Origin of the sequence: Actinoplanes sp. CA-252034, from assembly GCF_050956125.1 — a bacterium.
GTDB lineage: Bacteria > Actinomycetota > Actinomycetes > Mycobacteriales > Micromonosporaceae > Actinoplanes.
In genome coordinates, this window is record NZ_CP191846.1 from 5191863 (window position 1) to 5247549 (window position 55687).

At 72.7% G+C, this 55687-nt stretch carries 55 protein-coding genes and 2 pseudogenes (2 of these 57 only partly in view); 26 read left to right on the plus strand and 31 right to left on the minus strand.

Features of this window, described 5'->3' with window-relative positions:
- From ACQPZW_RS23720 to ACQPZW_RS23730, 3 genes are all read left to right on the plus strand, one after another.
- Positions 1-1313: the 3' portion of an alpha/beta hydrolase gene (locus ACQPZW_RS23720; RefSeq protein WP_433797122.1), read on the plus strand. It extends 214 nt beyond the left edge of the window; the window shows 1313 of its 1527 coding nt (coding positions 215-1527); its start codon lies off the left edge, out of view; the stop codon is at positions 1311-1313.
- Between the two features lie 90 nt (positions 1314-1403).
- Complete coding sequence (locus tag ACQPZW_RS23725) at positions 1404-2069, plus strand: DUF6882 domain-containing protein (protein ID WP_433797123.1); 666 nt, start codon at positions 1404-1406, stop codon at positions 2067-2069.
- A gap of 46 nt (positions 2070-2115) precedes the next feature.
- The gene (locus tag ACQPZW_RS23730; protein ID WP_433797124.1) at positions 2116-2328 is read left to right on the plus strand and encodes a DNA-binding protein; all 213 of its coding nucleotides are present in this window, start codon (positions 2116-2118) and stop codon (positions 2326-2328) included.
- 61 nt (positions 2329-2389) lie between these two features.
- Here ACQPZW_RS23730 and ACQPZW_RS23735 read toward each other — a convergent pair whose 3' ends face one another.
- Complete coding sequence (locus ACQPZW_RS23735; protein WP_433797125.1) at positions 2390-2683, minus strand: hypothetical protein; 294 nt, start codon at positions 2681-2683, stop codon at positions 2390-2392.
- Between the two features lie 89 nt (positions 2684-2772).
- Positions 2773-3996 (minus strand): tetratricopeptide repeat protein, encoded by a 1224-nt coding sequence (locus tag ACQPZW_RS23740; RefSeq protein WP_433797126.1) that lies wholly within the window; start codon positions 3994-3996, stop codon positions 2773-2775.
- 37 nt (positions 3997-4033) lie between these two features.
- On the opposite strand from ACQPZW_RS23740, the gene ACQPZW_RS23745 reads away from it, so the two are divergent.
- Positions 4034-5389 (plus strand): phenylacetate--CoA ligase family protein, encoded by a 1356-nt coding sequence (locus ACQPZW_RS23745; RefSeq protein WP_433797127.1) that lies wholly within the window; start codon positions 4034-4036, stop codon positions 5387-5389.
- Positions 5390-5526: 137 nt separating this feature from the next.
- Entirely contained in the window at positions 5527-6330 is an 804-nt protein-coding gene (locus tag ACQPZW_RS23750; protein ID WP_433797128.1) for a universal stress protein, read from the plus strand.
- Between the two features lie 36 nt (positions 6331-6366).
- Here ACQPZW_RS23750 and ACQPZW_RS23755 read toward each other — a convergent pair whose 3' ends face one another.
- Both ACQPZW_RS23755 and ACQPZW_RS23760 read right to left on the minus strand, forming a co-directional pair.
- Positions 6367-6990: a DJ-1/PfpI family protein gene (locus ACQPZW_RS23755; protein ID WP_433797129.1), complete on the minus strand. Its 624-nt coding sequence runs from the start codon at positions 6988-6990 to the stop codon at positions 6367-6369.
- An 11-nt stretch (positions 6991-7001) separates the two neighbouring features.
- Positions 7002-7961, minus strand: coding sequence for a GlxA family transcriptional regulator (locus tag ACQPZW_RS23760; RefSeq protein WP_433797130.1), 960 nt, complete (start codon positions 7959-7961; stop codon positions 7002-7004).
- A gap of 383 nt (positions 7962-8344) precedes the next feature.
- Between ACQPZW_RS23760 and ACQPZW_RS23765 the strand changes: the two are divergent.
- Positions 8345-8488 (plus strand): annotated as a pseudogene (locus ACQPZW_RS23765) (cell division protein DivIVA); the annotation flags it as partial.
- Here the strand turns inward: ACQPZW_RS23765 and ACQPZW_RS23770 are convergent.
- Entirely contained in the window at positions 8487-8957 is a 471-nt protein-coding gene (locus tag ACQPZW_RS23770; RefSeq protein ID WP_433797131.1) for a MarR family winged helix-turn-helix transcriptional regulator, read from the minus strand. The pseudogene ACQPZW_RS23765 and the gene ACQPZW_RS23770 sit on opposite strands and share 2 nt — an antisense overlap.
- Before the next feature lie 54 nt (positions 8958-9011).
- Between ACQPZW_RS23770 and ACQPZW_RS23775 the strand changes: the two genes are divergently transcribed.
- The 3 genes from ACQPZW_RS23775 (at position 9012) to ACQPZW_RS23785 (ending at position 11008) form a co-directional block, all read left to right on the plus strand.
- Complete coding sequence (locus ACQPZW_RS23775; protein WP_433797132.1) at positions 9012-9599, plus strand: TIGR03086 family metal-binding protein; 588 nt, start codon at positions 9012-9014, stop codon at positions 9597-9599.
- A 393-nt stretch (positions 9600-9992) separates the two neighbouring features.
- The gene (locus tag ACQPZW_RS23780; RefSeq protein ID WP_433797133.1) at positions 9993-10310 is read left to right on the plus strand and encodes a TraR/DksA family transcriptional regulator; all 318 of its coding nucleotides are present in this window, start codon (positions 9993-9995) and stop codon (positions 10308-10310) included.
- 5 nt (positions 10311-10315) lie between these two features.
- Positions 10316-11008, plus strand: coding sequence for a rod shape-determining protein (locus ACQPZW_RS23785; protein ID WP_433797605.1), 693 nt, complete (start codon positions 10316-10318; stop codon positions 11006-11008).
- Here the strand turns inward: ACQPZW_RS23785 and ACQPZW_RS23790 are convergent.
- The 3 genes from ACQPZW_RS23790 to ACQPZW_RS23800 all read right to left on the minus strand — a co-directional run bounded on the left by ACQPZW_RS23790 (position 10974) and on the right by ACQPZW_RS23800 (position 14073).
- Positions 10974-11966, minus strand: a complete 993-nt coding sequence (locus tag ACQPZW_RS23790) for an NAD(P)/FAD-dependent oxidoreductase (RefSeq protein ID WP_433797134.1) — start codon at positions 11964-11966, stop codon at positions 10974-10976. The two genes, ACQPZW_RS23785 and ACQPZW_RS23790, sit on opposite strands and share 35 nt — an antisense overlap.
- Before the next feature lie 81 nt (positions 11967-12047).
- Positions 12048-12836, minus strand: a complete 789-nt coding sequence (locus tag ACQPZW_RS23795; protein WP_433797135.1) for a class I SAM-dependent methyltransferase — start codon at positions 12834-12836, stop codon at positions 12048-12050.
- Between the two features lies 1 nt (position 12837).
- A complete protein-coding gene (locus ACQPZW_RS23800) occupies positions 12838-14073 on the minus strand; it encodes a glycosyltransferase family 39 protein (protein WP_433797136.1) in 1236 nt (411 codons plus the stop codon).
- 267 nt (positions 14074-14340) lie between these two features.
- Between ACQPZW_RS23800 and ACQPZW_RS23805 the strand changes: the two genes are divergently transcribed.
- The 3 genes from ACQPZW_RS23805 to ACQPZW_RS23815 all read left to right on the plus strand — a co-directional run bounded on the left by ACQPZW_RS23805 (position 14341) and on the right by ACQPZW_RS23815 (position 16292).
- On the plus strand, positions 14341-14676 hold the full coding sequence (locus ACQPZW_RS23805) for a hypothetical protein (protein ID WP_433797137.1): 336 nt from the start codon (positions 14341-14343) through the stop codon (positions 14674-14676).
- Positions 14657-15310, plus strand: coding sequence for a uridine kinase family protein (locus tag ACQPZW_RS23810; RefSeq protein WP_433797138.1), 654 nt, complete (start codon positions 14657-14659; stop codon positions 15308-15310). The genes ACQPZW_RS23805 and ACQPZW_RS23810 overlap by 20 nt, the downstream gene beginning before the upstream one ends.
- 358 nt (positions 15311-15668) lie before the next feature.
- Positions 15669-16292, plus strand: a complete 624-nt coding sequence (locus tag ACQPZW_RS23815) for a hypothetical protein (protein WP_433797139.1) — start codon at positions 15669-15671, stop codon at positions 16290-16292.
- Between the two features lie 15 nt (positions 16293-16307).
- Here the strand turns inward: ACQPZW_RS23815 and ACQPZW_RS23820 are convergent, their stop codons facing one another.
- The 3 genes and pseudogenes from ACQPZW_RS23820 to ACQPZW_RS23830 form a co-directional block, all read right to left on the minus strand.
- Complete coding sequence (locus ACQPZW_RS23820; RefSeq protein WP_433797140.1) at positions 16308-17456, minus strand: zinc-binding dehydrogenase; 1149 nt, start codon at positions 17454-17456, stop codon at positions 16308-16310.
- Positions 17453-18917 (minus strand): annotated as a pseudogene (locus tag ACQPZW_RS23825) (flavin-containing monooxygenase). The gene ACQPZW_RS23820 and the pseudogene ACQPZW_RS23825 overlap by 4 nt, the downstream one beginning before the upstream one ends.
- A 118-nt stretch (positions 18918-19035) precedes the next feature.
- Entirely contained in the window at positions 19036-20052 is a 1017-nt protein-coding gene (locus ACQPZW_RS23830; RefSeq protein WP_433797141.1) for an AraC family transcriptional regulator ligand-binding domain-containing protein, read from the minus strand.
- A 90-nt stretch (positions 20053-20142) separates the two neighbouring features.
- Here ACQPZW_RS23830 and ACQPZW_RS23835 point away from each other — a divergent pair, with 90 nt between their 5' ends.
- Positions 20143-21096 (plus strand): pyridoxal-phosphate dependent enzyme, encoded by a 954-nt coding sequence (locus ACQPZW_RS23835; RefSeq protein ID WP_433797142.1) that lies wholly within the window; start codon positions 20143-20145, stop codon positions 21094-21096.
- A 136-nt stretch (positions 21097-21232) separates the two neighbouring features.
- Here the strand turns inward: ACQPZW_RS23835 and ACQPZW_RS23840 are convergent, their stop codons facing one another.
- On the minus strand, positions 21233-23353 hold the full coding sequence (locus ACQPZW_RS23840) for a hypothetical protein (protein ID WP_433797143.1): 2121 nt from the start codon (positions 23351-23353) through the stop codon (positions 21233-21235).
- Between the two features lie 114 nt (positions 23354-23467).
- Here ACQPZW_RS23840 and ACQPZW_RS23845 point away from each other — a divergent pair, with 114 nt between their 5' ends.
- Positions 23468-24700 (plus strand): EAL and HDOD domain-containing protein, encoded by a 1233-nt coding sequence (locus tag ACQPZW_RS23845; RefSeq protein WP_433797144.1) that lies wholly within the window; start codon positions 23468-23470, stop codon positions 24698-24700.
- A gap of 2 nt (positions 24701-24702) precedes the next feature.
- Here ACQPZW_RS23845 and ACQPZW_RS23850 read toward each other — a convergent pair whose 3' ends face one another.
- Entirely contained in the window at positions 24703-25248 is a 546-nt protein-coding gene (locus tag ACQPZW_RS23850; protein WP_433797145.1) for a hypothetical protein, read from the minus strand.
- 158 nt (positions 25249-25406) lie between these two features.
- Here ACQPZW_RS23850 and ACQPZW_RS23855 point away from each other — a divergent pair, with 158 nt between their 5' ends.
- A complete protein-coding gene (locus ACQPZW_RS23855; protein ID WP_433797146.1) occupies positions 25407-26372 on the plus strand; it encodes a helix-turn-helix transcriptional regulator in 966 nt (321 codons plus the stop codon).
- Here ACQPZW_RS23855 and ACQPZW_RS23860 read toward each other — a convergent pair.
- Positions 26363-27280 (minus strand): SDR family oxidoreductase, encoded by a 918-nt coding sequence (locus ACQPZW_RS23860; RefSeq protein WP_433797147.1) that lies wholly within the window; start codon positions 27278-27280, stop codon positions 26363-26365. The genes ACQPZW_RS23855 and ACQPZW_RS23860 overlap by 10 nt on opposite strands.
- Before the next feature lie 128 nt (positions 27281-27408).
- Here ACQPZW_RS23860 and ACQPZW_RS23865 point away from each other — a divergent pair, with 128 nt between their 5' ends.
- A complete protein-coding gene (locus ACQPZW_RS23865; protein WP_433797148.1) occupies positions 27409-28215 on the plus strand; it encodes an aldo/keto reductase in 807 nt (268 codons plus the stop codon).
- Here the strand turns inward: ACQPZW_RS23865 and ACQPZW_RS23870 are convergent.
- Entirely contained in the window at positions 28197-28433 is a 237-nt protein-coding gene (locus ACQPZW_RS23870; protein WP_433797149.1) for a hypothetical protein, read from the minus strand. The genes ACQPZW_RS23865 and ACQPZW_RS23870 overlap by 19 nt on opposite strands.
- Complete coding sequence (locus tag ACQPZW_RS23875) at positions 28430-28777, minus strand: metallophosphoesterase family protein (protein WP_433797150.1); 348 nt, start codon at positions 28775-28777, stop codon at positions 28430-28432. The genes ACQPZW_RS23870 and ACQPZW_RS23875 overlap by 4 nt, the downstream gene beginning before the upstream one ends.
- 31 nt (positions 28778-28808) lie before the next feature.
- Between ACQPZW_RS23875 and yiaA the strand changes: the two genes are divergently transcribed.
- Positions 28809-29243, plus strand: coding sequence for an inner membrane protein YiaA (gene yiaA, locus ACQPZW_RS23880; RefSeq protein ID WP_433797151.1), 435 nt, complete (start codon positions 28809-28811; stop codon positions 29241-29243).
- Positions 29244-29247: 4 nt separating this feature from the next.
- Here the strand turns inward: yiaA and ACQPZW_RS23885 are convergent, their stop codons facing one another.
- Positions 29248-29907, minus strand: coding sequence for a lipoate--protein ligase family protein (locus tag ACQPZW_RS23885; RefSeq protein ID WP_433797152.1), 660 nt, complete (start codon positions 29905-29907; stop codon positions 29248-29250).
- Positions 29908-29917: 10 nt separating this feature from the next.
- Positions 29918-30052 carry a hypothetical protein gene (locus tag ACQPZW_RS23890; RefSeq protein ID WP_433797153.1) on the minus strand — a complete coding sequence of 45 codons (135 nt, stop codon included), beginning with the start codon at positions 30050-30052 and terminating at the stop codon, positions 29918-29920.
- 94 nt (positions 30053-30146) lie between these two features.
- On the opposite strand from ACQPZW_RS23890, the gene ACQPZW_RS23895 reads away from it, so the two are divergent.
- Positions 30147-31322, plus strand: coding sequence for a serine hydrolase domain-containing protein (locus ACQPZW_RS23895; RefSeq protein ID WP_433797154.1), 1176 nt, complete (start codon positions 30147-30149; stop codon positions 31320-31322).
- Positions 31323-31371: 49 nt separating this feature from the next.
- Here the strand turns inward: ACQPZW_RS23895 and ACQPZW_RS23900 are convergent, their stop codons facing one another.
- From ACQPZW_RS23900 to ACQPZW_RS23915, 4 genes are read right to left on the minus strand one after another with little or no spacing between them, the layout of a single operon-like run.
- On the minus strand, positions 31372-32319 hold the full coding sequence (locus ACQPZW_RS23900; RefSeq protein WP_433797155.1) for a DUF1152 domain-containing protein: 948 nt from the start codon (positions 32317-32319) through the stop codon (positions 31372-31374).
- A 42-nt stretch (positions 32320-32361) separates the two neighbouring features.
- On the minus strand, positions 32362-32988 hold the full coding sequence (locus ACQPZW_RS23905) for a GOLPH3/VPS74 family protein (RefSeq protein WP_433797156.1): 627 nt from the start codon (positions 32986-32988) through the stop codon (positions 32362-32364).
- Positions 32988-33359, minus strand: coding sequence for a hypothetical protein (locus ACQPZW_RS23910; RefSeq protein WP_433797157.1), 372 nt, complete (start codon positions 33357-33359; stop codon positions 32988-32990). Before ACQPZW_RS23910 ends, ACQPZW_RS23905 begins: the two co-directional genes overlap by 1 nt.
- 4 nt (positions 33360-33363) lie before the next feature.
- Entirely contained in the window at positions 33364-34275 is a 912-nt protein-coding gene (locus ACQPZW_RS23915; protein WP_433797158.1) for an SPFH domain-containing protein, read from the minus strand.
- 198 nt (positions 34276-34473) lie between these two features.
- Here ACQPZW_RS23915 and lon point away from each other — a divergent pair, with 198 nt between their 5' ends.
- Complete coding sequence (gene lon / locus ACQPZW_RS23920) at positions 34474-36726, plus strand: endopeptidase La (protein WP_433797606.1); 2253 nt, start codon at positions 34474-34476, stop codon at positions 36724-36726.
- Positions 36727-36732: 6 nt separating this feature from the next.
- Here the strand turns inward: lon and pdhA are convergent, their stop codons facing one another.
- The 5 genes from pdhA to ACQPZW_RS23945 form a co-directional block, all read right to left on the minus strand.
- Positions 36733-37839, minus strand: coding sequence for a pyruvate dehydrogenase (acetyl-transferring) E1 component subunit alpha (gene pdhA / locus ACQPZW_RS23925; protein WP_433797159.1), 1107 nt, complete (start codon positions 37837-37839; stop codon positions 36733-36735).
- A gap of 16 nt (positions 37840-37855) precedes the next feature.
- Complete coding sequence (locus ACQPZW_RS23930) at positions 37856-38296, minus strand: hypothetical protein (protein ID WP_433797160.1); 441 nt, start codon at positions 38294-38296, stop codon at positions 37856-37858.
- 181 nt (positions 38297-38477) lie between these two features.
- Positions 38478-39989: a diguanylate cyclase domain-containing protein gene (locus tag ACQPZW_RS23935; protein WP_433797161.1), complete on the minus strand. Its 1512-nt coding sequence runs from the start codon at positions 39987-39989 to the stop codon at positions 38478-38480.
- A gap of 11 nt (positions 39990-40000) precedes the next feature.
- Complete coding sequence (locus ACQPZW_RS23940) at positions 40001-41191, minus strand: FIST signal transduction protein (protein ID WP_433797162.1); 1191 nt, start codon at positions 41189-41191, stop codon at positions 40001-40003.
- Positions 41192-41273: 82 nt separating this feature from the next.
- Positions 41274-41642, minus strand: a complete 369-nt coding sequence (locus tag ACQPZW_RS23945; RefSeq protein ID WP_433797163.1) for a MerR family transcriptional regulator — start codon at positions 41640-41642, stop codon at positions 41274-41276.
- 59 nt (positions 41643-41701) lie between these two features.
- On the opposite strand from ACQPZW_RS23945, the gene ACQPZW_RS23950 reads away from it, so the two are divergent.
- Positions 41702-42418 carry an SDR family oxidoreductase gene (locus ACQPZW_RS23950; protein WP_433797164.1) on the plus strand — a complete coding sequence of 239 codons (717 nt, stop codon included), beginning with the start codon at positions 41702-41704 and terminating at the stop codon, positions 42416-42418.
- Here ACQPZW_RS23950 and ACQPZW_RS23955 read toward each other — a convergent pair.
- Both ACQPZW_RS23955 and ACQPZW_RS23960 read right to left on the minus strand, forming a co-directional pair.
- Positions 42408-44369 carry a response regulator gene (locus ACQPZW_RS23955; RefSeq protein WP_433797165.1) on the minus strand — a complete coding sequence of 654 codons (1962 nt, stop codon included), beginning with the start codon at positions 44367-44369 and terminating at the stop codon, positions 42408-42410. The genes ACQPZW_RS23950 and ACQPZW_RS23955 overlap by 11 nt on opposite strands.
- An 11-nt stretch (positions 44370-44380) precedes the next feature.
- Positions 44381-45103 (minus strand): sensor histidine kinase, encoded by a 723-nt coding sequence (locus tag ACQPZW_RS23960; RefSeq protein ID WP_433797166.1) that lies wholly within the window; start codon positions 45101-45103, stop codon positions 44381-44383.
- A 68-nt stretch (positions 45104-45171) separates the two neighbouring features.
- Between ACQPZW_RS23960 and ACQPZW_RS23965 the strand changes: the two genes are divergently transcribed.
- From ACQPZW_RS23965 to ACQPZW_RS23990, 6 genes are all read left to right on the plus strand, one after another.
- Positions 45172-48690 (plus strand): PAS domain S-box protein, encoded by a 3519-nt coding sequence (locus ACQPZW_RS23965; RefSeq protein ID WP_433797167.1) that lies wholly within the window; start codon positions 45172-45174, stop codon positions 48688-48690.
- Between the two features lie 15 nt (positions 48691-48705).
- Positions 48706-49857 carry a sensor histidine kinase gene (locus ACQPZW_RS23970; protein ID WP_433797168.1) on the plus strand — a complete coding sequence of 384 codons (1152 nt, stop codon included), beginning with the start codon at positions 48706-48708 and terminating at the stop codon, positions 49855-49857.
- A 53-nt stretch (positions 49858-49910) separates the two neighbouring features.
- A complete protein-coding gene (locus ACQPZW_RS23975; protein ID WP_433797607.1) occupies positions 49911-50513 on the plus strand; it encodes a response regulator in 603 nt (200 codons plus the stop codon).
- A gap of 82 nt (positions 50514-50595) precedes the next feature.
- On the plus strand, positions 50596-50997 hold the full coding sequence (locus ACQPZW_RS23980; RefSeq protein WP_433797169.1) for a hypothetical protein: 402 nt from the start codon (positions 50596-50598) through the stop codon (positions 50995-50997).
- A complete protein-coding gene (locus tag ACQPZW_RS23985; protein ID WP_433797170.1) occupies positions 50997-51674 on the plus strand; it encodes an ABC transporter ATP-binding protein in 678 nt (225 codons plus the stop codon). Before ACQPZW_RS23980 ends, ACQPZW_RS23985 begins: the two co-directional genes overlap by 1 nt.
- Complete coding sequence (locus tag ACQPZW_RS23990) at positions 51671-54157, plus strand: FtsX-like permease family protein (RefSeq protein ID WP_433797171.1); 2487 nt, start codon at positions 51671-51673, stop codon at positions 54155-54157. The genes ACQPZW_RS23985 and ACQPZW_RS23990 overlap by 4 nt, the downstream gene beginning before the upstream one ends.
- Positions 54158-54209: 52 nt before the next feature.
- On the opposite strand, the gene ACQPZW_RS23995 is transcribed toward ACQPZW_RS23990, so the two are convergent.
- Together ACQPZW_RS23995 and ACQPZW_RS24000 are read right to left on the minus strand one after the other, a co-directional pair.
- Positions 54210-55394: a S8 family peptidase gene (locus ACQPZW_RS23995; protein WP_433797172.1), complete on the minus strand. Its 1185-nt coding sequence runs from the start codon at positions 55392-55394 to the stop codon at positions 54210-54212.
- A gap of 84 nt (positions 55395-55478) precedes the next feature.
- Positions 55479-55687: the 3' portion of an ATP-binding protein gene (locus ACQPZW_RS24000; RefSeq protein ID WP_433797173.1), read on the minus strand. The gene runs 1147 nt beyond the window's last position; the window shows 209 of its 1356 coding nt (coding positions 1148-1356); the start codon falls outside the window, past its right edge; it ends in the stop codon at positions 55479-55481.

The following is a 55687-nucleotide window of genomic DNA, read 5'->3' on the forward strand; positions in this document are numbered from 1 at the left end:
CCGCCGACGATCCGGCCCGCAAGATCGGAACCATCTTCGTGAACCCGGGCGGCCCCGGCGGCGCCGGGCGCGGCATGGTGCGATCGTCGGCCCGGATCGCCTCGCCCGAGGTCCTCGCCCGGTTCGACCTGGTGGGCTTCGACCCGCGCGGGATCGGGGCCAGCGACCCCGTCCAGTGCTACCCGACCGACGCCGAGGCCGAGGCCGTGCTGAGCCGGATCAAGGGCGTGCCGATCACCCGGGAGGAGATCCGCAGCACCCTCTCGGCCAACTGGGAGTACACCGAGGCCTGCAAGAGGAACATGGGCCCGCTGCTGACCCACATGAGCACGCTGAACGTCGCCAAGGACCTCGACCTGCTCCGGCAGGGCGCCGGCGACTCCCGCCTGTCGTTCATCGGCTACTCCTACGGCACCCTGATCGGCGCCACCTACGCCAACCTGTTCCCGAAGAAGGTCCGCGCGATCATCATCGACGGCAACGTCGACCCCGATCAGCGGACCAACCACCGGCTGGCGAACAAGTTCGGCCGGGCCGGCGGCTTCGAGATCGCGCTCGACGGGTTCCTCGACGAGTGCGACAAGGCCGGGGCGGCGTGTGCCTTCTCCGGCGACGCGAGGGGCAAGTTCGACCGGCTGCGGGACCGGCTGCGGCAGGGCCCGGCGGAGATCCCCGGTGGCGGGACCGTCACGATCGACGATCTGGTCGGCTACGTCGGTCAGATCCTCTACAACATGGCCAACTTCCCGGTCGCGGCACAGACGCTGCAGAACACCTACGACGCCGTCCTCGGCGATCCGGCGGCACTGCGCGCCTCCGCCGCGGGACTACCGCAGGCACCCACCGGGCGCGGCTGGCTGGGTGACGCGTACGCGTTCAACGGCAACGACTCGTTCTTCGCGGTGAACTGCGCGGACGCGCCGCTGCCCCGCAACCCCGCGCTGTACCCGGGATTCGCGGCCGCCTTCGAGAAGGCCCACCCGACCTTCGGCCGGTCCGAGGCTTTCAGCGAGGTCGGCTGCGCCAACTGGCCGATCATCAAGGAGGCGTACGACGGCCCGTGGAACCGCCGCACCGCGCAGACGGTCCTGGTGGTCAACCCGACCTACGACCCGGCGACCCGCTACGACTTCGGGGTCCGGATGACCCGTCAGCTCGGTAACGCACGGTTGCTGACTCTGGACGGCTTCGGCCACACGAGCCGCTACAGCGCGTGTGTCACGAGCTGGTACACGCGTTACCTCCTCAACGGGGAGGTGCCGCCGGTGGGCACCCGGTGCAAGCAGGACGTCGCTCCGTTCCCCGCTGTCTGAAGTCTGACCCGCCGGTGCCGACCCGCGGGGTCGGCACCGGCGGAAAGGCATGTCACACTGCACCGGCTACCTTGATCGAAAGGCCGGTTCGTGTCCTCGTTCGCAGACCTGTTCGCCCAGCACGTCGCCACCGGCATGGCCCGCCAGCTGGCGCTCGCCGACCTACTCGGCGACCGTGGCTGGCAACTCGACCTGAACGCCGGATCGGTCACCTTCGGCAACGATCTGCGCTATCCCGTGCAGCTGCTGGGCACGGAGAGTCACGCGGACCGCACCTGGTTGTGGGCCTGGGCGAACAGCGCCAGCAACCTGGACCCGGCGCTGCTGCAACTGGCCGGCTGGCTGCGCGAGCACGGCCGCGGCGAAGGGATCCGCGAGTTCTACGAGCCGTCGCTGCGGCTCGATCACATCGACGGCCACCGCCTGTCGCTGGTCGCCTCCGGATTGACCGGGCGCCCCTACTACCGGGGCACCTACAACGGCGGCGCGATCTTCTTCCACCTGGAGAACCTCCCGTCGAAGGTGCAGGGCGCGGTGTCGCCGGAGCGGGCCTTCACCGTCCTCGGTCAGGTGCTGCAGGCGTTCTCCGTCGACCACCGGACCGTCGTGGTGTCGTTCCTCCGTCAGCAGGGCTGGCGCGTCGACGACGGCAAGGGCGGGGTGCTCGGCCGGCACTCGGACGGCTCCCACATGCGGGTCTCCTTCGATCATCTGGGCCGCATCAGCGAACTGACCGGCCAGGTCCAGCCCCACTGAGCCCGGCACCGGAGCCGCGGCGTGACGGGTGCCCTACCGTGATGCGGTGAGCACTCGCGACGTTCCCGCGCAGATCGGTGACCTGCCGCCCATCGGCCGTCCCGCCACCGGCGCGCTGATGCTGGCCGGCATCACCACCCTCGCCGAGGTCGCCCGCCACCGCCGCCGCGATCTCCTGGCGATGCACGGCGTCGGCCCGAAGGCGATCCGGCTCCTGGAGGCGGCGCTGGCCGAGCACGGCCTCGCCTTCGCCGGCTGACAGCCTCCGTCATCCGACCCCCGGCCGGTCCGGCAGCAGCGCGGACGACGGCCGGCCGGGGTCAGGAGTCCGGGCCGGACGGGGTCTGCAACGGGTGGGTCGCCGCCGAGCGGGCTGCCAGGGCGGCCATGGCGGCCCGGTAGTCGTCGCGGGTGATCCGGCCGGCTCGCAGGTCGGCGAGCAGGGTGCGCTCCGGGTCCGGTGGGGCGACGGGCAGGTCCAGCAGCGGGCCCAGGCACGGATCGGGGTGTGGCAGCGGCGTGGGTGGGCGGTCGACCCAGGACAGGGCGATCAGGCCCACCACCTTCATGAGCAGGATCGCTGCGAACAACACCAGCACGGCGGTCATGGTCACGTCACCTCCGATGGAGCCCGGGGCACCGCTTCTCGTCGATGTCTCCGGACTCCATGTCACCACGTGAGCGCCCGCTGTGACAGGGCTGTTCAGCTCCCCTTCGTCACGGTCAGGGCACTGACCGGGGAACGGTTCAGGGCGTTCATCCGGGTGCTGGTGTTCCCCCAGGTCCCGGCGGCGATGGCGGCGTCGCGCTCGGCGATCAGGGTGGTGTAGGTGGATCTGGTCAGGCGATCCAGTCGCACCTTCCACGCCACGCCGGTGCCCTCCGGCTTCGTCGAGCCCAGATAGACGGTGTACGGGGCGGCGACCCCGTCGTAGAGGTCGAGCTTGCCGTCCAGATAGCAGTGCCCGGCCACGCAGATCGACAGGGCGATCACCGTGCCGGTGGCGGTGGCGTCGGCTTCGGACACGGTGAACGTCGCGTCGAACGGCCAGGTGACCGTGCCACCGTCGCGTGGCGAGACGATCCGGGTCCTCGTGGACGCCGCAGCGGTGGTCGTGGTGGGGTTCGCCGACCGCTGCCCGGTCCGCGACGGGACTGCTCCGGGCGTACCGGACGAGGGGGTCGCAGAAGGCCGCGGGGCCGCGGGCCCGGACGTGATCGCCTGCGGGGAGGTGGACGCCTGCGGGGAGGTGGACGGTCCGTCGGCGCCGTGAGCGGCAGGCCCGGGCGCGTCGCCGGGACGCAGCAGGGTCACGCCGGCGGTCAGGGCGAGCGCGCCGACGGCGGCGAGCATCCAGGACTTGCGTGACCGCGGGGCGGGAACGGGCGGCGCAGCGGAGGCGACGGGCGCAAGAGGCGGCACGGGCGTGGAAACCGGCACCGGCGCGGGAAGCGGCACGGGCGCGGCGACCACGGGCGGCACGTCGGCGGGCTGGTCCGGCCGGCCGGAGGACAGGTAGGCGCGGGCGCGGGCGACCGCCGGATGCTCCTCACCGAGGGCTGCCGGACCGAGAGTGGCCACCCTCGTGTACTGGGCACGGGCCACATGCCGGTTGGCGAGCTCCTCGGCGACCACCGCAAGGTCGTGGGAGAGCAGCACCGCGAGCGGGTCCGCGTCGGCGAGGCGATGACCGACCTCGATCGCCTCCTCGAGGACCCGCCGGGCCGACATCGGGTCGTCGGCGCGCATGTGGAGCTCGGCGAGCCTGCGCATCGTGGACAGCAGCTCGGTGTCGCCCTGAGCGAGCCGGGTCCGGCCGATCTCGATGGCGCGCGACAGCAGTTCCCGGGCGCCGTCCAGGTTGCCGGCGGCGGCGAGGGTCTCGGCGTGCCGGCGGGCTTGGGCGAGGGCGGGAGAGTCAGGCACCCGATCATGCTGCCAGACCGGGTCTAACCTGATTTCCATGCAGGTGCTGGAGTTGTTCCAGGACACGGTCGCGACCGTGCCCGCCTATCGGCTGTTCCTTCGCGAGCAGGGTGTCGATCCGGCGTCGGTGACCGATCCCGCACAGATTCCCCTGATGACCAAACAGGACTATCACCAGCGCTTCGACCTGCCGCAGCGCTGCCGGGGCGGCCGGCTGGACGCGGCGGCGACCGTGGCGGTGTCGTCCGGTTCGTCGGGGCGGCCCACGGTCTGGCCGCGGACGGCCGCCGACGAGGCGGCGGTGACACGACGGTTCGCGCAGGTGTTCCTCGACGGGTTCCGGGCCGGTGAGCGCAGCACCCTCGCCGTGGTGTGCTTCGCCCTCGGCAACTGGGTCGGTGGCATGTACACGGTCGCGGCGTGCCGGCAGCTCCCGGTGACCGTGGCGGCGCCGGGCAACGACGTCGACGAGATCCTGCGGGTCGTCGGCGAGCTGGGCGGCCACTTCGAGCAGACCGTGCTGCTGGGCTATCCGCCGTTCGTCAAGAACGTGATCGACGCCGGGGCGGCTCGCGGGGTGGACTGGCCGTCGCTGCGGGTCAAGCTGGTGCTGGCCGGTGAGGTCTTCAGCGAGCAGTGGCGTGACCTGGTCGCCACGAGAGCCGGGATCTCCGATCCCGAGACGGGCGTGGCGTCGCTGTACGGCACGGCCGATGCGGGCGTGCTCGGCAACGAGACACCTTTGAGCGTACGGCTGAGGCGTTTTCTGTCGCGGCGGCCGGACGTCGCGGCGGCCGTGTTCGGTGAGTCCCGCCTGCCGACGCTCGTGCAGTACGACCCGGCGACCCGGCTGTTCGAGACGGCGCCGGACGGCACGCTGGTGTTCAGTGCCGACGGCATCGTTCCGCTCGTGCGCTACCACATCGCCGACGAGGGCGGCGTGCTGCCGAAGGCGGAGTTGCTCGCGGTGTGCCGGCACCACGGATTCGACCCGGGCGACGGCCCGGACCAGCCGTTCGTGTACGTGTTCGGCCGCTCCCTGTTCACCGTGTCGTTCTTCGGCGCCAACATCTACCCGGAGAACGTCACGGTCGGGCTCGAACGCCCCGGCATCAGCGCCTGGACCACCGGCCGGTTCGTGCTGCGCACCCTCGAGGACGCGGACCGCGACCGGCACCTGTCGGTGGCCGTCGAGCTGGCCCCCGGCGAGCGGGCCACGCCCGAGCGGGAGGCGACCGTCGCCGCGTCGATCCGGGCCGAGCTGCTGCGGCTCAACAGCGAGTTCGCCCACTACGTACCGGCCGCGCACCAGACCCCGCGGGTGGAGTTGCGGCCCGCCGACGACCCGGAGCTCTTCCCCAAGGGGGTGAAGCACCGGTACACGCGCGGGTAGGCCGCGGCCCCGTTCCCCCGTTCGTGCGACCCCGGGGAGGGAACCCGCCGCAGAGCAGGTCTTTCGGCCCTGCCGGACCGAGCCGACCTGCCCGACGGTGGAGACGGCACCAGTGACACGCGGCAGGGAGCGTAACCATGGGCAGGATCGTGGTCGGTTATGACGGGTCGGCGTACGCACAGGCCGCGCTGTTGTGGGCGCGGGACGAGGCGGCGCGTACCGGCGTGCCGGTCGAGGTCCTGCACGCCGACGAGTGGCCGGCGACGGCCCCGCCGATGGTGCCGTTGCCGCTGCTGCGCCCGGACCGCACGGTGACCGACGTGATCGCCGAGGCCCTGGAGAACGCGGTCGCGACGGTACGCAAGACCCACCCCACGGTCGACGTGACGAGCCGGTCGGTCCGCGGGCACGCCGCGACGGCGCTCATCGACCGGTCCCGCGACGCCCACATGATCGTGCTCGGCGGTCACGGCCACAGTATCGTCGCCGGGCTCCTGGGCTCGGTGATCTCGGCGGTCAGCGCGCACGCCCACTGCCCGGTCGTCGTGGTCCGCGGGATTCCGGTGCCGGGCGCGCCGGTGGTCGCCGGGGCCGACGGGTCGGCGCTGACGACGCCGGTGCTCCGGTTCGCCGCCGTGCAGGCCGCGGCCCGGGACGTGCCGCTCTGGGTGATCCGGGCCGCGGCCGAGCAGGAGACGCCGGGCGCCTCACTCGCCGCCGTCCGGGAGCGGTTCCCCGGTCTCACCGTCCAGATCGAGGAGACCCTGGAGCATCCGGCGGCGGCGCTGGCCCGGGCGAGCGCCGCCGCGCAACTCCTGGTGGTCGGCAGCCGCGGGCACGGGCCGGTCGCGGGGCTGCTGCTCGGCTCGGTCAGCCAGCACGTGGTACGGCACGCGGCGTGCACGGTCGCGATCGTCCACCGCGACCCGCCGGCCCCGTGATCGCGCGGCCGGTCCCGGCCGGCCCGGCGGATGCGGTCATTTGATCAGGCTGAGGGCGGTCTCGGCCAGCCCGGCGGGTGCGGTCGCCGGGGACCCGCACCGATAGGGCGGCTGCGGGTCGTACTCCATGGCGAGCTGGACCGCCTGCGCGGTCCGGTCGTCGACGGCCGTGCCCAGCAGGAACAGTGCCATGTCGATACCCGCCGACACCCCGGCCGCGGTGACGACGTCGCCGTCGTGGACGATCCGCTCGCTGACCGGGACGGCCCCGAACGTGGTCAGCTGGTCGAGCCACCCCCAGTGGGTGGTCGCCCGCCGCCCGTCGAGCAGACCGGCCGCCCCCAGCAGGAACGATCCGCTGCACACCGACGTCGTCCACCGCGCGTGACGGCTCGCTCCGGTGATCCAGTCGAGCAGCGCCCGGTCACCGAGCGCCTCGACGGTGCCGGGCCCGCCGGGAACGACGACGACGTCGGGACGGGGCAGATCCGCGTACCCGGCGACGGCGTGCAGGGTGAGCCGCCCGGCGTCGTCGGTGACCGGGCCGGGCTCGGCGGCGACGAACGTGACCTGCCAGCCGGGGGCGAAGGCGAAGACGGTGTACGGGCCGACCGCGTCCAGCGCGGTGAACCGTGGATAGAGCGGGATGGCGACGTGCATCGGAGCTCCTGTCAGGACATGGTGAACCGGCGCCGGTACTCGCCCGGAGCGACCCGCCACAGACGGCGGAAGACCCGGAACAGGGTCTCCGGGGCGCCGATGCCGGTCTCCCGGGCGATCCGGTCCAGCGGATGGTCGGTGGTCTCCAGCAGCCGGCGGGCGGCCTCGGCCCGGCTGCGTTCGACGTAGCGTCCCGGTGTGGAGCCCACCCGTTCGGTGAAGACCCGGGCGAAGTGCCGCTCGCTGAGCCCGGTCCGGCGGGCCAGCGCCGGCACACTCAAGTCGGCGCCGGGGTTCGCGTCGATGTAGACCTGCAGCTCACGCATCGTCTCGTCGGGTGAGGCCGGCGCCCGCATCGCCGGGCTGAACTGGCTCTGCCCACCCGGCCGGTGCAGGTGGACGACGAGCCCGCGGGCCACGTCGTGGGCGAGCCGCGCGCCGTGGTCGTCGGCGACCAGCGCCAGCGCCAGGTCGATCCCGGCGGTCACCCCGCCCGACGTCCACACCGGCCCGTCACGCTGGTAGATCCGGTCGGCGTCGACGGTGACGTCCGGATGCCGGCGAGCGAGCTCGCCCGCGGCGAGCCAGTGGGTGGTGGCACGGCGCCCGGCGAGAAGCCCGGCCTCGGCCAGGAGCAGGGCGCCATTGCACACCGATGCGGTACGCCGTGCGAGCCCCGAGATCCGGCTGAGGTGCCCGGTCAGTTCCCGGTCGTCCCGGTGACGCGCCACGGACAGGCCGCCGGACACGACCACCGTGTCGATCTCCCCGTCGACGTCCGCCAGTGCCGTCGTCGCCTCCACCCGGATCCCGGTGTTGGCCGCGACCGCCCCGGCCCGCACGGCGGCCACCTCCGTCCGGTACCCCCCGGACCGGGCCAGCAGGGTGGCCGTGGCGAACACGTCGGCGGGCCCGGCCAGATCGAGCAGCTGGAACCCGTCGAAGACCACGTGCACGATCCGCCGGCGCATGTCCCCATCGTCGCCGTCCCCGGCGATGGCGGCAACGACACGAACATTGCACATTCTGCCGTGCCCGGTTCGCCCGCGCCGCCGGAGAACACGACCCGGGTGCCGACCCTGGTGATCACCCGCGCAACAGGTGGTGCCGGCCGGTTCGCTGCACGCGCTCGGCACCGGGCGGATCCCGCACCTGGCCTGAGGGCGTTACCATGCCCGGCATGAAGGGCTTGGGCCTGTTCCTGTTCCTGGCCGGCGGTGGCGTCGTCGCCGGGGCACTGGCCGGCCGCCAGTCACTGCCGGCGGCGATCGTGGCCCTCGGTGTGGGACTGATCCTGACGATCATCGGATCCGTCACCCCCACCCGAGACCTCGTCGAGGACGCGAAGGCGCCGGACCGCCCCACGCTGGCCGGACTCGGCACCCGGGTCGAGCAGGTACTCAGGCTCGCCGAGGAGCAGGCCGACGACCATCGCGCCGAGGCGAAACGCGAGGCGGAGGCGATCGTCGCCGCCGCCCGGGCCGAGGCGCAGCGGATCAACCCGCAGTAGCCTCCCGCCCGGAGTCACTCTTCCGACCCTGACTCCAGACGGGTGTCTGGATCAGTTTCTGCAGTGCTTCGAGGAAGGTGTCGCGCTCGGCCGGGGTCAGGCGTTCGAGTAGTGACTCCTCGGCCCGCTGGATGGCCGCCTGGGTGCTGTCGCGGAGGCGGCGGCCCTCGGCGGTGATGGAGAGCAGGCGGACGCGGCGGTCGGCGGGATCGGGGCGACGCTCGATGAGCCCGCGCGCCGTCAGGTCGTCGAGGGTCTTGATGATGCGGGTCTTGTCGGCGCCGATCGCCTCGGCGAGGGCGGTCTGGGTGCGGACCGGTTCCTCGTCCAGGCCGAGGAGCACCGCATACGCCCACATCCCGAGCCCGTGCGCCTCGAGGATGGGCGCTTCGAGGGCGAGCAGCGTGCGCCCGAGCGGGCCGATCATCGCCGCCAGATCGGGCCGTCCGCTGGTCACGGCGTCGAGAATACCGGCTTGCGCATATCGTAGGCACGTGCACATGATAGGCGCATGCTTACTGACTTCACCCGGTTGCTCGAGCTCGACCGGCAGGCCGTGGCGCTCAGCGTCGGGCTGCTCGACCCGGTGACCCCCGACGACCTGTCCCGCCCCACGCCGTGCGCCGGCTGGGACCTCGCCCACCTGATCGCCCACATGAGCGCCCAGCACCGTGGGTTCGCCGCAGCCGCCGCCGGCCGTGGCGCCGACCCCGAGCCGTGGCGGATCGTCCCCACCGACGACCCGGTCGCCGACCACCGGAAGGCGGCCGACGAGGTGCTTGCCGCGTTCACGACGGCCGAGCAGGCCGAGTTCACCATGCCGGAGATCGCGTCGCAGACGATTCCGGCGCTGATGGCGGTCGGCTTCCACCTCGTCGACTACGTGGTGCACGCCTGGGACGTCGCGGTGGCCCGTGGGGTGCCGTTCGACCCGGCGCCCGAGCTCGTCGCGGCGTGCCTGCCGATCGCGCTCCGGGTGCCCGACGACGACCAGCGCCTCTCCCCCGGCGCTCCGTTCGCGCCGGCGGTGCCGGTCGACGAGACGGCCACCCCGCTGGACCGGCTACTGGCCGCGCTGGGCCGCAACCCGGCCCGGTAACGGAGCAACACACGCCCGTACCACGAAAGGCCACGTTGGGCCGCAACCCGACCGGATAGCGGACGCGGCCGGATAGCGGACGCGGCCGGGCCGGGTAGCGGCAGCACGGGGCCGCGACCCGCCCTGGCCAGCGGAACCTCCGCGGTCCCGGCCCGGTGGGCGGGAACGGTAACCGTTTGGCAGGCCGCGAAGGGCGGCCTATGGTGTTCGGATGCTGCCGGTGAGGTCGTACGCGCCCGCCGTCACCGCGGTGACGGCGGCTCGTGCTGCCCACCGGCCGGCGGCCGCCCCGGGAGGGCGCGGCCCGCCGGCGGAGACGTTGTCACCAGGAAACGACCGCCCAGGGCGAAGCTCATCAGCTTCGGCCTTTTTTTGTTGCCCGGAGGAAATCCCGTGAGTACCGACGTCGACAGACGCTTCGCCGTAGTGCACGCTGCATTGACCGAGGAGCTGGACCGGCAGACGGCCCGGCTCCGAGAGCTCACCGAAATGAGCGCCGACACCGGCGATCCCGGTGAGGCACACACCCAGGAGGCGCTGCTCGCCGCGACCCGACGTAGCGTTGAGCAGGTGTCCAGGGCGTTGCGGCGGGTAGCCGACGGCGCCTACGGGCAGTGTGAGGGGTGCGCGGGGGCCATCCCGGCGGAGCGGCTGGAGGTCTTGCCGCACGCGCGGTTCTGTGTTCCGTGCCAGCAGAAGCAGGTTGGGTGACGAAAATGGCGTCCGCGATAGCTGTCGATCTCGGCAGTGACATCGCAGGAGTGTGGACCGATCGGCAGGGTGTGGTCAGCGGCCGGTGCGACGGTGCCGGCCCGCTGATCCGCCGGGGCCGGGTGGTCGACTTCGACGGGTGTGTGACGATGCTCTCGCAGTTGGTCGGCACGTTCGCGCAGCCGGTGCCGTCCGGTGGCGTGGTGGTGGCGTGCCGTCCGGTTCTGGCGTCGGGTGACGATCAGGAGACCACCCGGCGGGTGTTGAAGGCGGTGTTCGAGCCGTCGCGTGTGCTGCTGATCGACAGCGTGCGGGCGGCGGCGATCGGCGCCGGCGAGACGGCCGGGATGCTGCTGGTCGCCGATGTGGGTGCGGAGCTGACCGAGGTCGCGCTGCTGGACTACGGGCGGGTCGTCGAGGCCCGGCGCAGTGAGGTCGGCACCCGTGACCTGTCCAGCGACGTGCCGGTGGATGTGATCGTCGACCACATCGCGGCCCACGTCGACAGCCTGGAGGTCGATCCGCCGGACAACGGGCTGCTGCTGGTCGGGGACGGCGCCCTGCATCCGGGGCTGGTCGAGGCGGTCGCCGCGCGGCTGGGCATCCGGGTGCACCGGGCCGCGGATCCGCGGACTGCCGCCCTCAACGGCGCGGGCAAGGCGGCTATGTCATTGCTGCGACATCCCGGCGCCCGGTGAAGACCGGGGCGCCGCGCTGGGCGTGCAGCGCGGTAGCCGTGATGTGCAGCTCAGCGGCCCAGTCGTCGCCGGTGAACGCCGACCGGTAATGGGCCGCGCATCCGGCCAGGTGGTCGTGGAAGACGGCGGCGAGCCGCCGGTGGTAGTGGCCGAGCAGATCCGTGGCGGGCCGCCCGTCGCGGATCTGCCGGATCACGGCCGCCGCGAGGATCGCCGTGCGCATCGCGTGCCCCGCCCCGGATCCGCTGACCGGGTCGAGACGCAGCACAGCGCCGCCGATGCGGATCCGTCCCGGCTCGGCCCGCTGCCGGCCCAGCCACGGCGCCGCCGGCGCGACGGTCACCAGCCGGGGCGGCCCGGTCACCCACACGCCGAGCCCGGAGTGCTCGACCTCCTCGGCGAGAAAGGCCTCAGGATCGTCCGGGGGTACGGGTGTGACCGCCCGCACCAGGCCCCGTCCGTCGCCGAGCGGCACGGCCTGGACCCAGCCCCGCCCGGTGGTGACCATCCGGCTCACCCCGTCGAACGGCATCGTCGCGTACCCGGAGATCGCGACTCTGCGCCCGGCCGGCGGGTTGCCGGACGGCAGGGCGGTGGCGCGGACGGCCCATTCCCCGTCCGGCGCGGTCGCGGCCCGGTCGACGCACGCCGGCAGCCGCTGCGCGAGGGCGACGGCCAGGCGCCTCCCGTCGACGGCGACCGCGGTGGACGGGAGCTCGACCGGAGCGGCGTCGTCGCCCCACCGCACCCAGCGGCGGCCGAGGCGGTGAGAGCCGTCGAGCAGCCGCTGCCCGGGGTCGTCCCACACTTCGCCGAGCAGCCGGACCGTCGCCTCGTTGAGCACCAGGTCCGCCATCGACGGCGTGCCGACGAGTGTCACCGGCCAGTCGTCGCGGGCCAGCAGCAGGGCGCAGGTCAGCCCGGCCAGCCCGGCCCCCTCGACGACGATCATGTTCACGAAATTACGGTCGGTGACACCAACTGCCGTCGATCCTGTCGTCAGATCACCCCTTCGAGCGGTTCGGCACCCGGCACCGGGTCACCGGACCGCGGGCGCACCGCCGCCCGAATCGGGCCCGAGCCGGGCGACGTGCACGAAGATGTCCGCGATCAGCTCGACGGTGTCCGGCAGGACCTCGGCGATCCGGTGGAACACCTGCTCCCGCGTCGGCGGCGGCAACTCCAGGTAGGCCGAGACGGTGGACAGGTGACCGACGAAATCGGCGGCGCTCATCGTCGTTCGGCGCTCGATCACCCGCTGCCGCACGTCGGTGAACAGCGGCGACTGTTGCAGTTCGGTTCCCGGCCACTGCATGGGCGCCTCGGGCCCGGTGCCGTCCGGGGACGGGACGTCGTCTCTGTCCAAAAACGGCGAGCGAGCCGCCGCGACGGCCGCCTCCACCGCCGGATCGGCCAGCCGCATCGGCCCGCCGAACGACGCGAAGACCCCGCCCGGCGCCAGCATCGCGGCCACGCGCGGCCACCGGCCCCCGGGTCTGGTCCAGTGCAGCGCGGCCGCCGCGAAGACCAGATCGAACCGCTGCGTGGTACGGACGTCCTCGAACGCCGCCTGCACGGTGCGGACGTCGCCCGGCACGTGCAGACGCAACTCGGCCAGCATCGCGGGGTCCGGCTCGGTGGCGGTGACGGCCACGCCGCGCTCCGTGAACAGCCGGGTCGCCTTGCCGGTGCCCGCGCCGATCTCCAGCGCCCGCCGCACCGGCCGACCGGCGTACTCGGTGACCAGCTCGAACAGTTCCTGGGGATAGCCGGGACGGAACCGTTCGTACGCCTGGGCCACCGCTCCGAAGGTCAGCGCGCGGGTCATGTCAGATCGCCTGGCCGGAGATGAACGGCAGCCATCCCGCATACCAGCCGGACAGCAGCGCGACCGCGCCCAGCACTATCCCGAGATCCCGGTTGGACATCCGGGCGAGCAGGATCGCCGGCACGAGCAGCACCGGGAACGCGGGAAGCAGGTGCCGCCCGGCCATCGACATGTGCGTGTGCGACAGCGTCGCCAGCACCAGCATCGCGGCGGCGAACACCGTCAGCTGCCAGGGCGCACGCGGCACCAGCAGCACGAACATCAGCAGGAACCCGAAGATCATGAACAGCGACAGCACCCGGATCGGCTTGTCGGCGTTGTCGCCGTCGACCCCGATCAGGATGTCGGTCGACATGTTCCAGGTGTTCTCGCCCCAGTCGAAGCGGGCGCCGAACGTGTTGTCGTGGATGCTCGTGTACTTCTCGAAGCTCCCCAGCCGTGCGGACGCGAAGGCGAAGTAGGCGAGCAGTCCGGCCGGGGCGAGCGCGATCGCCGCGTACGGCCGCCACCCGCCGCGCCGCTGGATCACGGCGACCAGCGCCGCCAGGGCCACCGTGCCGATCAGGGCGGTCGCGGTGGGCCGGCTGAGGCCGCTCAGCCCGGCGAGCAGACCGGCGGTCAGCCAGCGTTCCTTGAGCACGGCGTACAGCGCCCACGCGGCGAGGGCGGTGAACAGCGACTCGGTGAAGGCCCCGTTCTGCGTCATGGCGGCGGGCGCCACCGCCCACACGGCCACGAGCATGAGCCCGACGCGGTGCCCGCGGACGTGCCGGCCGATCGCATACAGACCCCAGGCGGCGGCGACGGCCGACACGAAGGAGACGATCAGGCAGGCGGTGGCCGGCTCGATGGAGAGGTACGTCAGGGGCCGCGCCAGAAACGGGTAGAGGGGGAAGAACGCCAGCCGCAGCTCGTACGGCACGCCGTCCTCGTCGACCGCCCCGACCGGCCCGCCCAGGCCGCTCCCGGCGATCTTGGTGTACCAGCGGCCGTCCCAGGACAGCAGCGCGTCCTTGATCGAGGTGAACCCACGCCACTGGTTGTTGATCGTCCCGTCCGGATGCACCTGCCGGCCCGGGTCGAGCGCGTACGCGTGGCTGGCCAGCACATACATCATCTCGAGGCTGATCAGGCGCAACAACAGGTAGAGGCCGATGGCGGGCGACGCGGCGATGGCCGAGGCGCGCAGTCGGGCCTGCCAGCGGACCGGGCCCGCCGCGTCCGGGGTGTCGTCCACCGCGCTGTCCGTGCGGGCCGACGCTACGTCAGAAATGGGAACGTCCTTCCTGGTCCGACCGCCGGGAGCGCTCCCGGTCGCAGCGCCCGGGCATCGAGCGGAGTCGTTGCCGAGGCTAACCCATCACACCGCGCCGGAGTGGCCGATGGGGCCCCGGCACCCTACCGTGCGGTGTCGAGGCGCCCCGGGAACACCTCCGGCGGCGCCCCTCGAACCCGGTGCCATCCCCCTCGGCGACACCGATCTCGATACGGCATGCTGACCGGCGTGCCCGACGACAATTGGTACAGCACTCGATGCGTGTTCTCGTTCGACGGTCTCGCTGAGACGCCGGTCTACGAGGAACGCGTGACGCTCTGGCAGGCTCCCGACTTCGAGACGGCGATCGCGCTGGCAGAGACCGAGGCCGAGGAGTACGCCGGGGACCTCTGTACCTTCACCGGCCTGGTCCAGGCCTTCCATCTGTACGACGTGCCCGGCCACGGCGCCGAGGTCTTCTCCCTGATGCGCGCCAGTGCCCTGCCCGCCGGTGACTATCTCGACCGGTTCTTCGACACCGGCGACGAGCGGATGGGCCGCGACGATGCGCCTGCGCCCCGGTGAGCCCGAGGCCGCCGGCTGGCGGGTGACGACCCTCGCCGCCGTCGTGGACCGGCTGGTCGCGGCGTCGCCCGGCGTCTCCGGACGGCCGCGGGTGATCGCGATCGACGGGCGCGGCGGCGCCGGCAAGACGACCCTGGTGCACCGGCTGCGGGGCGTCGCGCCGGGCTCCGCCGTCGTGCACACCGACGACGTCGCCTGGAACCATGCCTGCTTCGACTGGGGCGCCCTGCTCGCCGAGCACGTCCTGGAGCCGCTGCACCGCGGGGCGGCGGTCAGCTACCGGCCGGGCGCGTGGGCCGCCCATGACCGGCCGGGGTCGATCACCGTCCCGGCCGGCCGGGACTTCGTCTGGGTCGAGGGCACCGGCGTCCTGCGCGAAGAGCTGGCCCGGTGGTTCGACGCCTCGATCTACCTGCAGGGCGACCTCGACGACCAGGACCGCCTGCTGCTGGCCCGCGACGGCGACGCCCCCGGGCAGCGCGAGCAGGTGGCGAGCTGGCTGCGCGAGGAGCTGCCGTTCCTGCTCCGGGAGCGGCCGTGGGCACGGGCCACCCTGATCGCCGGTGGCCCGTCGCCGATCGCGTGCGACCCGGACACGGAGGTCGCCGTCGCCGAGCCGGTCGTGCCCCGATGACGCGAGAAGCCCCCCGCGAGCGGTCTCAGTCACGCACGTAGTAGTGCCCGTTGGTGTCGTCGTAGCGGCCGCCACCCCGGCAGCACCGGCGGAAACCGCCGCCCGGAACGGCACGGGCACGGGTCGTTCCCGCCCAGCTTCTCGATCAGCTCTTTGCCGCGGACCGTACGGTCGCCGCGCTTGACCTGTGTCTCGCTAGAGGGAACCCCCTGCGGCGTTTGCTGGTCGGCTCAAAAGGACGCCTCGGCGTCGTGGTCGGTGTACATGACGGCCTCCTCGGTCGGCGATGTCGGCGGCCGCGACCGTACCGGGCCCGCGCGACGCCCTGCCACCGGTTTTCGCCGTGCAAGGATGGGGGGTGCCTTCCGCTGCGCTGATCCGGGTCGTTCCGACCGAGCGGTGGCAGCTCGCTCTGGAGTTCTCCTCCGGTGAGGTGCGGCTCTTCGACTGCTCGGTGGCGCGGCTGCAGCGGGAGCGCCCGGAACGGGACTGGTCGGCGCTGGCGTCGCCGGAGCGGTTCAAGCATCTCGGCTTCGGGCCGGAGCGGGTGTGGTGGCGTGACGGGCTGGCGCTGGACACCGAGTACCTGTACACGGCGTCGACCGCGCTGAAGGGTCGTGACCGGGAGAACCAGTTGCTGCGGGTGGCGTACCGCAATCAGGCGCCGACGCCGCAGCACCCCACCCATCACGTGTACTACGTGTGTGTGGTGCCGTTCGGGGCGCGGCCGTTCCTGCTCGGTGAGTCGATCAACGGCGGGCACGGCGAGATGGGCGGGTCGACGGCGCTGGGGCTGGCGGAGTTGCGTGCCTGGCGGGGCTGGCAGCGGCATTTCGAGCTGTCCGGGTGCGGGTGGGCCGTCCCGATGATCGGGGCGGACGAGCGGGCCGCCGTCGATGCGCTGGTGCGAGAGGTGTGCCGGCGTGCCGACACACCCGAGTCCGACACCGTGGGCTACGACTGGAAGACCCGCTCCCGCTGACCGGCGGCGGACTGCTCAGGCGGACGGGTCGACCAGGATCTTCGCGTGATGGTCGGCCTTGGCCAGGTCGTCGAAGGCGGCCGCCACCCCGTCCAGGCCGACGACACCGGTCACCAGCGGGCGGGGGTCGATGCGGCGGCGGGCGACCATCCGCAGCGCCTCCCGGAACTCGACCGGGTCGTAGCAGAACGAGAACCGCAGGTCGACCTCCTTGTTGCTGGCCATCGTGGGCCGGAACGTGTCGGGGCTCATGCAGACGCCCACGACGACGACACGGGACCGGAACGGGGCCCTCGTGACGATCTCCTCGATCACGCCGGGCAGTCCGACGCACTCGAAGACGACGGCCCCGCGCGGGCCCGCCCCGAGGCGCTGGGCGGCCCGCATCACCGTCCACCACGGCACACCGCGGACCCTCTGCAGGTCACGCAGGGCGGAGATGCCGGCGCCGTAGAGGTCGGTCGCCGACGTGACCAGGCCGGGGTCGTCCTCGATCACCGACCACGGGGACCGGGCCGCGGGGTCGACGACGACGTCCGCGCCACAGGTCCGGGCCAGCTCGCGGCGGGCCTCGGTGAAGTCGCTGGCGACGACCCGCCGTACCCCCGCCGCTTTGAGCATCAGGATGACGGCCAGCCCGATCGGACCGCATCCGATGACCACCGCGGTGTCGTTCTTCGCGACGTCGCCGCGCCGGACCGCGTGATGGGCCACCGCGAGGGGCTCGGTGAGGGCGGCGAGATCCGGCTCGACGCCGGCGGGCACCGGCATGGTCGCGTCCTCGGAGACGAGCAGACATTCGGCGTACGCCCCGGGCGCGCGCTCGGACATGCCGGTCATGTGCACCTCGTCGCCGTGCAGGATGAGCGGCAGCGAGACGACGAGCTGGCCGGGCCGCCACCGGCGGCGGCAGCCGGGCCCGTACTCGTCGACGGTCCCGGTGAACTCGTGGCCCATCACGACGTGGTGGGAGCGGCGCATGAAGTCCGGGTAGCCGACCTCGGCGGCGACGTCGGCGCTGGCCTCGGCGTCGTGGCGCACGTGCAGGTCGGAGCCGCAGATCCCGGTACGGCTGACCCGCAACCGCACCTGTCCGGGACCGGGCACGGGCGTCGGGACCTCGGTGACCTCGAGGGCTCCGTCATGGACGACGACGGCCCTCACGCGCGGGCCTCCGCACGGACGCGGGTCCACCGCAGGCCGTCGTCGAGCCCGGCCCGGTTGGTCGCCCACACGTCGAGGAGCACGTTCTGCCGGAACGCCCACGGGTAGCGCCGTCCGGCCCGGGGCATGATGTCGGCGGCCCGGGCCAGATATCCCGACCGCATGTCCATGAACGGCCCGGTCGGTCCGATCCCGGCCGGTACCACCGGCACCACGGCGTCGGACCCGGTGTCGAGCAGTTTGCGCAGCACCCGGGCCACCAGCCGGGCGGTGACGTCGGCGCGGACCGTCCACGACAGGTTGATGTAGCCGATGCAGACCGCGAAGTTGGGGATCCCGCTCAGCAGCGCCCCGTGGTAGGTGCAACTCTTCGACACGTCGACCGGCTCGCCGTCGACGCTGAGCACGACCCCGCCGAACAGCTGGATGCGCAGCCCGGTCGCGGTCACCACGATGTCCGCCTCGACGGTCTCCCCGCTGGTGAGGCGGATGCCCTCGGGCACGAAACGGTCGATGTGCCCGGTCGTCACCGACGCGTCCCCGGAGCGGACGGCCCGGTAGAGATCGCCGTCGGGGCGATGCACATCCGCTGCTCCCACGGGTCGTAGGGCGGCCGGAAGTGCTCGTCGACGATCCCGGCGTCGCCGACCGCGGCGACGGCGCCCTTGCGCAGCAGCGCGCGCATCCCGTTCGGGAAGCGGCGGCACGCCTGGAACAGCGCCCATTGGACGGCGGTGTTCTTGGCGCGGGCGATCCGGTGCACGGCCCCCGGGGCAGGACCTTCGTGAGGGTACGGGCGACCGCGTCCACCCTCGGCTGGGCCAGGACGTAGCTCGGCGTGCGCTGCAGCATGGTCACGTGGGCGGCGTCGCCCGCCATCGCCGGCACGAGGGTGACCGCGGTGGCCCCCGACCCGATCACCACCACGCGTCGGCCGGTGTGGTCGAGGTCCGCCGGCCAGAACTGCGGATGCACGATGGTCCCGGCGAAGTCCCCGGTGCCGGCGAACCCGGCGTCGTGCGGGTTCTCGTAGTCGTAGTAGCCGGTGCAGCCGACCAGGAAGCGGGTCACGTAGGTGACGGCCGCCCCGTCACGTTCGGCGGTCACGTGCCAGCGGGCGGCGGCGCTGTCCCAGTCGGCGGCGAGGACGCGGGTGCCGTACTCGATGAGCCCGGAGATCCCGCACTGCCGGGCGGTGTCCTCGACGTAGGCGAGCAGCTCGTCGCCGTCGACGATGGACCGCTCGCCCTGCCAGGGCCGGAACGGGAAGGACAGGGTGTAGATGTCGGAATCGGAGCGGACGCCCGGATAGCGGAAGAGGTCCCAGGTGCCGCCGAGCCGGTCGCGGGCCTCGACGATGGTGACGCCCAGCTCCGGGCAGCGCTCCCGGATCCGGTGGGCGACGTCGATCCCGGAGATCCCGGCGCCGACGATGAGCACGTCAACGTGCGTGTCCGACATGGCGGCCCCTCGCGTTACGAGCGTGTTTCACGCATCGTGCACGGGATGCACCCCGGAAACTTGACCCAGCCCGACAATCGCCGCGCGTGGCGCCTGCCCGGCATCCGCCGCCGGCCGGTCAGGGCGCCGGCAGGGCGCGGCGGGTGGCGCGCACGCGGCGGGGTGGGACGCCCCACCAGCGGTGGCAGGCCCGGCTGAAGGTGGCCTGTTCGGCGAAGCCGAGGCGGGCCGAGACGGCGGCGAACGGCAGGGTCGTCGCGGTCAGGTAGTGGCGGGCGCGGTCACGGCGCAGGTCGTCGACGATGCGGGCGAAGGTGGTGCCCCGGTCGGCGAGGCGTCGCTGCAGCGTGCGTGGGTGCAGGGCGAGCGCGCGGGCGACGGCGTCCATCGGGACGGCACCGAAGACCAGCATGCCGTCGACGACCGTACGGATCCGGCCGGCCATGTCGTCGGCATCGGGCAGCAGGGTACGCAGGTACGCCTCCGCGCGCTCCCGCAGATCCTCGTGGGCGCCGGCGACCGGCAGGGCCAGCAGCCGTTCCGGGACCCGCAGCAGCGACTCGGGCGCGCCGAACCGCACCGGCGCCCGGTAGAACCGCCGGTAGCACTCCGGATCCGCGGCCGGCTGATACGACAGGCGCACCTCGACCAGCCCGTACCCGTCACCGAAGAGCAGGCACAGCGCCCGGTGCAGAAAGCCGATCCCGGCGTCCATGGCCTGCACCGGCGGCGGGCCCTGCGGGTGGCCGCGGTAGCGCAGCGCGATGACGCCCGGCGCGCCGTCGGGGTCGGCGGCCCGGTCCACGCGCAGGGCGTCGCTGTGCAGGGTGAGGTAGCGCTCGGTGGCGGCCAGGGCGTCGGCCCCGGTCCGGGAGTTGGCCAGCATCACGGCGAGCGGGCCGAGGGTGTCGAGACCGTGGCGGGCGGCCAGGCGCAACCCGAGGTCGGGGCAGTCCAGGCCGTCGGCGGCCAGCTGCAGGAGGGCGGCCAGGCGCGACTGCTCGATCGGCAGGTCGTCGTGGTCGAGGACGGCGAGGTCGAGGCCGGCGGCGCGCACCATCGGCTCCGGGTCCGCGCCCAGCTCACGGACCACCTCGGCGAAACCGCGGATCCCGGCCGCGCGAACGGTCGCCATCGTGGCAGTCTCGGCACCGGCGGGCACACCGTCAACACCGGCGGCCGAATGTATCGCCTGGATAGCCGGAGCGCCCCTTACGATCGGGGCATGACGGTGACTTTGCAGGACATCCGCGACGCAGCCGGCCGCCTGGAGGGGGTGGCGCACCGGACGCCGGTGTTCCGCTCCCGGACCCTGGACGGGCGGGTCGGCGCCCGGGTGTTCCTCAAGGCGGAGAACCTGCAGCGGGGCGGCGCGTTCAAGTTCCGCGGCGCCTACCACGCGGTCTCCCGCCTCTCCCCCGAGCAGCTGGCCCGCGGCATCGTGGCCTACTCGTCGGGCAACCACGCGCAGGCTGCCGCCCTGGCCGCGCGGGAGCTGGGCAGCACCGCGGTGATCGTGATGCCGGCCGACAGCCCGGCCGCGAAACTCGACGCGGTCGCCGGGTACGGCGCGGAGATCGTCACCTACGACCGCTACACCGGGGACCGGGCGGCGATCGCGACGCGGCTCGCCGGAGAGCGGGGGCTGGCGATCGTTCCGCCGTACGACCACGCCGACATCGTGGCCGGTCAGGGCACCGCCACCCTGGAGCTGCTGGACCAGGCCGGCGAGCTGGACGCGATCGTCGTGCCGGTCAGCGGCGGCGGCCTGATCGCCGGCAGTGCGATCGCCGCGAAGGGGCTGTACCCGGGTATCCGGGTGATCGGGGTCGAGCCGGAGGCCGCCGACGACACCCGGCGCTCGCTGGCGGCGGGGCACGTGGTCCGCATCGACCAGCCGCACACCATCGCCGACGGTCTCGCCGTCCCGTCGCCCGGCGAGCTCACCTTCGCGATCAACCGGGAGCTGGTCGACGAGATCGTGGTGGTCAGCGACGACGAGCTGCGGGAGACGATGCGGTTCGCCGTGGACCGGCTCAAGCTGGTGCTGGAGCCGAGCGGTGCCGCCGGGCTGGCCGCGCTGCTCGCCGGGCGGATCGGCCGGGTCCCGGCGCGGGTCGGGGTGATCCTGTCCGGCGGCAACGTGGGCGCGGCCCGGCTGGCGCAGTTGCTGGCCTGACCGCGCTGCCGGCCCGAATACGCCGCCGGCTTGACCGCGCTGCCGGCCCGACCGCGGCTCGGACTTGACCGCGCTGCCGGCCCGACCGCGGCGGGCGGCCTGCCAGCGGCGGGCGGGACGGCGGATAGGGCGCCGGTCAACCGGCGGGCACCGGCACGGCACGCCGGGCCGGGATGACCGAGCCGAGCTGCAGGCTGCGGTTGTCGCCCCAGCACCACAGCCCGTGGTCGGTGCGCACGCCGCACATGTGCTGGTAGCCGCCTCCCAGACTGAGCCAGGAGTCCGTGCCGATACGGACGGGCTGTCGCCGGTTCTCGACGGTGCCGTCACCGACCTGGCCGCGGGCGTTGACACCCCAGCACCACAGGCTCGCCCCGGCCCGGATGCCGCACGCGGCCAGGCTGCCGACGGCGACGTGCCGCCAGTCCCGGTCGCCGGTGACCAGCTGCGGCGTCTCGATCCCGTCGCCCCAGCACCGGAGACGACGGTCCGTGCCGAGGGCGCACGACCGGTCGCCCTTGACGTGGATCGAGGCGACGCCGGTCAGGCCGATCGGGTCGTTGCGGTCGGCGCCGGGGGCGTCCCCGCGCTGCCCGGAACCGTCGAAGCCCCAGCACCACACCCTGCCCCCGGTGTCTCGCCCGCAGGTGTGGCCGTCCCCGGCGGCGACCTCGGCCCAGGTCGTCGCGATCTCCCGGCGCGACCGCACGGGCGTTCTCGGGGTGGTGGTGACGCGGTTGCCGAGCACCTCACCGGCGTTCCGGCCCCAGCACCACAGGGTGCCGTCGTCCCGGACGGCACACAGGTGCCCCTCGCCGACGGTGACGCCGGTCCAGGTCACGACATCGCCGACCCGCTGCGGCACGGTGACCGTGGCGCCCCGCGGCAGCAGGCCCCAGCACCACAGGCCGCCGTCGTCGCGTACGCCGCACGTCGCGTTCGTCCCCACCACGACCGACCTCCAGGCGCCGCCGCCGCGGACCTGCCGTGGAACGGCCCGGCCGGCGGTGGTGCCGTCGCCGAGCTGGCCGTGCGTGTTGCCGCCCCAGCACCAGGCCGTCGCGTCGGTACGCCGTGCGCAGGTGTGGCTCTCGCCGGCGCTGACGTCGGCCCAGTTCCGGTCCTCGCCGACCGGCCGCGGGGTGACGCTCACCGACGACGGGGCGCTGCCGCCGTCGCCGAGCTCGTGCCGCATGTTGTCGCCCCAGCACCACACCCGGCCATCGGTGGTCAGCCCGCACGTGTGCACCCCGCCGGCGCTGATCGCCCGCCAGGTCAGGTCGGCGTTCACCCGTACCGGGACGGGGGAGCCCACCGTGGTGCCGTCGCCGAGCTTGCCCTCGGCGTTGTCGCCCCAGCACCAGGTGGCGCCGCCGGTGCTCAGCGCGCAGGTGTGAGCGCCCCCGTTGGCGGCCGACGGGTCGCCGGCCGAGACCGACGCCCACGACGTTCCGGCGCCGATCCGGACGGGCCCGGTGCGGTCGGTGTCGGTGCCGTCACCGACCTGCCCGTCGCGGTTGGCGCCCCAGCACCACAGCGCCGCATCGCGGTCCACGCCGCAGGTGCGCCCGTCCTTGGCGCTGACCACGGCCCAGGACGAGGACGTGCCGACCCGCAGGGGCGGGCCCACCTCCGGGTCGTCGGAGGCGTTCTCCCAGCACCACAGGCTGCCGGGGGCCCGGAGTCCGCAGGCGCCGCCGCCGTCGACGGTCACCGCGGTCCAGTCGGCGTCGGCGCCGACCCGCTGCGGGGTGCGGCGCCGGATCGCGGCCGCATCGGTGACGTCACCGGACCAGTAGCCGCCCCAGCACCACAGGCTGCCGTCGGCCCGGACGGCGCAGGTGGTCTGGCCCGCCACGTCGACCGATCTCCAGGTGGTCCCGGCACCGACCTGCACCGGGTGCTCCCGTGTCGTGGTGGACGCGCCGATGCCGAGCTCACCGTCGGCGTTCTCACCCCAGCACCACAGGGTGCCGTCGGTACGGGTCGCGCAGGTGTGGGTGTAGGCCGAGGCGACGCTCGCCCAGGCGCGGCTGTCCCCGATGCGGACCGGTCGGCCGGTGTCGGCGCCGCCCGGCCCGATCGTGGCGCGCCAGTTGACCCCCCAGCACCACAGGGTGCCGTCGCTGCGGATGGCGCAGGAGGTGCCGCCCTCGCCGGCCACGACGTAGGTCCAGGTCAGGGTGTCGGCGCGGGCCGGCACGGCAGGCGACGTCACGAGCAGGACCAGGACCACCGATGTCACGAACGCCCGCATGGATATCCCCCGGAACGGATTTCTCCCCCTCGTTCTACGCCCACGACGCGAAGTGCTCAGGGGTGTTCCTCAACACCAACCGCGAGGGGACCATTGATCAGGCAAGCTGACAGGATGAACGACGTCCGAGCACCGCAGGTCCCGCCTGCGGACGTCACGCAGTTGGTCCACGTCGCCCGGCAGCCGATCTTCGACGCCCGGGGCGTCGTGGTCGGCTACGAGCTGCTGTTCCGGGGCCGTCTCGACGACGTCGAGGCATCACAGCGTGACATCTCGGCCACCAGCCAGGTGATCGTCGCCGCGTTCACCGAGTTCGGACTGCCCGAGGTTGTCCGTGACCGGCTGTGCTTCATCAACATGACCCGCGAGTTCCTGGTCGGCGAGCTGACCCTGCCGATCGGCCCGGAGCAGGTGGTCCTGGAGGTCCTGGAGTCGATCACGATCGACGACGAGGTGCTGGCCGGGGTCACCGCCCTGGCCGAGGCCGGCTACCGGATCGCGCTCGACGACTTCGTGTGGGGGCTGGGCCACGACAAGCTGTTCAGCATCGCGTCCTACGTCAAACTGGACCTCCTCGACGGCGACCTGAGCCGGCTGGAGGAGACGATCGCGGTGTGCCGGCGGTACCCGCAGATCCAGCTCGTCGCCGAGCGCCTGGAGACCGAGGCGCACCTGGCACTGGCCGAGAAATACGGATGCGAGCTACGGCAGGGGTACGCACTGAGCCGTCCCCACGTGCTGACCACCCACACGCTGTCGGCGTCGAAGCTGCGCCGGCTGGAGCTGCTGGCCCTGCTGCACGCCGCCGACACCGACTTGAAGAAGGTCAGTGATCTGATCTGCACCGATCCGGCCCTGGCCATGCGGGTGCTGCGGGCCACCAACAGCGCCGCGGCCGGGCTCCCCCAGCGGCTGTCGTCGGTGCCGCAGGCCGTGGTGCTGCTCGGCATCGCCAAGATCCGCCAGTGGGCGGCGCTGATGATCGCCAGTGAGGTCACCGGCGCCTCCGAGGAGCAGCTCACCGAGGCGCTGGTGCGGGCCCGGTTCTGTTACCGGCTGGCGTCTGAGTTCAGCGTGGTGCCGGAGACCGCCTTCCTGCTCGGCCTGCTCACCGGTGTCGCCGACCTGGTCGGGATGCCCCGCGCCGACATGGTCGAGCAGATGCCGCTCTCCGACGAGCTCTCGGCGGCTCTGCGCGGTGACGGCAGCCCGCTGCAACGGGTGCTGGAGGCGGTCGAGGCGTACGAGAACGGCGGCATTCCCGCGGTCTCCTCGGTCAGCCTCGGATCGACCTACCTCGACATGCTGCGCTGGTCCAACCGGCTGGTGTCCGACTTCCCCGGCTGAGCTCACCAGCCGGGCGGCAGCTCCTGGAACAACGGCGGCTCCTCCTCGTCGGTGCGCAGGACGGTCACCGGTGGCGCCTCCCAGACGGTCACGGTCGCGAGGACCAGCGAGAGCCGGTCGTTGCGCTTCTCGACGCCGGTCACGGTCATCGCGGCGTGGCGTCCATCGCTGGTACGCACACACGACTCCACACCGGTCCGGGCCAGCTCCGGGGTGATCGTGAAGCCGTACTCGCTGGCCGCCAGGCAGGAGTGGTAGGTCGCGGACTTGTCGGCCAGCTCCCCGCCGCCGGTCTCCTCGACCCCGGCATCGGCGAGCACGACGTCGCAGCGTTCCGCGCAGCCGGCCGCGCCCCGGTCGGCGGTGCGCGCGTCGAGGTCGAGGGGGACGCCGGGGACCATTCGCACCTGCTCGGGGCCACGGCGCACGACCGGCGGGGCCTGGAACCCGGTGAGGATCAGGGCCGGCGCGACGGCCTGGACGGCCGCGGACGTGCCGGCGACCCCGGCCAGGGTGACGCCCCAATGGCTCCGGACCGGACTGAACAATCCAGCCACAATGATGATCGCACCGACAACACCACCAATAAGGGCACGGAAGTTGAAAAGTGGGAGCATCCTCTGACTTTCGAGCCTGCTTCAACGACCCGCAAAACAAAAAGTGGCGCAATTCCCCTGAGGCGTGAGGTCAGCCGACAATCAGGGGCATGCGCGCGGCCCGGCTGATCACCATGGTTCTCCTCCTGCAGTCGCGGGGCATGCTCACCGCCGCGGAGCTGGCGGCCGAGCTGGAGGTGTCGGAGCGGACCGTCTACCGTGACATGCTCGCGCTGTCGGCGGCCGGGGTGCCGGTCTACGCCGAGCAGGGGCGCTCCGGCGGATACCGGCTGGTCGGCGGCTACCGGACACGGCTGACCGGGCTCAGCCGCGAGGAGGCGGAGGCGCTGTTCCTGGCCGGGTTGCCCGGTCCGGCCCGGGACATGGGCCTGGACGAGCCGGTGCAGTCGGTGCGGCGCAAGATGCTGGCCGCGCTGCCCGAGGGGTTACGGGAGGCGTCGCAGCGGGCCGGCCAGCGGTTCCACCTGGACGCGCCGGGCTGGTTCGACCGGGCCGATCCGCCCGAGCACCTGGCCGGGCTGGCGCAGGCCGTCTGGCAGGACCGGGTGCTGGCCATGCGCTACCGGCGGCGTGACGAGGAGGTGTCGCGTGACGTCGAGCCGTACGGGCTGGTCCTCAAGAACGGGGTCTGGTATCTCGTCGGCCGGGTGGGTGAGGACCTGCGCACCTACCGGGTGGACCGGATCACCGGCGTCGAGCCCACCGGTGACGGGTTCACCCGTGACCCGGAGTTCGACCTGCCGGGGTTCTGGGCGCAGCGGGCGGCCGAGTTCGTGCGGCAGATGCTGCGCGAGACGATCACGATCCGGCTCAGCCCCGACGGGTTGCGCTCGCTGCGGTTCGTCGCCGATCCGCCGGCGGCACGGGAGGCGCTCGACTCCGCCGGCGAGCCGGATCCGGACGGGTGGGTACGGACCCGGCTGTCGGTGGAGTCACGGGACGTCGGTTACACGTACATGCTGGGGCTCGGCCCGGAGGTCGAGGTGCTGGAGCCGCCCGAGCTGCGGCAACGGCTCGCCGACGCCGCGCGCCGTCTCGGGGAGCTCTACCGGTAGCCGGTCACGTCGGCCGGTCTGCCGGCGTCCTGCACCTCCACCACGTAGCGCCACGCGTCCGGGCGGCTGCCGTCGACGTCGGTGAGGTCGTAGGCCTCGGCCAGGTCGAAGCTGGAGACCGACCGGCCGTTCCAGCGGTCCCGCCCGGGGTCGGCGGCCAGGGCGGCGATGCCCCGGCCGATCAGCGCCGGGCTCTCGGAGATCGCGAAGTGCGGCTCCTTCGTGCAGGCGTCGCGCCAGTTCTGCTCGGTGACGCCGAAGGTGTCCAGCATCAACTCCGAGCGCAGCCAGCCCGGCGTGACGTTGACCGCGGTGGCGCCGTGATCGGCCAGCTCGTGCGACCAGGTGAAGGCGAGCCGGTTGACCGACCACTTGGCCAGGTCGTAGAAGACCGACAGCCGGTAGTTGGCCGCGTTGTAGCCGGTGGCGCCGTCACCGACCTCGATCACCAGGCCGCCGGGGTTACGGATCAGCAGCGGCAGCGCGTAGTGGCTGGTGATGATGTGGGTGTCGATCGCCAGCCGCAGCAGCCGCAGGCCCGGCTCCAGGGGCTGCTCCCAGACCGGCTTGTGCCAGGTGGTCAGCGGATCACCGCCGAAGATGTCGTTGACCAGCACGTCGAGCCGGCCCTGCTCGCTGTCGATCCGGGCGACCAGCTCGGCGACCCGGTCGTGGTCGAGGTGGTCGACGGCCACCGCGATTCCGGTCCCGCCGGCCTCGGTGATCATGTCCGCGGTGTCCTCGATGGTCTCCGGGCGCCCGTACTCCGAGCGGGCGGCGCGGGTGCTGCGGCCGGTCGCGTAGACGGTGGCGCCGGCCGCTCCGAGCTGCACCGCGATCTGCCGTCCGGCGCCGCGGGTCGCCCCGGCCACGAGCGCCACCTTCCCGGTGAGTGGTTTCGTCGTCATGGCTTCGACACTGTCGTAGAACCCTGACAGGGTGCGTCCGGTTTCCGGACGTCATCGTGACCCCGCGGTGGACAGGGCCCGAGCTCACCGGATCGCCCCCGGCCGGGACGTGCTCTACGGTGGCGTCGATGACATCGACGAGTCTTGCGGTCCGGCGGATCGGATTCGGCGCCATGCACCTGCCCACCACGCCGGCGGCCGCCCGCGAGAACGCGAAGGCGGTGGCCCGGCGGGCGGTCGAGCTGGGCGTGCCCCTGATCGACACCGCCCATCTGTACGGCGGCGGCGCCAACGAGGAGTTGCTGGCCGAGGCGCTGCACCCGTACCCCGACGGGCTGTTGATCACCACGAAGGTCGGGGTCGCCCGGACCGGCCCGGACGGCGAGTGGCGGCTCGACGGGCGGCCGGACGTGTTACGTGACCAGGTCGACCAGGCGCTGCGCCGGCTGCGGCTGGACCGCATCGAGCTCCTGCAACTGCACCGGATCGACCCGGAGATCCCGCTCGCCGACCAGGTCGGCACGCTCCGCGATCTCCGCGAACAGGGCAAGGTCAACCTGATCGGCCTCTCCGAGGTGACCGTGGAGCAGCTGGATCAGGCGCGCGACATCGTGGAGATCGCGAGCGTGCAGAACCGGTACAACGCGCTCGACCGGGAGCACGAGCCGGTCCTGGACGCCTGCGAGCGGGCCGGTATCGCGTTCCTGCCGTGGCGGCCGGTCGCGGCCGGTGCCACCGGGACGAACCCGGCCTTCGCCGCGGTCGCCGCCGAGACCGGAGCGACCGCCACCCAGGTCGCCCTGGCCTGGCTGCTGCACCGCTCCCCGGTGATGCTCCCGATCCCCGGCACCGCCCGCATCGGGCACATGGAGGAGAACCTCGCCGCCGAGCGGGTACGGCTGACCGAGGCCCAGTTTCAGCGCTGTGGCCGGTGATAGCGCGGCGCACCGGGATCGTGCATGGCGCCGCGGTAGACGCCGTGGCGCGCCTCGGAGATGAAACCGTCCAGCTCCGGCATGCCCATCCGGGTCGCGACCGCGATCTCCGCCTCGGCGTCGTAGGGCACGCGGACGAACTGGACCGAGAACGGCGCCGGCGCCCCGGAGCCCAGCCGCCCTTCGACGATGACGTAGACCGGCGTCGGGTCGTTCATCGAGTCCGCCCGCTGATCACGAAGTCGTGGCTGAACGGCAGCGCCCGCAGCCACTCCCCCTGGCCTGGCCCGAGCTGGGCCAGCCACCAGGCCAGTGCCTCGCTGTCGTGGGTGCGCCCGGGGTCCGGCAGGAAGTCGTCCCAGTTGCCAAGGATGTTGACCGCGCACCGCCGTCGGCACACGTCGATCACCTCACGGCCGCGCGGGCCCTTGCCGACGTAGTCGCCGAGGTTGTAGATCAGCTCGATGCCGCGGGAGTCGATGTCGGCCAGGACCGCCTCGAGGGCGGTGAGGTTGCCGTGGACGTCGGAGATCAGCGCGATGCGGTCCGCAGAGTTACCCACTGCGAAGATCCTAGTGCGGGACAATGACGGGGTGACCAGCCCGCCACCACCCGCGGCGAAGCCGACCGCCGCCTTCGTCGGCGCCTCCTGGGCCGCGCTGGTCCTCGGCGTCGTCGCGTTCCTCGTCGGCCTCTGGAACGCCGCGATGGCGCGCAGCGAGAAGGGCTTCTACGCGGCGGTGCTGGTCCTCGGGCTGTTCGCCGCGATCTCGCTGCAGAAGTCGGTGCGCGACCGGGCCGAGGGCATCCCGGTGACGGCCCTCTACCTGGGCCTGTCCTGGGCGGTCGTCGGCATCGCCATCGTGATGCTGGTGGTCGGGCTGTGGAGCAGCACGCTGCTGCTGAGCGAGAAGGGCTTCTACGGTCTCGCGTTCGCGATGACGCTGTTCGCGGCGGTCGCCGTGCAGAAGAACGTCCGCGACACCCTCCAGCACCGGGAGCCACCGTTGCACGGCGACCACCGCTGACCGCTCAGCCCAGCCCCGCGTAGGCGGCACGGACCGCGGCGGCCACCATCGGCGGGGTCACCCCGGGGACGGTGTCCTCCAGGGCGCCGACGGTCGCCGGATCGAAGTCGTAGCCCAGCTCGGCGTAGGCGGGCGTCAGCACCTCGCGGAGCCGGGCCGCCCCGCTGACCTGGATGACCGTGCTGAACAACCAGCCGTCGCGGGTCACCCGCTGGGCCGAGCCGACGATCTTGGCGCCGCCCGCGTTGATGCTGTACTCGCCGGGACAGTACTCACCGGGGACCGGGCCGATCCGGGCCTCGGCGCCGAGACCCACGAGCACGTCGGCGTGCATGGCGGCGAAACGTCGGAACCGCTCGACCGGCTCCAGGGGCTCCCCGGCGGCCCGGTGCACGTGGTCGACGACCACGCTGCCCGGATGATAGGCGGCGAGACTGCCGCCCTGCGGGCGCACGACAGGCAGAAAACCGTGCCGTCGTACGGCGTCGGCCGCCCGCTGATAGCCGGGACGCAGCGTGTCCCGGCGGCTGAACGCGGCGGTCGGCTGCGGCGAGTAGACACGCAGGATGTCGTGGGCGTCACCGAGACCGTCGCGCAGCAGCCGCGGCCCGAGCGCCATGTCGTACGCCGGGTCGCCCTCGGAGTCCACCTCGACGAACGTCACCCCGACGATCTTACGAGGCCCGGTAGCGGTCGTTCGCGGCGAGCACCTCCAGCTGCGCTCCGGCCCGGTCCCCGGTCACCGGGTCGAGGCGGCGGTTCACCCCCGGGCGCCGGCCGGACCGCCGGATCCGCGAGACCGGGTCCACCCGTAAGGGACCGACCAGGGTGCGCAGACATTGAATCCGGTCGCTGGGGCTGACACTGTCGGCGGGGTGAATGTCACTCGGGGGGAGACACACCATGCCTAGTCGTCGCACAGTTCTGGCCGGGTCGGCCGCGGCAGCGCTCGCCACCGGGATCGGGGCCGCGTCACCGGCCGAGGCGTCGTCCGGCGGGCTCGACCGGGCCGCGTTGCAGGCCGCACTGGACCGGGTCGTCGCCACCGGCGCGACCGCCGCGCTGGCCCGGGTGGACGGCCCGTCCGGCACCTGGCAGGGCGCCAGCGGCGTGGTCGAGCTCGGCCGCCCGGCCCGCCCGTCACCCGGCGGGCAGTACCGGGTCGGCAGCATCACCAAGACCTTCGTGTCCACCGTGATCCTCCAGCTCGCCGGGGAGCGGCGGCTCGACCTCGACGACTCCCTCGAGCGGTGGCTGCCGGGCGCGATCCCGAACGGCTCCCGGATCACCATCCGTAACCTGCTGCAGCACACCAGCGGCATCTTCGACTACACCGAGGCCCTGTTCGCGACCCTCGAGGATGTGCTGCGAGCCCGGTATACGACGTACCGGCCGGAGGAGCTCGTGACGCTCGCCGCCGCCCGGCCGCCGGTGTTCGAGCCGGGCACGGCGTGGGCCTACTCCAACACCAACTACGTGCTGCTCGGGCTCATCGTGCGGAAGGTCACCGGGCGGGCGTACGGGCGGGAGGTCGACAGGCGCATCCTCAGGCCGCTCCACCTCGACGGCACCGACGTCCCGGGCACCGACGTCACGATCGACGGGCCGCACGCGCACGGGTACGAGCCGGTCGAGCAGGACGGCCGGCCGGTGCCCGTCGACTTCACCGACCTCAACCCGTCGATGGCGTACGCGGCCGGGGAGATCGTCTCCACCACGGCGAACCTCAACCGCTTCTACCGCAGCCTGCTCAGCGGCCGGCTGCTGCGGCGGGCGCAACTGGCCGAGATGCTCACCCCGGTCGGCGAGCTCGGCTACGGCCTCGGCATCTACCGGCAGCCGCTGCCCGGCGGCCCGACACTGTGGGGACACAGCGGTGGCATCTTCGGGTTCGTCAGCTACTCGTTCTCCACGCCGGACGCGTCGACCCAGCTGAGCATCTCGATCAACCCGTGGATCGGTGACGTCGGGCCCGCGATGACCGACCTGGCGCTACTCGCCTTCGGAGTGACCGCGCCCGCCGCCCTGCGGGCGGCCACCCCGTTCCCGGTGCTGGGGATGCGCCTCCCGCCGGCCTGATCCGGCATCGTCGGCGGGCGCCCGGCCGGGTGCCCGCCGGCAGCGCCGGTCAGTGCGGGAACGCAACCCTCGGACGGGGCTCGACCTCGTCGCGGAACCGCTCGATGAGATGGCTGACCTCGAGCATGTGCTCGGTGCCGCGGATCCGGTCGAGGTACAACGACCGCGCGGCCAGTCCGGGCAGATCGAAGGTGAAATACATCGCCATCAGCGGATTGACGAACAACGGCGATCCCTCGGTACGGTCGTCGAGCGCCACGTTCCCGGCGGCTCCGGTGAGCGCCGCGGCGATCTGCCCGTTGACGATGCTCGACCGGCCCGGCGTCTCGGCCCGCGCGTGCTCGACCGCGTCCCGGTAGAGCGCCGCCTCCCGGCCGTGCGTCGGCACGGTGAACGCCCCCAGATAGGCCCCGTCGCGGTCCAGGGCTGCGATGTTCTCCAGCACCTGGACGTGGTTGACGCCGTGGTAGGCGTCCACACCGAACCCGATCGACGCCACCAACCGGGTCGGCACCGGAGTCGACGCCACCGCGGCGAGGCTCGTCGCGTCCTCGACAGGGGTGCCCAGGGCCGCCTCGTCACCGCGCATGAGGATGTCCGTGCCGCCGTCGACCAGGACGATCGCATCGAGGCCGAGCCGCTTCACCAACCGCCGGTACGCGCTGCGCAGGGGCCGGACCCCGGTGCGCGGGAACGCGTACACGGTGGCGGGCAGCCCCTGCCGGTCCAGCCAGCGGGCCAGTGCCCGCTCCGGGAAGTACTCCTGGTGCGAGGCGGTCTCCGCGGTGATCGACGCGACGCCCCGGTCCACCCAGACGCTGCGGTCCAGTTCGTACAGGTTGACCAGCGACAGGCTCCCGAAGTGGACCGTGCGGCCGGCGTCTCGCAGCGCCAGCCCCAGCGGAAGCCCGGCGTAGACGTCGAACCCGCCGCCGGCGCCCGCGATGAGCACCCGCCGCGAATCAGCCAGCGCCTCGAAGAACGGCAGTCGCCACATCGCGCCATGATCGCCCCGCCGCCGCCCGTCCGCATCCGTATTTCAGCCGGCCGCGGCGGCCGCGGAGGCCTCGATCGACTTGCGCAGGGCGGGCCCGATCGGCCCGCTGACGTCGGTCAGCTCCTGGATGCGCCGCTTGGCCTCGCGACGGGCCCGGCGGCTGAGGACCAGGCCGAGGTCTCCGGCGGCCACGATGGCCACCAGCGCGGCGTCGGCGGGCTCGACGCGGCTGATCGGGTCCTTCAGCGCGGAACGGACGCGGCCCAGCAGCTCTTTGCGGGCGCGTGGGTCACGGAGGGTGACCTTCGTGGCGGGGAAGATCCCGAGGATGCGGTACGGTTCCACGCGCGCCCAGCCCTCGTCGCCCAGTTGCGTGCGCACTGCGACGACGGTGGCGCGCTGCCGGCGGTCCACCCAGGACTGCCACTTGCGCGGCCGGGAGCCGGCGATGTCGTCGAGCAGGGTTGCCAGGACCGGGTCGGCGCACGGCCGGCGTCCGCCCGGGGTGGCCCGGCCGCGCTCGTCGGTGAGGTGGCCCTGGAGATAGAGGTCGGCGAGAGCCGCCGCGCGGACCATGGCACCGAGATTGGTGCCGATTCGCACGCGGCCCTTGGCCGGGTCATGAGCCAGCAGGAAGATCCGCTGGGCAAGGCTGCCGGGGACGGTCATCACTTCTCCTCATCGTCTGCGTCCGGCGGGGCGTAGCCGGCATCCGGACCGGTCGAGCCCGTGCCCGCCCCCGTCGAGTCGGCATCCGACGGGGAGGGGTCGACATCCGGACCGGTCGGGTCCGCGGCGGGATCGGCGTCCGCGGTGGGGCCGGCGGGGCCGGCGGCGGCGGGGTCGGCGGCGGGTGGGCGGCCCGGTCCTCGCATCCGGCCGACCCCGCCCGGGAGCCGGCCGGCGTCGCCCAGCGCCTTGCGCAGCAGGTACTCGATCTGGGCGTTGGTGCTGCGCAGCTCGTCCCCGGCCCACCGTGCCAGGGCGTCGTGCACGGTGGGGTCGAGGCGGAGCAGGAGCTTCTTGCGCTCGGTGGCCATGGGATCAGGAGTAGAGGGTGCCCGTGTTGACGACGGGCTGGGCGTCCCGGTCGCCGCAGAGGACGACCAGCAGGTTGCTGACCATGGCGGCCTTGCGCTCCTCGTCGAGCTCGACGACGTCGTGCTCGGTCAGCCGGGCCAGTGCCAGCTCGACCATGCCGACCGCGCCCTCGACGATCCTGGTCCGGGCGGCGACGATCGCGTTGGCCTGCTGGCGGCGGAGCATGGCGTGGGCGATCTCCGGCGAGTAGGCCAGGCGGGTCAGCCGGGACTCGATGATCTTCACTCCGGCGGCGTCGACCCGTACCCCGATCTCCTCGGACAGTCGCGCGGTGATCTCGTCGGCGTTGTCGCGCAGCGACATCAGGTTGGTGTCGTGGGAGTCGTAGGAGTAGCTGTTGGCGATGTGCCGCACGGCGGTCTCGGTCTGGATGGCGACGAACTCGATGAAGTCGTCGACCTCGAAGACGGCCCGTGCGGTGTCCTTGACCTGCCAGACGACCACGGCGGCGATCTCGATCGGGTTGCCGTCGGCGTCGTTGACCTTTAGGACGTCGGTCTCGTGGTTACGGATGCGGGTGGAGATGCGGCGCCGGTTGGTGAGCGGGTTGACCCAGCGGAGCCCGTCGGTGCGGACGGTGCCGGTGTAGCGGCCCAGCAGTTGCAGGACCCGGGCCTCGCCGGGGGCGACCGGGGTGAGGCCGGCCAGGGCGATGACGGCGCCGAGCACGAGCAGGACGCTGACGCCGAGCAGGCTGAGCACGGCGGTGACGCCCGACTGCTGGACGGCGACGGCGAACACCGCGACGGCCAGCAGGATCACCGCTCCGGCGATCGCGAGGACGGGCCATCCGGAGGCGTCGCGGGCGGTGCGCTCACGCACCTGCGGAGCAGGAAGGTCGAGGTGTTCGGTCATGTGGGCCTCCCCGTTCGTGGTGATGGCGCCACACTATCAATGTGATATCACTTTTTCAAGGCACTGTTCGCCGACAGTGAACGCTGGAAGAAGGGGGATCCGGCCACGGTTGAGCCTGCCGTACTCAACTTCCCGGAGGTAACCGTGAGCAAGCGACTCCCCGTGCTCTTCCTCGACGACATCGTCCTGCTTCCGGGCATGGTCGTGCCGGTGCAGCTCGACGAGGCCGCCCAGGCCGCCGTCGACGCGGCCGTCACCTCGGCGGCCTCCGAGCTGCTGATCGCGCCGCGGCTGGAGGGGCGTTACGCGTCCTACGGTGTCGTGGCGAGCGTCGAGCAGGTCGGCAAGATCCGTGGTGGCTCCCCGGCCGCCGTGCTGCGCACCGGGCCCCGCGCCAAGATCGGCAGCGGCGTGACCGGGCCCGGCGCGGCGCTGTGGGTGGAGGCCGAGCCGGTTCCCGCCGACAAGCCGTCCGAGCAGGTCCGTGAGCTGGCCGCCGAGTACAAGAAGCTGGTCGTCTCGGTGCTGCAGAAGCGCGAGGCGTGGCAGGTCATCGACTCGGTCAGCGCCATCGACGACCCCAGCGACCTGGCCGACACGGCGGGCTGGGCACCGTACCTGTCCGGCGACCGCAAGCGCGAGCTGCTGGAGACACCCGACGTCGAGGCCCGGCTGCGGCTGCTGATCGACTGGACCCGGGACTTTTTGGCCGAGTCCGAGGTCAACGAGACGATCGAGAACGACGTCCGCGAGAACGTCGAGAAGCGCAACCGCGAATACCTGCTCCGCGAGCAGCTCAAGGCGATCCGCAAGGAGCTCGGCGAGGGCGAGGCCGACGGTAGGGACGACTACCGGGCGCGGATCGAGGCGGCCGACCTGCCCGAGGCGGTACGCGAGACCGCGCTCCGTGAGGTCGACAAGCTGGAGCGCGCCGGCGACCAGAACCCGGAGGCCGGCTGGATCCGCACCTGGCTGGACACGGTCCTCGATCTGCCGTGGAGCGTGCGCACCACCGACAACACCGACCTGGAGGCGGCCCGTGCCGTCCTCGACGCCGACCACCACGGCCTCGACGAGGTCAAGGAGCGCATCGTGGAGTACCTGGGCGTGCGCGCCCGGCGCGAGTCACGCGGCCGGGAGACGGTCGGCGGGCGTGGCTCTGGTGCGGTGATCCTGCTGGCCGGTCCGCCCGGGGTCGGCAAGACCTCGCTCGGCGAGTCGGTCGCGCGGACACTGGGCCGTAAGTTCGTGCGGGTCGCTCTCGGCGGCGTGCGGGACGAGGCGGAGATCCGCGGGCACCGGCGCACCTACGTCGGCGCGCTGCCGGGCCGGATCGTGCGGGCCATCCGCGAGTCCGGCTCGATGAACCCGGTCGTGCTGCTCGACGAGGTCGACAAGGTGGGCAGCGACTACCGGGGCGACCCGGCGGCCGCGCTGCTGGAGGTGCTGGACCCGGCGCAGAACCACACGTTCCGTGACCACTACCTCGACCTGGACCTGGACCTGTCGGACGTGCTGTTCATCGCGACCGCCAACGTCCTGGAGACGATCCCGCAGGCGCTGTTCGACCGGATGGAGCTGATCGCGATCGACGGCTACACCGAGAACGACAAGGTCGCCATCGCCCGCGACTTCCTCATCCCCCGGCAGCTCGAGCGCGCCGCGCTCGAACCCGGCGAGGTGACGGTCACCGAGGGCGCTCTGCGCGAGATCGCCGCCAACTACACCCGGGAGGCGGGGGTACGGTCGTTCGAGCGCCTGCTGGCCAAGGCGTTCCGCAAGGTGTCCCTGAAGGAGCTGCCGGCCACCGTCGACGCCGCTGACCTGAAGGACCTGATCGGCCGTCCCCGGTTCACGCCCGAGTCCGGTGAGCGGACCGCGGTTCCCGGCGTGGCCACCGGCCTGGCCGTGACCGGGATGGGTGGCGACGTGCTCTACATCGAGGCGTCGCTGCTGCCCGGCACCACGCCGGGCCTGTCGGTCACCGGCCAGCTCGGCGACGTGATGAAGGAGTCCGCGCAGATCGCCCTGTCGTACGTGCGGGCGCACGCCGGTGAGCTGGGCATCTCCCCCGAGCAGCTGGACCACCCGATCCACCTGCACGTGCCGGCCGGCGCGGTGCCCAAGGACGGGCCGTCGGCGGGCGTCACGATGACGACCGCGCTGGTGTCGCTGCTGCTGGGCCGCAACGTGCGCGCCGAGATCGGGATGACCGGCGAGGTGTCGCTGACCGGGCGGGTGCTGCCGATCGGCGGGGTGAAGCAGAAGCTGCTCGCCGCCCAGCGGGCGGGGCTCACCGAGGTCTACATCCCGCGGCGCAACGAGCCGGATCTGGACGAGGTGCCCGCGGACGTGCGGGAGGCGCTGACCGTACACCTGGTCTCGGATGTGCGCGAGATCCTCGGGAGCGCGCTGGAGGCGGTGACCTCGGACGCGGTCGCGGCGGTCTGATCCTTCTCAGTCGTCGAAGGACGCGTGGTAGCCGGTGAACCGCCGGCGCTGCGCGTCCAGCTCCGGCGAGCCGGTCGGGTAGACGTGGTCGAACAGCTCGACCGGCTGCGGGTCGGGCATGGCGAGCACGCGTTCGCGCAGGTCGAGGGCGGCCTTTCCGGCGTCGTCGTCGACCTGCGCGAAGAAGTCGTCGCCGGCGATCCGCTGCTTGACCAGGAAGGCCCGCAGCCGGCTGATCGGGTCTTTGGCCCGCCACGCGTCGACCTCGCTCGCGATCCGGTAGCGGGTGGGGTCGTCGGAGCTGGTGTGCGCGCCCATCCGGTAGGTGTAGGCCTCGATCAGTCGCGGTCCCTGCCCGTGCCGGGCCTGATCGAGGGCGGCGCGGGTGACGGCGTAGCTGGCCAGCACGTCGTTGCCGTCGACCCGGATGCCGGGGAAGCCGTAGCCGGCCGCGCGCCGGTAGAGCGGCACCCGGGTCTGCCGTTCGGCCGCCGCGGAGATGGCGTACTGGTTGTTCTGGCAGAAGAAGACGATCGGGGCGTGGAAGACACCCGACCAGACGAACGCCTCGTTGACCTCGCCCTGGCTGGAGGCCCCGTCGCCGAAGTAGGCGATCACCGCCTCACCGTCGGCCGAGCCGGTCCCGCCCTCCATGGTCACGCCCATGGCGTAGCCGGTGGCGTGCAGGGTCTGCGAGCCGATGACGATCGTGTACTGGTTGAACTTGAACTCGTTCGGATCCCAGCCGCCCTGGTCCACGCCCCGGAACAGCCCGAACGGCATGATCGGGTCGATCCCCCGGCAGTAGAGCACCGCGTGCTCGCGGTAGGTGGGGAACGCCATGTCCCGCGGCCGCAGCGCCCGACCGGAGCCGACCTGGGCCGCCTCCTGGCCCAGCAGGCTCGCCCACAGGCCCAGCTCACCCTGCCGCTGCAGGGCCACCCCCTCGGCGTCGAGCCGGCGCACGGTGACCATGTCCTGGTAGAGCCCGCGGAACTCGTCGTCGGTGAAGTCGACCGAGTACGTCACACCGTCCGGGCCGGTGACGCTGTCGACGTGGTCACCCTCGGGATTCAGAAGCTGGACGAAACCGTCGGCACCGTGTTGGTCCACGCATGGACCGTAACGGTCAGCGGCGCCCGCTGGCCAGCGCGATCAGGAACTGGCCGCCGCCGGTGTCCACGGTCGCCGTCACCGGCAGGCCCGGCACCAGTCGAGAGAACCGGTCGACCAGCCAGTCCGCCGCCTCCTGGGCGTCGCGGCGGCTCGGGCTGCGGGCCACCAGCTCGCGGCCGCCCTTGCGCTCCAGGCGCTCGGCGACGGTGATCAGCGGCGCGGGCTCCACCACGTTGAGCCGGTCCGGCCAGGCGATGACCACCTTGACCGCGCCCTTACGGGTGTTGCAGGCGCGGTGGGCGAGCCGCTCGGTGACCTTGGCCTTGCGGTCGGCGGTACGGCTGTCGACGCTCGGGCCACGCGGATCGTTGACCGACTTGTCCGGGTCGACCGGCTCGTCACACACCCAGCAGCGCCAGCCGTCGCGTACGCCCACGTCCTCGAGGAGACTCACCCGGACAAGCTATCCCATAGGCGTTTGCCTATTCCGTGTATGGTTGCTGCTTCCGATGAGGGGAGACTCGGTGCGGACGAGGGACTCGATCGCCATCGCGGTCGCCGCGCTCTCCATCACGGCGTCGTTCGTCATCGCGAGCCTTCCGATGCCGGTTCCGGCCCCGGTCCCGGCCGAGGGGCTACCCCACGTCGTCGTCGTGATCGATACCGGCGGCGGGTGGGACTGTCCCGACGAGGCTGCCGACAGCTGACCCGCGGCGGGCCGCCCGGCGGAGCTGCTTCGCCGCGTACATGGCGGCGTCGGCGGTGCTGAGCAGCGTCGACGCGTCGTAACCGCAGTCCGCGGCCAGACCCAGGCCGATGCTGCAACCGGCGGTCGCCTCCACGGCGCCGGACGGCAACCGCAGCACGTAGGGCTGGTCGACGGCCTCCTGGATGCGCCCGGCGAGCAGGCCGGCCTCCGCCGCCGACGTGTCGGTGCAGGCGATCACGAACTCGTCGCCGCCGAGGCGGGCCGCTATGCCGTGCAGGCCGGCCGTATCCGACAGCCGCTGGGCCGCGGTGATCAGCAACTGGTCACCGGCGTCGTGGCCGTACGTGTCGTTGATCGCCTTGAACCCGTCCATGTCGATGAACAGGACCGCCACGTCGCTGCCGTCCTGCCGGCACCGGCTCAGCGAAGCTCCCAGGGTCTCCATGAAGTAGGCGCGGTTCGGCATGCCGGTGAGCACGTCGGTCTCGGCCTGCATCCGGATCCGCTGGAACAGCAGCGCCTTCTCCAGGACCAGGCCGCCCACGTCGACGAGGTGGTCGAGGAACGACCGGGCGTCGGTGCCGTCGGCCGGGACGCCGGTGAGCAGCAGGCGGCCGGCGCTCGGGTCCTGCGTGCCCAGCCGCAGCGACAGGGTGCCCTCCGGGACGCCGGGCAGGCCGTCGCCGAGGATCCGGGGCCACTCGGCGCCGCCACCCGCGGCCAGCTCCTCGCCGTACACGTCGGTGAGGTAGACGGCCGCTCCGGCGACCGGCACGTGCTCGATCATCGTGTCGACGATGTTGCGGGCCGCGGTGATCACGTCGACCATCCCGGCCAGGCCCGCGGTCACCGTGTTGAGCCGCTGGAGCCGCCGCAGCTGGTCCTGGGTGCGCCGGTAGAGACGGCCGTTGTCGATGGCCAGCGAGATCCGGCTGACGACCGCGATCAGCTCCTGGGTGTCGGCGTCGTCGAACGGGCGCTCGTCGGTCCGGGCCAGCAGCAGGTAACCGAGGTGCTCGCCGCGGACGGTCAGCAGCCCGTACGCGACGTGGGACAGGCCGTTGGCAGCGAGCCAGCCGGGCGCGGGGACCTGCTCGACGGATGCGGCGGTCACCGGGCGGCCCGCGGTGAGCAACCCGGCGGCCGGGGGCTCGTCCACCGTTCCGGACGGCAGGTGCCGTGCCGCGATGCCCCACTGCGCGGCCACCCGCAGACTCGCGTCGGCCGGGGTCAGGACGACCGCGATGTCGGCGTCGAACAGCTCCGCGACGTCACACACCGCGCATTCCAGCACGTCGTCGACCTCGGTGACCTTGCCGAGCGCGGTGACCAGCTGGGCCAGCCGGGTGGCGCGGGCCAGGGCGCGGGCCGAGATGGCGCGGGATTGGGCCAGCTCGGCGCGGAGCCGGCGGATCTCGTCGTCCCCGGCCGTGGTCACCTCCCCCATGATCAGAACGCGAGGACGACGACGGTGGCGTTGTGGAATCCGGTCGAGCCGGTGACCCGGGCGAACTCGCCGTAGGTGAAGAATCCGGCGAACGGCACCGCCTCCAGCCGGTCACGGATCGCGGCGGCCTCCTCGGCCAGCGCCTCGCCGAGGGGCGGGACGCGGCCGGCGCAGCTGAACACCAGAGCGCCGCGGGGTGGGCCGCCGAGCCGCCGGACCGCGGTGGCGGCGGCCGAGCCTGCGGCGTCCAGCAGCTCACGCGGGTTGCCGGCCAGCACCTGGACCACGGACTGTTCGCTGACGTGACCGAACATGACCAGCGCGCCCTCCGGCGTACACCCGAGGATGTGCCGTCCGTCGAAGGTGCCCGCGGCGTTCGCGAGCCCGAGCGGATGGTCGAAGGTGAGCCGGGCGAAGGTGGGGGCGTCGCCGTCGCCGGGTTCGCCGGCCGGCAGCTCTCCGCCGCGCTGGCTGAGGTAGGCGTCGACGGCCGGAAGGCCGTCCAGCTCGTGGATGATGTTGGCCTCGGCGCGGGTCACCGTCATCGGATCGCCGATCGGGTGCCAGCCGTGCGCGACGCCGATGCCGAGTGGATGCGGCGAGTTGATCCAGACCGCGACCAGGCTGTTCGACATCAGTTTGCCGTCGGCGAACTGGTAGGTCGCCCGCATCGAGAGATCCTCGGACGCCGCGCCGCCGACCAGCGGCACGGTCGCCCCGGTGACCGCGTAGCTGCCGCGGACCACCTCACGCTGATCGCCGGCGAGCCCGTCGGAGAGCATCATCAGCACCGAGTGCTCGCCGTCCCCGCCGGCGCGTTCGCGGGCCAGCTCGGTGACGCGGCGTGCGGCGCCGCGCAGATCGCCGCTGACCGAGTCGGCGGCGGCCACGCCGAAGGTGAGCTCGGCGGCCGGCAGGTAGAGCGCCACGACGCCGGCGGTGAGGGTGGCGGCGGCGGTGAATCCGGCGAAGGCGGTGCAGCCGACGACCTGCGCGGGCGCCGCCGCCTCGGCCACCGCCTCGAAGAACCGCAGCGGGTCGTAGCCGACCGTCGCGTGCACGATCACCAGGTCGGCGGGCTCGGGCGTACGGCCGCCGAGCGCCGCCGTCACGCACTCCCGGGCCGCGGCCTCCGGGTCGGCCTGGGTGCTGCTGCCTTGGCCGGCGCGGCGCCGGTCGCTGTCGTCCACCATGATCGCTCCCGGTCCCGGCACGGCCGTCCGACCGCTGCTCCTCGACTCCTATCGGCTCGGCGGGCGCAGGGTTGACCGTTTGTCAGTGGTGAATCACGGTGCAGCCGTTCGCCGGGTCGGTCGTCGAGGCGATGACGGCGTCGAGCCGGTCACGGGTGCGGATCAGGTCGGCGATCTGCTCGTCGATGCGGGCGCGCTCGGCGGCCAGGCGGGCCTGGGACTCCGGGGTGCTGACCCTCGCGTCGACACAGGGCAGCAGCTCAGCGATGGTCCGGCTGGACAGGCCGGCCCCGTAGAGCATCTGGATGAGCTGCACCCGGTCGACGGACGGCTCCGGATAGTGCCGCTGGCCGCTGTCGCTGCGGCCGGCCGCCAGCAGGCCCTGCTCCTCGTAGTAGCGCAGGGCCCGGACGCTCACCCCGGCCCTCGTCGCCAGCTCTCCGATGCGCACAGTGACCCCCACCATAAAAGTTGCCTCTGACGTCAACGTCAGGTCCTAGCGTATCCCTCATGCAGATCAACGGAGCAAACGTCCTGGTCACCGGCGCTAACCGGGGCCTCGGCCGGCAGTTCGCCCAGTCGCTCGTCGAGCGGGGCGCCGCCAAGGTGTACGCCACCGCCCGCCGCCCCGAGCTCATCGACGTGCCCGGCGTGATCCCGGTACGCCTCGACGTCACCGACAGCGCCTCGATCGCGGCCGCGGCGGAGGCCGCCCCGGACGTGAACATTCTCGTCAACAACGCCGGCATCTCGACCGGCGCCAACCTGATCACCGGTGACCTGGCGGCCGTGCGCAGCGAGATGGACACCCACTTCTACGGCACGCTCGGCGTGATCCGGGCGTTCGCGCCGGGGCTGGCCGGCGGGGCGATCCTCAACGTGCTGTCGGCGATCTCGTGGCTCGCCGTCGACGGGGCCGGCGCCTACCACGCGGCGAAGGCGGCCGAGTGGGCGCTGACCAACAGCGCACGCGTGGAGCTGGCCGCGCAGAAGACCCTGGTCACCGGCCTGCACCTGGGTGCCGCCGACACCGACATGATGGCCTGGTACGACGGTGAGAAGACGGCGCCCGCGGTGATCGTGGCGGCCGCGCTCGACGGTCTCGAGGCGGGGCACACCGAGGTGCTCGCCGACACGTGGAGCAAGCAGGTCAAGGCGTGGCTGGCCGAGGACCCGAGCGTGATCTACCGGGAGGCCACGGCCGCTCTGACCGCGCTCAGCTCCTGACGCCGGTCAGGACCGTGTGCAGGGCGGTCAGCAGCTGCTCGGCGGTGAACGGCTTGCCGACCACGGTCACCGACGGGTCGAGCAGGCCCTGCTCGGACATGAGCGGGTCGGCGTACCCGGACATGTAGAGCACCGGGACACCCGGCAGCTCGCCGTGCAGGGCGGCGGCGAGCTCCGGGCCGTTCACGTGCGGCATCACCACGTCGGACAGGACCGCGTCGATCCGGCCCGGGTGGTGACGGGCCGTCTCCAGGGCCTGCCGGCCGTCGGCCGCGGTCAGCACCGTGTAGCCGGCCCGGCTGAGGATGCGGCGGGCGGCCTCGCGGACGCCGTCCTCGTCGTCGGCGACCAGGACGGTGTGGCCGGTGCCGACCGACCCGGTGACCGGCGTGGCGGTACCGGCGACCACCTCGTCGGTGGCGGGAAGGTGCAGATGCACGGTGGTGCCCCGCCCCGCCGCCGACTCCAGGACCAGGTCGCCGCCGGACTGGCGGACGATCCCGTACGCGGTGGCGAGCCCGAGCCCGGTGCCCTGGCCCTTGGGTTTGGTGCTGAAGAACGGCTCCACCGCGCGGTCGAGCACGGCGGGGCTCATGCCGTGGCCGGTGTCGTGGACGGTGAGGTGCACGTATCCGTCGCGGTCGGCGTCGCTGCTGGTGAAGGTGAGCACTCCCCCGTCGGGCATGGCGTCGCGGGCGTTGGTGGCCAGGTTGATCAGCACCTGGGTGAGCTGGGCGCCGTCCGCGGTGACGTTGCGCACGCCGGGCTGCAGGTCGGCGCGGACGGTGACGTGCGGGCCGAGTGACCCCAGCATCGCGATGACCTCGGTGACCACAGCGTTGGGGTCCAGCACGGCGAGCGCGACGACCTCGCGGCCGCCGAAGGTGAGCAGCTGATGGGCCAGGTAGGCGGCGCGCTTGCCGGCGGTCCTGATCCGGTCCAGGTCGGCGAGGATCGCCGCGGCGTCGCCGCCGGTCAGCGGCGTCCCGGTGGCGTCCTGCACGGCGTCGGCGGTGAACTCGGTGAACGACAGGACGATGTTGAGCATGTTGTTGAAGTCGTGGGCGACCGCGCCGGACAGCCGGGCGAGGCCGTCGAAGCGCTCGGCGATGCGGCGGCGCTCCTCGGCGTGGCGACGCTGCTCGGCCTCGACGACCGAGGTGACGTCGTCGACGGTGGCCACGAAGCCGGCCGTGGCGGTCTCGGCGTCGTCGATGCGCCGGACCGTGGTGTGCAGCCAGCGGCGATGGTCCGGCCCGAGGTTGATCTCGCCGTAGTAGCCGGCCTGGCCACCGGGCAGCCCGTGCCCGGTCAGGGCGTCACGATCCTCCTCGGTGAGGCAGCGCAGCCAGCCGTGGCCGTGCAGTTCGACGGCGTTCAGGCCGGTGATGTCGCTGAGCCGGGGGTTGGTGTAGGTAGCGTGCAGCCCGCGCGGGCCGGAGATGATGCCGACCGGGGACACGTCGGCGAGGGCGGCGAAACGGGCCTCGCTCTCGTCCAGGGCCAGCACCTTCTCGACCAGTTTCGCGTTGACGGCGCGCAGGTGCTCGCCGCCGGCGTCGCCGGTGGCGGCGGTGGCGGGGTCGCTGTGCAGGGCGTTGTCGATCGCGACGAGCAGGTCGGCGGGGTCGGCGGACTTGGAGACGACCTGCGTGACGCCGTACGCGGCGGCGAGCGGCGCGGCTTCGTCGGGCCGGAAGTTGGCCGTGTAGAGCAGCACCGGGATGTCGGCGGTGCAGGCGTCGGCGCGCAGCCGGTGGACGAACTCGTAGCCGTCCATGCCGGGCATGACGACGTCGGCGAGCACGATGTCGGGGTGCAGACGGCGGGCCAGGTCCAGGGCCTCCGCTCCGGCGGTCGCCTCGATGACCCGGTGGCCGCCGTCGTCGAGGGTGATCCGGGCGACCTCGCGGTTGGTGGCGCGGTCGTCGACGACCAGGACGGTGGCCATGGGGCCTCCCTTCAGTGGCCGGCCGTGAGCGGGGCCAGGGTGAGGGTGCAGGTGGTGCCGTCGCCGCCGGTACGCACGTCGAGCCCCACGCCGCACCGGCGCGCGTGCCGGACCGCGAGCGGCAGGCCGAGCCCGGCGCCGGCGACGTCGCGCTCGATGGCCGCGTGACCGCGCTCGAACGGCAGGAACACCCGCTCACGCTCGTCGGCCGCCAGGCCCGGCCCGTCGTCGCTGATCTCGATGGCCGGGCCGTCGGCGTGCACGACGAGGCGCACGGACGGGCCGTCGGCGTACTTGATGGCGTTGTCGAGGAGCTCGGTCACGGCGTCGCGGAGGTCGTCGTGGTTCGCCAGTCCGGTCACCGGTGTGGGCGGGGCGTCGAGTCGTACCCCCCGATGATGGTTGTCCGCGGCGGCAGCCGTGGCGGTGATCGCCAGTTCGCAGACGGCGCGGCAGTCCACCGGCTCCGGTCGCGGCCCGGCGTCGGCGGTCCGGGCCAGGGTGACGATCCGCTCGACGGTGGCGAGCAGGTCCGTCCCGCTGTTGTTGATCATGTCGAGTTGTCTGGCCAGTTGCGACGCGTCGGTGGCGCCGTCCGCCAGCTTACGGCCCATGATCTTGGTGAGTCCGACGATTCCGGCGAGCGGCCCCCGCAACTCGTGTCCCAGCCGGGACAGCGCCGTCCCGGCGAACGGGTCGCCGGGGTCGGCGATCGCAACGGTTACCTGGCCCATGCCGCTTTCCCTGCGCATAGTTGCGTGAACGCGTCCTGTGCTCGCAGTTTATTGGTGACCCTGGTGGCGTGACGGTTTCTTCGAGCAGGCGGACGCGCCGGGGCCGACTGTGGCGCACCGCGACGATCACCGCGCTGCTGCTCGGCGTGTTCGGACTGGTCGACAACCTGCTGAGCCTGCGCCTGGCGCGGCATCTGCCCGGCGAGCAACTGATGTCGCTGCCCAGCGCGGTGATGACGTGCGCCGCCGCCATCGCGCTGCTGATCGCCGGACCGGTGCGCGCCGGCACCCGGCAGCGGTGGGCGGTCCGCCTGATCGCGGTGTTCGTCGCCGGCAGCGCGGTCTCCACGCTGGCGGACAACCTCGCCACGACCGCGACGGGCCAGCCGCCGATGCGGTCGCCGGTCGCGTTCCTGCTGATCGGTCTGGCCCTGCTGCTGATGGAGAACGGCAGGCGCCGGGGCCACCTGCCGGCGCAGCTGCTGGCCGCCGCCGCGGCGCTGGTCATGGGAGTCGCCGCGTTCGCCGCTCTGCTCGGCCTGGCCGCCCTCTACTGGGACACCCCCGCGCGGATCACTCCACCGGGCACCCAGGCGGCGCTGCTGCTGCTGGCGCTGGCCGTGACGATCAGCCGCCCCGGCGCACTGGCGGTGCAGATCTTCGGCAGCGGACGGCTCGGCAGCCGGACGGTACGGCGGCTCGCGCCGACGGTGGCCGCGGTCGTGGTGCTGCTCGGGCTGTCGCTGGCGGTGATGAAACGCAACCACATCGACCTGGAGGGCGTGGTCGCGAACATCGTCGTCAGCGTGCTGCTGCTGACCCTCTATCTGGTGCTGCTGCGGGCCGGGCACATGCTCAACGACGCCGACGCCGGGCGGCTGAGGCTCATCGCCGAGCTGCGGGAACAGCACGACTTCAGCGACACCGTGCTCACCGCGCTGATCGAGGGCGTGATGGCGGTCGCCCCGGACGGGACCGTGTTACGGGTCAACGAGCGCTGGACGCAGATCACCGGCTTCCCCGCCGGCGAGGCCATCGGGTCGCGGCCCCCGTACCCGTGGTGGCCGCCCGAGGGCTCGGACAACTGCGCCCGGCAACTGAAGCACGTGCTGGAGTCGGGCCGCAGCTCCGACTTCGGCGCAAACCTGCGCCACCGCAACGGCACCGACCTGCCGGTGCTGGCGAGCATCCACCCGATCGCCCCGGCCGGACAGGTCAGCATCCTCATCGTCACCTACCGCGATCTCACCGAACGGGACCGGGAGCAGGCCCAACGCCGGCAGATGGCCGAGGAGCTGGACCACTTCTTCACCCTGTCGCGGGACCTGATGTGCATGGCGTCGCGCGACGGGATCTTCACCCGGATCAACCCGCCCTGGACCGAGGTGCTGGGCTGGACCGCCGAGGAGCTGACCAGCCGGCCGTACCTGGAGTTCATCCACCCCGACGACGTCGATCGCACCGTGGCCCAGAACAGCTCCCTGGTCGACGGACTGATGCCGACGATCTCGTTCGAGAACCGCTACCGCACGCGCGACGGCGGCTACCGGTGGCTGGCCTGGAACGCCACCCCCGCCGAGGACGGCGCCTGCATCTACGCCGTGGCCCGCGACGTCACCGAGGCCAAGCGTGCCGAGCAGCGATTCCGGCAACTGGTCTTCAGCGCTCCGGACGCCATGGTGATCGTCGGCGCCGACGGTGTCATCCGGCTGGTCAACGAACAGACCGAACGCCTCTTCGGCTGGGCTGACGCGGACCTGGTGGGCCGACCGGTGCACACTCTCATCCCGGCGCGGCTGCACACCCGGCACGCGGAGGACATGCGCCACTACCTCGAGGACCCGGTTTCACGCCGGATGGGGGTCGGCCGCGAACTCAGCGCGCTGCGCCGGGACGGCAGCGAGTTCCCGGTCGAGATCACCATCGCCCCGCTCGACACCGAGGAGGGCCTACTGGTGTCGGCGGCGATCCGGGACGTCTCCGAACGGCAGCGCACCGAGAAGGCGCTGGCCGCCGCACGGGACGAGGCGCTGGCCGCGGCGGCGGCCAAGTCACAGTTCGTGGCCATGGTCAGCCACGAGATCCGGACCCCGATGAACGGGGTGATCGGCCTGACCAAGCTGCTGCTGGACACCCCGCTGCAGCCAGTGCAGCGCCGGTACGGCGAGTCGATCCGCGCCTCGGCGCAGGCCCTGCTGGCGATCATCAACGACATCCTCGACTTCTCCAAGATCGAAGCCGGCAAGATCACCCTCACCGAACAGGACTTCGACCTCGGTGACCTGCTGGAACAGGTCGCCCACGCGGGGGCCGCCGCGGCCCGCGACAAGGCCATCGAGATCATCGGCTGCTACCCGCCCGACCTGCCGGTCACCGTCCACGGCGACGAGGGCCGGCTGCGGCAGGTACTGCTGAACCTGGTCGGCAACGCGGTCAAGTTCACCCACCGGGGCGAGATCGTCATCCGGGTCGACCCGGACGGCCGCGGCCCCGACGACGGTGACCGGCGGCGCTACGACTTCAGCGTCGCCGACACCGGCATCGGCATCGACGCCGGCCAGATCTCCCGGATGTTCGAGCCGTTCACCCAGGCCGACGCCACCAACAGCCGCGAATTCGGCGGCACCGGCCTGGGCCTGGCCATCAGCCGGCAACTCGTCGAACTGATGGGCGGCACCCTGCACGTCGACAGCCGGCCCGGCCACGGCAGCCGGTTCCACTTCACGCTGCCGCTCGAGATCGTGCAGCCGGCGGCGGATCCGCACCGGCGGCACCGGAGCCTGGCCGGTCGCCGGCTGCTGATCGCCGACTCCAACCCGACGAGCCGCAGCTTTTTGACCGAGCACGTCCAGGCGTGGGGCATGCGGGTCACCGTCGCCGACAGTGCCACAGCCGCGCTCGACCAGCTGGGGCAGGCGTGCCGCCGTGGCGAGCCGCACGACATCGCCGTCATCGATCACCACCTGACCCGGTTGGACGGCGTCGAGCTGATCACCGTGATGGGCGCGCAGCCGGAGATCGACCCGCGACCGTTCTGTGTGCTGCTGAGCCGTGACCCGTCCACCGAACACCGGCTCACCGACCACACCGGGGTCGACGTGCTGGCCAAGCCGCTCGGCCCGTCGGTGCTCTTCGACTACCTGATGTCCCGGTTCGGGCCGGTCGGCCCGGCCCACGAGGAACGGGACGGGCCGTCACCCGCACCGGCGGGCGAGCCGCGCGGGCGGATCCTGCTCGCCGAGGACAACGAGATCAACCAGCTGGTCGCGGTCGACACCCTGGCCGGGCTCGGCTACGACACCGACGTCGCGGCCAACGGTGCCGAGGCCGTCGAACTGGCCGCCACCGGTGACTACGTGGCCATCCTGATGGACTGCCAGATGCCCCGGCTCGACGGTTACCAGGCCACCGAGCAGCTGCGCGCCAACGAGGACCCCGGCCATCACACCCCGATCATCGCGATGACCGCCGGTGTCCTGGCCGAGGACCGGCGGCGGGCGCTGCAGGCCGGCATGGACGACTTCCTGGCCAAACCGATCGACCCGGACAAGCTGCGTGCCGCCCTGGACCACTGGACGCACGTCTGAGTCTATGGTGGTCCGATGCCCGGTCGCTGGATCCCTCAACTGCGCGTGCTGTGGGATCTGATCATCGCGACGGTGGTCGCCACCATCGCCGCGCAGTACCGCGACGCCTCCTGGTGGGACGTGCTGATCGGCGTCGCCATGGCGGCCGCGCTGATCGCCCGGCGCTTCGCACCGGTCCGGGTGTTCGCGCTGGTCACGGTCCTTGCGCTGGTCCAGGTGGGGGTCGCTGCGACGGTTCCGGCGGCGTACGACGTGGCGCTGCTCGTGGCGATGACCGCGGTGGTGGTCCACTCCGGTTCCCGGCCGGCGGTCTTCGGCTCCGGGGCGGTGGTCGCGCTGGGCGTGGCGGTGTCCGCGCTGGTCCAGGCCGAGCAGGAGTGGTCCGGTTCGCTGCTCGACTACCCGTACCTCGCCGAGCAGACCGCCGCGCTGGCCGGGTGCGGCGCGCTGTGGCTGTTCGCCTACGTGTTCCGCACCAACCGGGAGCGGACGGCCACCGCCGAACGGGAGCGGGATCATCTCGCCCGGATCGCGGCCGCCGACGAGCGCGCCTTCATCGCCCGGGAGTTGCACGACGTGGTGGCACACAGCCTGGCCGTGATGATCGCCCAGGCCGACGGCGCGACGTACGTGGTCGACACCGACACCGGGCAGGCCCGGGAGGCGATGCGCACGGTCGCCGCCACCGGCCGCGAGGCGCTGGACGACATGCACCGGATCGTCGCCGTGCTGCGCGACGCCGGCGACGACGACCCGCAGAACCGGCGGCGCCGCGGGCTCGCCCGGTTCGACGCGCTCGTGGAACGGGCCCGGACCGCCGGTCTGGGTGTCGACGTGCGGATCGACGGCGAGATCGGCCGGCTGGCGGCGGCCGACGAGCTGACCGTGTTCCGGATCGTGCAGGAGTCACTGACCAACACGCTGCGGCACGCCGGGACGGGGGCGAAGGTCATGGCCACGCTGGCCGTCGAGCCGGGCCGGGCGGTGCTGGAGGTCAGCGACGACGGCGGCGGGAAGCGGGCGGCCACGACCGGCGGGGCAGGCGGCAACGGGCTGCTCGGGATGCGCGAGCGGGTGGCGGTGCACGGCGGGCAGATCACGGCCGGTCCCGGTCCGGACGGCGGCTGGCGGGTGCGGGCCACGATCCCGCTGAAGGAGGCACGGTGAGCATTCGGGTTCTGCTGGTCGACGATCAGGCACTCGTCCGGGCCGGGTTCGTCATGGTGCTGTCGGCACAGCCCGACATGGAGGTGGTCGGCGAGGCCGGCGACGGCGCCGAGGCGGTCGCGCTGCTGGCCCGCACCGAGGCGGACGTGGTGGTGATGGACGTCCGGATGCCGGTGATGGACGGGGTGGAGGCGACCCGCCGGATCTGCGCCGGCCCGGACGGCCCGCGCGTGCTGGTGCTGACGACCTTCGACACCGACGAGGACGCGTTCGCCGCACTCCAGGCCGGGGCGAGCGGCTTCCTGCTCAAGAACGCGCCGCCGGAACAGCTGCTCGCGGCGATCCGGGTGGTCGCGGCGGGCGAGTCGGTGGTCGCGCCGCGGATCACCCGGGCGCTGCTGGATCGGTTCGCCGGCCAGCTGACCCTGCCGGGCCGTGCCGACGAGCGGCTGGCCGCCCTGACCGAGCGGGAGCGTGAGGTTCTCGAACTGGTCGCGGCCGGGCTGTCGAACACCGAGATCGCCGCCCGGCTGTTCGTCGCCGAGGGCACGGTCAAGACGCATTTCGGGCGGATCCTGACTAAACTGGGCCTCCGGGACCGGGTCCAGGCCGTCGTGTTCGCCTACGAGATCGGCCTGGTCAAACCGGGTGTGTAAGACCTGAGTCGTACACGGCGGCGCCGGGGATCTGCTCTGGCGGCAATGCGCCGGACCCGCCGGACACCGAAGAATCACTGTCGTGAACAGCAAGCACATCACCTTCGGAATCCTGACCGCGATCATCCTTGCCGGTGTCGCGTTCGGCGTGAACTACCTGTGGGACAAACGGTTCGGTCCCACCGCCGCGTCGGCCGCCGACTGCACCCTGGCCCAGCAGCTGATCGACAAGGCGCAGACCCCGCCCACCGACGCCGCCCAGGCCGAAGCGTGGGAGCAGCAGATCCGGCAGGTCCGCTACACCCAGATGGAGAACGACGGGATCAGCACCGAGGTCGCCCGGTACGTGTACTGGTCCCGGGTCCGCGCCACCGGCGACCCGTCGCGACCGGACCCGGGCACGCTCGACGAGATCACCGAGCTGGCCATCGGGCACTGCGAGGACAGCGGCGTCGACCTGCGCGTACCGAAGATCGTCTTCTGATGTCCGCCGTCACCGCCACCGACCTGGTCAAGGTCTACGGGACCGGCCCCGGCGCGGTCCGTGCCCTCGACGGGGTGTCGGCCACGTTCGACCGCGGCCGGTTCACCGCGATCATGGGCGCGTCCGGGTCCGGCAAGTCCACCTTCATGCACTGTCTGGCCGGACTGGACACCGTCACCAGCGGCACCGTCAGGATCGGCGACACCGAGCTGACCGGCCTGACCGACCGGGCACTGACCGGGGTACGCCGCGACCGGATCGGCTTCGTGTTCCAGGCGTTCAACCTGCTCCCGGCTCTGACCGCCCGGCAGAACATCACCCTGCCCGCCGAACTGGCCGGCCGGGCCGTCGATCAGGACCTGTTCGACCACGTCATCGACGTCCTCGGCATCGGCGACCGGCTCGGGCACCGCCCGTCCGAGCTGTCCGGCGGCCAGCAGCAGCGCGTCGCCCTGGCCCGGGCACTGAGCACCCGCCCCGACGTGATCTTCGCCGACGAGCCGACCGGCAACCTCGACTCCCGGTCCGGCACCGAGGTCCTCGGCTTCCTGCGCGACTCGGTGCACCGGCTCGGCCAGACCGTCGTCATGGTCACCCACGACCCGAACGCCGCCGGGTACGCCGACCGCCTGCTCGTGCTCGCCGACGGCCGCATCGTCGAGGACACCACCCGATGACCGCGATCGTGTTGCGCACCCAGCTCAGCGGGGTGCTGCGCCGTCCGGGACGGCTGCTGATGACCGGGTTGTCGGTGCTGGTGGCGGCGTTCGTGGTGTTCGGGACGGTGCTGGCGTACGCCATCGTCACCCGGACCACCCTGGACACGTTCAGTGCGACACCTGAGGCGGTCAGCGTCGTCGCGTACACCACCGGCGGTGAACCGCTCAACCCGGAGCAGGTCGCCGCTATCCGTACCACCGCCGGGGTGGCCCAGGTGGCGGGCCGGGTCACCACGTCCTTCACCGTCGGCGACGCGTCCTCCGGCAGCGACCTCGACCTGCTCGCCGACCCGGGCACCGGTCCCCTGTCCCGCATCACCCTGGTCTCCGGCACCTATCCGGCGGCGCCGCGGCAGATCGCGGTGGACCGGCGGGCCGCCGGACGGCTCGGCGTGACCGCCGGTGGCACGCTGCGGCTCAACACCTCCGACCGCTCGGGCAAACCGGTGACGGTCACCGTGACCGGGATCGTCGACGGGCCGCAGGACTCCGCCGAACGCGCCTGGGCACCGGATCAGATGGTCGCCGCGCTCAGCGGCGAGCCCGGCTTCCCCCGGGTGGACGTGCTCGCCGCGCCCGGCGCCGACATCCCGGCGATGATCAGCGGGATGTCGGAGCGGCTGCTACGCGACCCGACCGCCTACGTCAGCATCACGACCGGCGACAGCATGCGGGTCCGCGAGGCACGCGCCGCGGTGCAGCAGTTCGACCAGCTGTTCGCCCTGGTGGCGATGTTCGTGGCGATCGCCGTCGTGGCCGCCGCGCTGGTGGCCACCTCCACGTTCCGGATCGTGTTCGCGCAGCGGCTGCGGCAGTTGGCACTGCTGCGCGCGATCGGCGCCCAGCGCAACCAGTTGGTGGTCGCCCTGGCCGTCGAGGGTGCGGTGGTCGGTCTGGTCACCGGCACCGTCGGGGTGCTGCTGGCCCAGGCCGCCGGGTTCGCCGCACCGGCCGCGGCCGGGTTGTTCGGGCGCACCGTGTCCGCGCCCGGTGTGCCGGTGGGCGCCGCGGTGGCCGTGGTGCTCGGCGCCGGGCTGCTGACCGCCGGGGCCGTGCTCGCCCCCGCCTTCGCGGCGGCCGGGGTGTCGCCGTTGCAGGCGCTGCGCAGTGCGAGCACCCTGGCCGCCGAACGCGGCATCACCGCGCCGCGGCTGGTGGCCGGCCTGCTGCTGGTGGCGGTGACCGGGGGCATCGCCTGGCTGACCGTGCGCAGCATGGGTTCCTCCGAGGCGCTGCTCTACCTCGTCGGGACCGGCGCGTTCGGGTTCGGTGCGCTCATCGCGCTCGGCCCGGTACTGATCCGCCCGATCCTCGCGGTGGCCGGGTGGCCGCTGCGGCGGTTCGGTCCCGCCGGGCGGCTCGCGGTCAGCGGCATCGGCGGCACGCCCCGCCGGGCGGCGGCGGTGTCGGTGGTGGTCGCGCTCGGCGTGACCATGCTGGCCGGAACGGTCGTGGGCATCTCCAGCCTGCAACTGTGGACCGACCGGACGATGGCCTCCCGTACCCCCGCCGACCTGGCCATGTTCGCCGAGGGCCGGGGCGGGCTCGACGACGTGGTCGCGGAACTGCGTGCCGACTCGCGGTTCCGGGACGTCACACCGTTCCGGATCGCCGACTTCAGCGCCACCGACGGCGGGTTCTCGCACGGTGCGATCGCGGTCGACCTGGCCGCGATGCCGCTGCTACGCACCCTGGCGGCGTCCGCCGGGCAGGTCACGGCGCTCGGGCCGGGCAAGGTCGTCCTGTCGGCGACGGCGGCGACCGACCTCGGCGCCGCTGTCGGTGACGTGGTGACGCTGCGCTCCGGCGGCACGGTGCGAGCCGAGGTGGTGGCGATCCTGACCGGGGACGGGCCGCTGCGGATGGGCGCGGTCCTGACCCCCGCCGACCTGGACGCCCTCGGTGGCGCGTCGGCCGGGGTGCTCGCCGACATCGCCACCGGCGGCCGGGACGAGGCGCTGGCCGCCTTCCGCAGTGCCGGCGCTCCGGCCGGTGCCGAGGTGGCGGTGCTGGCCGACGAACGCGACAAGGCCGACGGCGAGGTGTCGTCGCTGTTCGCGGCGGCGGTCGGGCTGCTCGGGCTGACCGTGCTGATCGCGGCGGTCGGAGTGGGCACCACCACCGGGCTGTCGGTGCTGGAACGCACCCAGGAGTTCGGGCTGGCCCGCGCGCTGGGCCTGACCAGGGCCCGGCTGCGGTTGATGATCGGCATGGAGGCCGGGCTGTACGGCCTGATCGGGGCGGTGCTCGGCATCGCGCTGGGCGTGCCGATGGCGTGGCTGGCCCTGGAGTCGCTGCGCCTGGACCTGCCGTTGACGCTCCCGGCCGGGCGCCTGGCCGCGATCGCGCTGGTCACAGCCGCGATCACGGTCCTGGCCGGCCTGCTGCCGGCCCGCCGGGCGGCCCGGGTCAGCCCGGTGGCGGCCCTGGCCGCCGACTGACGGACATGCGGCGGGAGGGCGCCGGCCGCCCTCCCGCCGGATGCGGGTCCGGTCAGAAGGCCGCCGTGTAGAGCAGCCGGTTCGGGGAGCCGGAGCCGGGGCTGGTCACCACCCCGGTGGTGGCGGTGCCGACGATCGCGGCCTGCACCTGCGCCGGGGTGTCCGCCGGGTGGGTGGCCAGGTAGAGGGCGGTCGCCCCGGTGACGTGCGGGGTGGCCATCGACGTGCCGCTGATCGTGTTGGTGGCGGTGTCGTTGGTGTTCCACGTCGACGGGATGTTGATGCCGGGTGCGAACACGTCCACGCACGTGCCGCGGTTGGCCCAGGACGGTTTCGCGTCGCTGCTGTTGGTCGCCGACACGGTGATCGCGGCCGGGACCCGGGCCGGTGACTGGGTGCAGGCGTCCAGGGCGAACAGGCCGAGGAACCCGTTGCCGGCGGCGATCGAGTAGCTGATCCCGGACGTGATCGACGCGCTGACCGCGTTGTCCAGGGCGGTGTCGGCTCCCCCACCGAGGCTCATGTTGGCCACCGCCGGTTTGACGGCGTTCGCGGTCACCCATTCGATGCCGGCCACGACCTGGGCGGTGGTGCCGCTGCCCTCGCAGTTGAGCACCCGCACGCCGACGAGTTGCACACCTTTGGCGACACCGTAGGCGCCGCCGCCGACGGTTCCGGCGACGTGCGTGCCGTGGCCGTTGCAGTCGTCGGCCGTACCGCCGTCGATCGCGTCGAAGCCGCTGCTCGCGCGCCCGCCGAAGTCCTGGTGGGTGGTGCGGACGCCGGTGTCGATGATGTAGGCGCGCACGTTCGCGGCGGTGGTGTTGTAGGTGTAGGCGGCGTTCACCGGCCGGTTGCGCTGGTCGATGCGGTCCAGGCCGTAGGACGGCGGGTTGTTCTGCGTGTCGGAGATCCGGTGGATCACGTTGGGCTGCACGAACGCCACGTCCGGGTCGGCGGCGACCTGCCGCGCCTTGCGCGCCGTCATGGTCGCCGAGAAACCGTTGAAGACCCTGGTGTACGTCTGGAGCGGGGTGGCCTGATGTTCGGCGGCGACGGTACGGGCGATCCGGCCGGACTTGAGGACGACGATGTAGCTGTCCTTCACGACTTCGGCGCCCGGCACCGTGAGGATGTCGGCTTCGGGCGGGGCGGCCTGGGCGCCGGTGGACAGCCCGAGGGCGGCGAGGACGGCAGCGGCGGTAGCAGCGATGCTTCGTCGAACGGTTGTGCGCAAGGGAACCTCCCGACTCTGGGTGGTCACGCAACCACGTCCCGTGAAGCTAACAGCCTGATTGAAGCCTGTGAATGCCTCCGAATTTCACGGACGGGCGTGCGCGCCGCCGAGAGTGCGCCACCACCGGCGCCGGGACGGGACGGCCTCGGCGGTGTCGCCGGAGACGACGCCGAGGGTGAGGCTGACCCGGGCGCCGCCCCACTCGTTGCGGGTGACGGCGAAAGAGCCGCCCGTCTCGGTGGCCAGGCGCTGGGCGATGTCCAGGCCCAGGCCGGTGGAGTCGGCCCCGCTGG

Excerpts from the sequence above, each read along its gene's own strand:
- ACQPZW_RS23745 (WP_433797127.1), top strand. The coding sequence starts at position 4,034 with ATGCAGGTGCTGGAGTTGTTCCAGGACACGGTCGCGACCGTGCCCGCC.
- ACQPZW_RS23750 (WP_433797128.1), top strand. The coding sequence starts at position 5,527 with ATGGGCAGGATCGTGGTCGGTTATGACGGGTCGGCGTACGCACAGGCC.
- ACQPZW_RS23755 (WP_433797129.1), bottom strand. The coding sequence starts at position 6,990 with ATGCACGTCGCCATCCCGCTCTATCCACGGTTCACCGCGCTGGACGCG.
- ACQPZW_RS23760 (WP_433797130.1), bottom strand. The coding sequence starts at position 7,961 with ATGCGCCGGCGGATCGTGCACGTGGTCTTCGACGGGTTCCAGCTGCTC.
- ACQPZW_RS23775 (WP_433797132.1), top strand. The coding sequence starts at position 9,012 with ATGCTTACTGACTTCACCCGGTTGCTCGAGCTCGACCGGCAGGCCGTG.
- ACQPZW_RS23785 (WP_433797605.1), top strand. The coding sequence starts at position 10,316 with ATGGCGTCCGCGATAGCTGTCGATCTCGGCAGTGACATCGCAGGAGTG.
- ACQPZW_RS23795 (WP_433797135.1), bottom strand. The coding sequence starts at position 12,836 with ATGACCCGCGCGCTGACCTTCGGAGCGGTGGCCCAGGCGTACGAACGG.
- ACQPZW_RS23810 (WP_433797138.1), top strand. The coding sequence starts at position 14,657 with ATGCGCCTGCGCCCCGGTGAGCCCGAGGCCGCCGGCTGGCGGGTGACG.
- ACQPZW_RS23830 (WP_433797141.1), bottom strand. The coding sequence starts at position 20,052 with ATGGCGACCGTTCGCGCGGCCGGGATCCGCGGTTTCGCCGAGGTGGTC.
- ACQPZW_RS23835 (WP_433797142.1), top strand. The coding sequence starts at position 20,143 with ATGACGGTGACTTTGCAGGACATCCGCGACGCAGCCGGCCGCCTGGAG.
- ACQPZW_RS23840 (WP_433797143.1), bottom strand. The coding sequence starts at position 23,353 with ATGCGGGCGTTCGTGACATCGGTGGTCCTGGTCCTGCTCGTGACGTCG.
- ACQPZW_RS23845 (WP_433797144.1), top strand. The coding sequence starts at position 23,468 with ATGAACGACGTCCGAGCACCGCAGGTCCCGCCTGCGGACGTCACGCAG.
- ACQPZW_RS23855 (WP_433797146.1), top strand. The coding sequence starts at position 25,407 with ATGCGCGCGGCCCGGCTGATCACCATGGTTCTCCTCCTGCAGTCGCGG.
- ACQPZW_RS23860 (WP_433797147.1), bottom strand. The coding sequence starts at position 27,280 with ATGACGACGAAACCACTCACCGGGAAGGTGGCGCTCGTGGCCGGGGCG.
- ACQPZW_RS23865 (WP_433797148.1), top strand. The coding sequence starts at position 27,409 with ATGACATCGACGAGTCTTGCGGTCCGGCGGATCGGATTCGGCGCCATG.
- ACQPZW_RS23870 (WP_433797149.1), bottom strand. The coding sequence starts at position 28,433 with ATGAACGACCCGACGCCGGTCTACGTCATCGTCGAAGGGCGGCTGGGC.
- ACQPZW_RS23895 (WP_433797154.1), top strand. The coding sequence starts at position 30,147 with ATGCCTAGTCGTCGCACAGTTCTGGCCGGGTCGGCCGCGGCAGCGCTC.
- ACQPZW_RS23900 (WP_433797155.1), bottom strand. The coding sequence starts at position 32,319 with ATGTGGCGACTGCCGTTCTTCGAGGCGCTGGCTGATTCGCGGCGGGTG.
- ACQPZW_RS23905 (WP_433797156.1), bottom strand. The coding sequence starts at position 32,988 with ATGACCGTCCCCGGCAGCCTTGCCCAGCGGATCTTCCTGCTGGCTCAT.
- ACQPZW_RS23910 (WP_433797157.1), bottom strand. The coding sequence starts at position 33,359 with ATGGCCACCGAGCGCAAGAAGCTCCTGCTCCGCCTCGACCCCACCGTG.
- ACQPZW_RS23915 (WP_433797158.1), bottom strand. The coding sequence starts at position 34,275 with ATGACCGAACACCTCGACCTTCCTGCTCCGCAGGTGCGTGAGCGCACC.
- lon (WP_433797606.1), top strand. The coding sequence starts at position 34,474 with ATGGTCGTGCCGGTGCAGCTCGACGAGGCCGCCCAGGCCGCCGTCGAC.
- ACQPZW_RS23940 (WP_433797162.1), bottom strand. The coding sequence starts at position 41,191 with ATGGTGGACGACAGCGACCGGCGCCGCGCCGGCCAAGGCAGCAGCACC.
- ACQPZW_RS23950 (WP_433797164.1), top strand. The coding sequence starts at position 41,702 with ATGCAGATCAACGGAGCAAACGTCCTGGTCACCGGCGCTAACCGGGGC.
- ACQPZW_RS23955 (WP_433797165.1), bottom strand. The coding sequence starts at position 44,369 with ATGGCCACCGTCCTGGTCGTCGACGACCGCGCCACCAACCGCGAGGTC.
- ACQPZW_RS23960 (WP_433797166.1), bottom strand. The coding sequence starts at position 45,103 with ATGGGCCAGGTAACCGTTGCGATCGCCGACCCCGGCGACCCGTTCGCC.
- ACQPZW_RS23970 (WP_433797168.1), top strand. The coding sequence starts at position 48,706 with ATGCCCGGTCGCTGGATCCCTCAACTGCGCGTGCTGTGGGATCTGATC.
- ACQPZW_RS23975 (WP_433797607.1), top strand. The coding sequence starts at position 49,911 with ATGGTGCTGTCGGCACAGCCCGACATGGAGGTGGTCGGCGAGGCCGGC.
- ACQPZW_RS23985 (WP_433797170.1), top strand. The coding sequence starts at position 50,997 with ATGTCCGCCGTCACCGCCACCGACCTGGTCAAGGTCTACGGGACCGGC.
- ACQPZW_RS23990 (WP_433797171.1), top strand. The coding sequence starts at position 51,671 with ATGACCGCGATCGTGTTGCGCACCCAGCTCAGCGGGGTGCTGCGCCGT.